The sequence below is a fragment of the Microcystis sp. CS-574 genome (assembly GCF_028329095.1).
In the GTDB taxonomy this organism is placed as follows: Bacteria; Cyanobacteriota; Cyanobacteriia; order Cyanobacteriales; family Microcystaceae; genus Microcystis; species Microcystis ichthyoblabe_A.
Genome location: NZ_JAQMSY010000222.1, coordinates 1 through 52238, shown reverse-complemented (window position 1 = coordinate 52238; position 52238 = coordinate 1). Strand labels below are relative to the sequence as shown.

Genomic DNA, 52238 nt, shown 5'->3' with positions numbered 1-52238 from the left:
GTGTAGGGTGTGGGGTGTAGGGTGTGGGGTGTAGGGTGTGGGGTGTAGGGTGTGGGAATTATGAATTATGAATTGGAAATTGAGGAGTTTTTTGCTGTGAACTGATAACTGATAACTGATAACTGATAACTGATAACTGATTAAAGTACCATTTCTCTGGTGGCCTCTGCATCTATGGGTTTAATTAGATACAATCGCAACAGATCTCCGACGATACCTAGCTGTAAGGGTAACTTACGGACTGTTTTTAGCCATTGAGGAGCGCTACTTTCATCGATCGCTTTTAATTGTAAATTACGTTCGGCACAACGGTTTAAACGGGGGAAAAATTGGGGGTGGTCCACATTTAAAATGGTGGGAAAAGCGCGAGCAGAGGTATTATTAGTCTGACGAATTACCTCTTGATCAAAAGCGATCGCATCCATTCCCAAAGCATCATAAAAGTCTGAGCGTTCGCGTACAGTTAAACTGTGGGTAGCAAAGACGGAAAGCAGAAAAAAACGACTCCATAATCTCGATCGCCAATTATTCCACAATTGTGGTTTAGCTCGCAGTAAGGTTTTAAAGATATCTCCGTGGCGATTTTCGTCCTGACACCAACTCTCGAAGTAATTAAAGAGAGGATTAAATTTATACTGGGGATGTTCTTCTAAATGACGATAAATGAGGATATAACGCCAATAACCGATTTTTTCGGAGAGATAGACCGTATATAAAACCCATTCAAGGGGGAAAAAGGTGTAGGTGCGTGTTTTGGTAATTTTGGCTAGATCGAGGGAAATATTAAAGTCAGCCATGGCTTTATTGAGAAATCCTGCATGACGCGCCTCATCTCTAGCCATAAGATGAAATATCTCTCCTAACAAGGGATTACGGCTTTTTAGTTGTCGTGACAGTTCCTTAAATAACAAAAAGCCGGAAAATTCGGAGATACAGGAGCGTTCTAGGTAATCTATAAAAGCATTTCTCGTTTTTTCATCGAGATTATCTTGATAGTTCTCAAATTCTTGCTGACGTTCAAAGTGATGCCGGTTGTAATCGGTCCGCATCTCCTCTAACATCGCTTTGATTTCGGTTTCTTGCAAAGAAAGGTCAAAATTAGCGGCAGCCTCAAAATCGGTGGTATAGAAACGCGGGGTGAGGATAGTTTCGCGCAGAACAGCTTTTTTCTGGGAGGGAGGTTCGACGGTAGTGACCATGATGGAAATTACTTGACTACATAGCTATATAGGATTTTAAACATAAATAGGTAAGCCAATGATAATTATTAAGTTTTATCAATATTTTGGGCAGTAGTGAGCAAGGGAATCAGACAAGTTGGCGAGCCGATTAGGGAAATAGGGAGTAGAATAGAAAGGTTGTGAGTCTATAACTATCGTTAAAATACTATGGCTTGTCCCAAGAAGAAAACCTCAAATGCCAAGCGCGACCAACGGAGAGCGCACTGGAGAAAGCAAGCAGCTCGGGAAGCGCAAAAAGCCTTATCTTTGGGTAAATCTGTTCTTTCTGGTCGTTCTAACAGCTTTGTCTATCCCACTAAAGAGGAAGAAGAAGGGGAAGACGAGGAATAACTTGATGATGGGGAGTGAGGTGGAGAAAACCTTTTCGCTCCCTAATATTTTAAGATCTGTTTAGGGTTTTCGTTGTGAGTCTCAACTAATGTTAGGCAAATTCTTTAAAAAACCAGAATCTCCCGATCAAGACCGAGTTCCTCCGGGCCAATATCTCGCTAGTGGTTTTCCTGTGCTTACCTACGGAGATACTCCCCAAATCAAGACCGAGGAATGGTTATTCAAGGTTTGGGGAAAGGTGGCCACGACTAAAATTTTTAACTGGTCGGATTTTATGGCCCTACCGCAGTGGGAATTTACTAAGGATTTTCACTGTGTCACCCGTTGGTCAAAATTAGATGTGACTTGGACGGGAATTAAGGTATCGGATTTTATGGCCTTAATTGACCTGTTGCCGGAGGCTACCCACGTCATGCAACACTGTTATGGTGGTTATACCACTAACCTGACCCTAGAGGAATTCCTGCACGAGGATAATTTTTTCGCTTTTCAACTGTTTGGTCAACCTTTAACCCCCGACCACGGTGGTCCGCTGCGCTTAGTTGTCCCCCATCTCTACGCTTGGAAAAGTTCTAAATGGATTAATGGCCTAGAATTTCTCGATCGAGAGCAATTGGGTTTCTGGGAACTTAATGGCTACCATCGACGAGGTGATCCCTGGTTGGAGGAACGTTATGGCGGTTTTTGACGAGTTTTGTCTTAAAATCGGGTAATATCAGCAAAAGGAAGTTACCCCCCACAAAAGATCATTTGGGTTTCCTTTTCTTGTACCCATGTAATTGAAGTTTTCTTAAGGTTTATGGGGATAGAAAGAGTACCTCTTGACTCTCCCCCGAAGACCAGTTGTAGTGATTGATCACTGATAACTGAAATAACCGACTAATGATATTCGGATTGACCATGAAAAAAATGATATTGACTTTATTAGCTTTCCTTTTAGTTGCTAACATGAATAGCCAAGGGGTTTTAGCGGTGACGATCGATTTTCAATGGTTGGGAAATCAGGGTTATATAGCTAAAGGTTCTTTTAGTTATGATGAAAAAACGGCCCCGACTATCTTTTCAGAAAAAGGTTCGGGAAAGATGCAAGTTTTAGAAGATTTTCGGGTATCTTTTTATGATAACAGTGGTCAAGAGATCGCTAAATACGATAATGTCAGCGAGGGAATTTCCTCAGCTAATTATTTTCAGTTTAATTTTAATACAAAAACCGGTCAAGTTTTTGGCTCGATCGATCTGGGGGGTGAAGGGATGGGGGAAATCTATCTTCAAGGGGTGGTTAAGGATAATTTGGCACTGTTGCGGGTGGAGTCGGTAGATCTGGTCATCGATGAGGATGATTCACCAGAAATTATCACTCAGTTTTGACTAAATTGATCGGGAAAATAGGGATTATCCTAGCCTAATTTTTCTGCTAATTCTAACCAGCGATCGGTTAAATTATCAATTTTTTGAGTTAATTGAGCTAATTCTTCGGTCAGGGTGGTTATTTTGGTAAAATCTTCTAGGGGTTCTCCATAAAGTACCTGTTCAATTTCAGCTTTTTTTGCCTCTAAAATTGGTATTTGTTTTTCGATATCTTCGTATTCTTTTTTCTCTTTAAAAGAGATTTTCTTATTGACGGGTGAGGGAGAAGCTTTAACAGTTTTTGGGGTGACTTTTTTTTCTTTTGGTTCCTCCTCCTCTTTTTTCTGATCGAGATAAAGGGAATAATTACCCGGATATTGACGGATATTACCCCCGGTTTCAAAGGCAAAAATAGTATCAACTACTCGATCGAGAAAATAGCGATCATGGGAAACGACAATCACACAACCGTTAAAGTCCTCTAAATATTCTTCCAAAATTGCTAAAGTCTGCACATCGAGATCATTGGTGGGTTCATCTAAGATTAAAACATTAGGTGCACTCATCAAAACTCGTAGTAAAAATAAGCGTCTTCTTTCTCCTCCAGAAAGTTTATAAATTGGTGCATACTGTTGATCGGGAGGAAAGAGAAATTTTTCTAACATCTGGGAAGCGGTGATGACGCTGCCGTCTAGGGTTTTGACTAATTCGGCCACACTTTTCAGATATTCGATTACTCTTTGATTTTCGTTGATATTGAGATCATCGGATTGTTGATCGAAGTAACCAATATGAATAGTGGAACCGATGTCAACCGTGCCTGAATCGGGGAGAGTTTTCCCGGTAATAATATCCATGAGAGTAGATTTTCCTACCCCATTACTGCCAATAACACCGATGCGATCTTCGGGAGTAAAAATATAGGTAAAATCTTTAATTAAAGTATGATCTCCGTAAGCTTTCGAGATATTTTCTACTTCAATAACTTTTTTGCCGATGCGTCTTCCTGCGGTGGCAATATCGACTTTTCCCTCCACCTGTTTAAATTCCTTATTACCCATTGCCTGAATGCGATCAATCCGCGCTTTTTGTTTGGTACTGCGCGCTTTTGGTCCCCGGGATAACCATTCTAATTCCCGTCGTAAAACTCCCGCGTGTTTGCGTTGACTACTGGCGATCGATTCTTCCGCTAAGGCTTTTTTTTCTAGATAATAGGCATAATTACCAGAATAAGTAGATAAATCTCCCCGATCGATTTCAATGATGCGATTAGTCACTCGATCGAGAAAATAGCGATCGTGAGTAATTAATAATAATCCTCCCCGAAAACGGGACAAATAACTCTGTAACCACTCCACGGAAAGTGCGTCTAAATGGTTTGTGGGTTCATCCATCAATAAACAGTCAGGATCGGCTAAAAGTGCGGTAGCGATGGCGATTCTTTTGCGATATCCCCCCGATAAATCTCCCACGCGAGCATTAAAATTATCGATACCCAGTTTACTTAAAATAACTTTAGCATTGGTTTCTAAATCCCAGGCGGCAAGTTTATCAATTTGTTGCGAAACCCTTGACAAACGCTCCATAATAGTATCCAGATTTTCTGGCTCATGGACAAGGCGATCGGACAATTCCTCGTATTCCTTAATTAAAGTCATGCTCTCGCCACTATCGGCGAAAACCTGCTCTAAAACCGTTTTATCATTGTCTAGATCGGGTTGCTGGGGTAAATAGACTATTTTCATCCCCGAATTGATTTGAATTTCGCCACCATCGATCGATTCTAATCCGGCGATCATTTTCAATAGGGTCGATTTTCCCGATCCATTCGTACCGATCAGGCCGACTTTATCGCGATCATCGAGGCTAAAACTGGCATCTTTGAGAATTTCCTTGATACCGAAGTCTTTTTTGAGCGATCGAACCGTCAGCAGTGTCATGATTTCTGGGAATAATCCTTCTTTTCTAGTGTAGTGTCTGGACTAATGCAAAGGATAGATTAAGCAGGTTCTGCTGAAAAAGTTTTTCCCGAGGAAAAAAAACCTGTCCCTAATGGCGATGATAACCAGAAAAGGGACAGATTGGCTCAATGGAATGAGATTATTTTCAAGGGCCAGACGGCATCAGGAATTACATCATACCCATGCCACCCATGCCGCCCATGCCACCCATGCCACCCATGCCGCCCATGCCACCCATGCCGCCCATATCGGGGGCTGCGGCTTCTTTAACGGGTTTTTCGACCACGAGGGCTTCGGTCGTTAGGACCATACCGGCGATAGAAGCGGCGTTTTGAACGGCTGACCGTACCACTTTAGCCGGATCGATAATTCCGGCGGCGATTAAGTCTTCGTACTTGCCAGTGAGGACATTGTAACCGACGCTAAAAGCGGTTTCGCGCACACCCTCCACGATCACATCCCCTTCCACACCGGCGTTATTAGCTAACTGACGCAGGGGTGCTTCTAGGGCTTTGGCGACGATATCGGCGGCGACTTTTTCCTCATCGTTAGTCAGAGAAGCTTTGAAAGCCTTCACCTTAGAAGCCAGATGAATCAAGGTTGTACCACCGCCCGGGACGATACCTTCTTCCACGGCGGCTTTGGTGGCATTGAGGGCATCTTCGATGCGGAGTTTGCGATCCTTGAGTTCGGTTTCTGTGGCTGCCCCGACCTTAATCACGGCCACACCGCCGGCTAATTTAGCGATGCGTTCCTGTAATTTTTCCTTATCGAATTCGGAATCGGTTTCTTCTAACTGTTTTTTCAGTTGGGCGAGACGTTTCTGCACATCGGCCTTATTGCGGCTGTCCCCGGAGGCGACAATAATTGTATTGTCTTTTTCTAGGGTGATTTTTGCCGCTTGCCCTAGCAGATCGAGGCTAACCGTGTCAAGACTTAAGCCCACTTCTTCGGAAATCAGACGACCACCGGTGAGGATGGCAATATCTTGTAAAACCGCCTTGCGACGTTCCCCGAAACTGGGGGCCTTGATGGCGACGACATTTAAGACACCCCGGGCCTTGTTGACCACTAGAGTGGCTAAGGCTTCGCCGTCCACATCTTCGGCGATAATTAATAGGGGACGACCTTGACGGGCAACGGCTTCGAGGACGGGGACTAATTCAGCGATCGCACTGATTTTTTTATCGGTAATCAGGATCAGAGGGTTGTCGTACTCGACGATCTGTCTTTCTTGATCGGTGATGAAATAGGGAGAGATATAACCGCGATCGATCTGCATCCCTTCCACTACTTCTAATTCCGTGGTTAGGGATTTCGATTCTTCCACGGTGATTACGCCATCGGTGGTGACTTTTTCCATGGCGGCGGCGATCATTTTTCCCACTTCTTCGTCGTTGCCGGAAGAAACGGTGGCCACTTGAGCGATCGCATCTCCGGCGATCGGTTTAGCGACGGCTGCGATTTCTTCCACCAGATAGGCGATGGTTTTGTCTAGTCCGCGTCTTAAGGCGACGGGATTGGCCCCGGCGGTAACGTTTTTCAGACCTTCTTTAATTAAAGCCTGGGCGATGATGGTGGCGGTAGTGGTGCCATCTCCCGCTAAATCTTTGGTTTTTGCCGCTACTTCCTGAATTAATCTCGCCCCGGTGTTTTCGAGGGGATCGGACAATTCGATTTCTTTGGCCACGGTGATGCCGTCATTAACGATCTGGGGGGCGCCGTATTTCTTTTCTAACAAGACATTGCGTCCTTTCGGACCGAGGGTGATTTTTACCGCATCGGCCAAGGCGTTGACACCTCTTTCTAGGGCGCGACGGGATTCATCTTTAAAGGCAATGATTTTGGACATGGTATCGCTGTTGTAATAGGACTCCTTATAGTTAATTTAGCACTCTTAGGGCTTGAGTGCTAATCCCAGTGTGCGGTTATTGAGGGGATCAGGGTGTTATGTCCCTACGGCAGACTGAATTGAGTTAAAAAAATAAAAATTTATCAAGATTTATGAATAATTGCAGAAAATCAATGATAACTATCGTAGCATCGGGGAGATAATCGAATTTTAGCCCATTTTCGCCTTTTTTTTAGGAGAAGACAATCATGATTAATCTAAATCCTGCTATCGAACAAAAAATTAATCAATTTATTCTGGAAACCCAAAATAAATTTGGTCAGGATAAATCAGCTACCCTTGCTAGTTACCAAACAGAAGCCAAAACAATCACTCAAGAGACTAATAATTTAAGAGATGAACTTATTCAAAAACTAGGTGAATTAACTTTTTCAGACCCTTTACCTAGCAGAGAAGAATTAGAAAAACAAATAATAGCTCATATAGATCAGCTTGTGGAGACAATCAACCTTTTATCTACGGGTAAAATTTCAGAAACTCCTCTTGATACTTTAAGCCAAGAAACTGATAGTTTAGTTGCAACAATTACGACTCTATTCGATGCTAATGCTAACGATGCAAACTTGCCAGAACTTGAGCAAAAACTAACTGCTTGGCAAACAAAAATTAAAGATACTTTGGTTAAATTTTCCACGACTGTGGAATTACAACAGAAAAATGAGTCTTTGATTGCTGAACTGAAGGATAACTTAGACAAATATAGTTCAATTCCTGAAGTAGATGAACCCTTTGAAAAGTTAGTCAAGGAATTTAAAGATAATTTTGCACAACTACAAGAAGCAAGTGTTTTATTTCAAACTTTAGACGATTTAATCAATGAAATTAAAGCTAGAGATGAGGTGATTAAACTAAATCAAAGAATTGATACTTTGCTGGGAAAAACTAAAGAACAAGTAGCGGGATTCCCTCCAGAATTAGACCGGGAAGTACAGGGAGAATTAGCCAAATTAATTATAATACTAGGGATAGCGCAGGTGGAACTCATCAACAGTTCCAAAGCTTGGGATATCATGCAAGTAAAGTCGGTGGTAGATGCTGGAGAAATTGCGATTAAATCTTTAACAGGTCAACCTAATATTATTTTGGCACAAAAATTACGCTATGCTGCCGAAACAGGATTAAGAAAAACCCAGATGGGTTTTTGGAATGGTCTAGCCGACTTCAGAGATAATCTTTTCCATTCTATCAAAATACCTACAAAAGTTTTAATTGGATTAGTGTTAGCTCTCCCTTTGAATTGGGGTATTATGAACTCCCCTCCAGTGAAGAATTTGCTTATGCCCTTACCTCCAATCTCAAATTCTAGTAACCAAAATACTGAGGACAAAGATGAAAATTTTAGACTCTTGATATTGATATTGATGACAGGGACTTTAGGGGGAGCAGTTAGTCTTCTAACTCGTTTGCAAGACTTTGATAATCCCAAAAATCAAAAATATGACGATGACTTCTTGCCATTGTCAATTGGTTTAACCAAACCCATTTTAGGGGGAAGTTTCGCTTTCTTTATTCTGCTAATTCTTAACTCTAGCATTTCTCCCTTACAAATTCGGACTGACAATGGAAATAAGGGGAATGACACCTATTTATATGGACTTTTGACAATGGCTTTTGTGGCTGGATTTAGCGAACGTCTTATTCCCGATTTAATTAATCAAGTAGAGAAAAAAGTAACTGTAGAGGCTAGTTCCACTGGACAGGGACTACCTCCAACGATTTTGATCGCTCCGTCTAGCCAAAATTTAGCATTAAATGGAATCCAGGAATTTAGCATTAATCCCGTTGGTAACTACACCATCACAATCTCACCGCCAGAAAGCGGTAAAATTGATAAAAATACCACTGATGCCAAATTTACCTACACTGCACCTGCACAAGGAAATCCTGGGGATAAAATTACTATTACTGCCACTTCTGATTCTGGACAAACTGCCAAGGCTACGGTCACTTTAACTGCATAAAAAAAGACCGAGAGAGCCTTCTAGTTTGACAAAAAAGGATAACTCCCATTTACCCCGATTTCGGGTTAATGGGAATAGCCAAGGCTTGAACTTGAATTTTTTTTAACTCGGAAACTAATCGAATCGCCTGCTGTTCGTAGAGGGGGGCGCCGAGAGTCGCTGGCAAATTTTCCATGAGATCGCTGGCGGTTTTCAGGGGACAATTAGAAAAACGACTGATCACGGTGGGTGCTTCCGCGGCAATATTGCGGTTAAAGGCTTTTTCCACCCGCACGCGCCAAGTTTTGGGAGTGCGACGACCCTGCTCCACCCGTCGCAGTCCGTTGATGGTGGCCAGCACCACAATGCGATCGCCGATGCGTAAATTGAGATAATCTTCGGGCATTAATTTCGGGGCTTGCCGTTCTCGTTGGTGTAGGATCGGCACGACTCGATAACCGTAGGCAATATCCCCGATCGAGCTACCATTGAGAGTATCTCCGGCTTCGATCTCGTATTCTGTCACCAGAATCGTTTTTTGCGCCCAACGGAACAGATAGATAATATTTTCTCCGAAAGCCGCTCCCGTAAAGGCTTCTGCCGCTACGGTGTTGGTTCCTAAAATGTGAGATCGGGGCAGAATTTGACTTAATTGTTGACTAAGGTTGTCGTCGGTGGTGCGGATGACTAAGTAGCTTTGGGGGTTGAGTTTGCGGGTGGTTAGGGCCACTTCTAAATTGAGGATTTCGTCATCGGTAACGATCGCTATACTTTTAGCCCTATCTAAATTGACATTTTTTAAAGATTCTTCGATATTTCCCGTCATCAGGGGCATTTTTGGCAGGATAGTTGCATCAAAATCCCTATTTAAGCTCACCCCAACGATTGCCTGTTGCATTTCTAGTAATAAATTAGCCACTTCTTTGCCGACTCGACCTAAGCCCACAATAACGATATGATTCTGTTGGGGAACTGGGGGATGGTTAGGGATAAATTGAAATCTTGATGATAATAAAGTTTCTGTCAAAATGGCATAGAGAACCCCGATAAAAGCGGTTCCAGCTAAGGTTAAAAAGAGACTAAATAGCTGCATCCACCAGGGAACCGCATTTAAATATTCGGGGTTAGAGCCACCGAAAACATCGCCGTAACCACCTAATAAAAGGATCGCTGTTCCTGAAAGAGAGGAAATAAAGGAAGCTCTCGGGGCGTAGAGATGGAAAAGAAAAGTCCCGATAATTACTAGGAGGATAATGATAAATACTGACAGGAAAGCCACCCGATGAATTTGCTGCTGAAAACTCAATTGCCAGAATTGTTGGATTTCTTTGAGGAATTTCTGCCAAAAATCCCGCAACTTCTGGGGAGAATTTAACGGTTTCTGGCGGACAGCATCGATGTTTTGATAGGTAGTTTCGATGGTGGTAATGGTATCACCAGCCCTGATAGTGGTGGTGGGAGACCATTGATAAAATCCGGCCCTTAAAGGTTCATCGGGGGCTGTGTGTGCTAACAGACGACGGGTGGGAGTATTTAAATCACCTAAAAAGCGATCGAGTAAACCATCTTCGGGGCTAATTTGTCTCTGGATAATCCGCAATTTCTGACCGTCGAGATGCAAAAAACCGAGGGTTTCTGTGCCTAATGTGGCTAAAGCAAAGGCATTGGCGGGTAGTTGGGTGGGTTCATAGGCGATAAAATTGCCTAAACGTTCCTTAAGTAGCTGATTGAGATTATCTTTAGAAGAACGCACCACTAAGCGGGTAAGAGGATTTAATTGCCGAATAATTAGGGCGGTGGTGGCATTAATTCGCTCATCACTGGTGACAATTAAAGCAGCCCGACAGCGATCGATTCCCGCTCTTGCTAAAATGTTTTTTTGACGACAATCACCGATAATTATTTCCTCTAATAAATCGGGAAAATCATTAATTTCCCAACTGGGAGGCTGTATTAGTTCGATACCGACGACGCTAACCCCAAACTCTTTTAAAGACTTGACGCAGTGTTGTCCGAGACTACCCAATCCACAAACTAAAAAGCGATCGGCTGACTTGACATTCCCAGGGACAAAGCTGAGAGATTCTTGGTTCATAGATTCTGCTTGTCTTAAAAAATAGAAGGATTTTTTAAACTTCTGATCCCCCCTGCCCCCCTTGATAAGGGGGGTGCTGATCTCCCCTTAATCTACCCTTAATTTTTTTTTAACTAAGGGGGGTATTAGACAATTTTAAACACCTACCTAATTATAACATACCAGCATTTTTATTGCGTACCCGTTGATACATTTCTTCCATTACCTCGATAAAGGAGGTATCCTTATCCCAAAATGCAGGATAATCACCGGCTTTTTTAATGACAATTGCGGGAATAGTTGCGGATTTAACTAACTGAGGATTTTCGGGTAAACGGTGATGGGAGTGCCAAAATTCTTTGAGATCAATTGTTTCTGCTGCTGCTATAGTTTCGGGTTTAGTGTGATAGGAAGTAACTGGGTTAAGAGGAATTTTTTCCTCTTGGATGGAGGAGGAAAGCAACTTACCGAGAGGAGTTTTTGCTAACTCTTGCAGTAATTTTTGACGAGAGATACCCCGTAATTCAAATAAGAGGAAAGGATCCTGATCTAATTGGGAAGCAACGAGGTAATAAACTCCAGCAATATGTTTACAGGGATTTTCCCAATCGGGACAGGAACAATTGGTGATAAAATCCTTTTGACTGTGGGGTAATAAGTGGATATTCAGATCGCTAAATGCTTCATCAATATTATCGGGAACTTCTTTGAGCAGCAGTTTAGAGATCATACTCGCTCTTGAACCAAGATTGTATAAAGCTTGTGACCACTCTGCTTTAGTAATTGGTTTAATCTCGATACTCACCTTATACAAAGGTTCTTTGTAAACCCCAAAGTAGGGATTAATGGAACCTCGCACCTGAGCAGTAATTAAATTACCGTCAATTTCGTAATTCTTGACTTTATCATTTTTAGCGTAGGAACGTCCTCGACTCAAACGCGCTGAGTCGGTAAATTCTTCTAATGCTTCTATAAAGCGTTGTCCCCACCAAGTTTTACTAAATTTATTCATAGGTTTACCTCGATTAAATAATTGTCTGTTTATTCAATGCGATTAACTGACGAAAACTTTCGTTATCTAATTCCGTTAACCAGGATTCATCATTACTAACAATAGCATTAGCTACCTTTTTCTTTTCCTCGATCATTTCATCAATTCTTTCCTCTAAGGTTCCCAATGTGACAAATTTATGCACGAAAACATTTTTTTGTTGACCAATTCTAAAAGCGCGATCGGTTGCTTGATTTTCCACCGCAGGATTCCACCAACGATCGAAATGAAAAACATGATTTGCTTTAGTTAAATTAATCCCCACTCCCCCAGCTTTTAGGGATAAAATAAATACGGAAGGTTCTGTTTCAGGATGTTGAAATTCTTCGATCATTTGTTCTCGTTTTGGTTGAGAAGTCCCCCCGTGAAGATAATAGGTATTATAGCGAAAAGTTTGTTTGAGGTACTTTTGTAAGGAGTCACCGATTTCAGTAAATTGAGTGAAAATTAGCAGACTATCTCCCTCTAAAATTACTTCTTCTAGCATTTCTCCCAAACGCTCTAACTTATGCGATCGCTCAGGAGTAAAAGCACTGTTATCCTGTAAAAATTGACGCGGGTGATTACAAATTTGTTTCAAGCGCATCAGGGTAGATAAAATTAATCCTTTGCGTTTTATTCCCTCCGCTTCTTCTAATTGTTTTTCCACTTCTTTGATGACAACTTCGTAGAGAGAAGCTTGTTCTTTAGTTAAATTACAATACTGTTTGTTTTCCACTTTGTCAGGTAAATCTTTAATTATCTGCTTATCGGTTTTTACCCGACGCAGAATAAAAGGTTCCACTAATTTTTTGAGAACCGTGGACTGGAGACGATCATTTTGTTTTTGGATTGGCACTTCAAAAGCTTTACGAAATTGAGTTTCTTTACCTAAATAACCAGGGTTAAGGAAGTTAAAAATTGACCATAAATCAAGCAGTCTATTTTCTACTGGAGTTCCCGTTAATGCGAGACGATGTTGTGCAGATAAACTCAAGATTGCTTTAGTTTGTGCCGCTTTAGGATTTTTGATATTTTGTGCTTCATCAATTACTAAACGTTGCCAGGATTGCGAGTTAAATAATTTCAAATCCTTGCGAACTAAGGTAAAAGAAGTAATGACGATATCCTTTTGACTAGCTACTGTCTGAAATTCGTTCTCATCTTGATAGCGCTTACTACCATGGTGAATTAAAACCTGAAGATGGGGGGCAAATTTTTCAATTTCTTTTGCCCAATTTCCGACCACGGAAGTGGGTGCAACTAGCAGAGTTGGTAAAACATTATTATCTCCCTCTCTTTCCCCAATCAATCTAGCAATTACTTGTAGGGTTTTTCCCAGTCCCATATCGTCAGCAAGACAACCATTTAACCCCAATTGTTCTAGGTATTGAATCCAGGCAACTCCGCGCTTTTGGTACTCCCGCAGCGTTCCTTGTAATTGGGGAGGATTTTCGATCGGTTCTAGTTGACTAGGATTTTGTAATTTCTCTAGCATAGAACTTAAAAAATCATCGGTTTCAACAATAATTTCCTCTGGGTATTCGGCAGCTTTTTTCATTAATTCAATCAGATTCATCTCAGGATTTTCCTGCTGATATTTCTGCCAAAAATCTAGCATTTGCTGCATTTTATTTTGTTCTAGTTCTACCCATTGACCTCGAAATTTAACTAAGGGTGTTTTGGTGTTAATTAATTTTTGCCATTCCTCTTGACTAATAGTTTCTTCACCGATGGCTAATTCATATTGATATTCAATGATGTTTTCGAGGCTAAAAATCCCTTTACTAACGGGGGTAGATTTGCCTGATTTAGAAGTGGTTTTTAGCCGAACTTTAGCGCGTTGACGGCCTTCGGGAGTCCACCAAGCGGGAATAATTACCTTATATCCTGCATCTTCTAAAATCCAAGCAGTTTCTTTTAAGAAAGTAAAAGCTTCTGTAAGGTTGAGATAAAATCCCGTCGGTTTATCCGTTTCTAATCCTTGCCAAATGGGGGGATAAATACGGGCAGCATAACCCAAACTTAGTAAAATATTTTTGTCTAAATCTTGACCAAAATGCGCTCGTATGCTTGTTCTAGTTTCGGGTACTGCATACCAATATTCGTCTAATTCTAATCGCAGGGAGGGGTCTTGTTTAGAGATGAGGATAAAAGTAATTTGCCACTGTTCAATATTATTTTCTGGGGCCTCGGTTAGTTTAAAACCGAGGGTAAAATTAGATATATTTTGGTCTCCTAGTAATTGCTGTCTCCAAGTTTGCCACTGTTGATATTTTTCTAAAGCGGCAGCGGTTTGCAGAAATCCAGCAGTCTTAGTCACAGAGAAGCAATCACCTATAATTGTCTCGCTAATTTTTTTATCAAAACTGGCAGGAATTGCCGTATTAGTGACAATTTCATTGAGGAGACATTCCGAGAAGTGCCGGAGTAGGGTGTTGGGGTCGTATAATTGTGGTGAAGCATGGGGATTTTCAGCGCCGGCAAGACAAATGCGGGGAAGATATTCGAGATAGTGATCGAGATTGGTTTCGTAGGTTGCTGATATAATTTCCCAAAGAGGGTAGATGGCAAAGTTAGCGGTTTTCTTGTTATTTGTGGTTAATTCTCGATATTTAAAGGCAGGAATATAGTTATCTTTGAGAATTATTTCTTTAAAAGCTTGACTGTAGTGATACCAAAAAAGTAAATCTGCACCTAACTGAATCTCTGAGGAGTTGTAAAGACAGATAAAGTGCAGATCATTGAGCAGTTTAAGTACAGGATTAAGGGGATAACAATCAATTTGCCAAGATTGCCATTGGCTATTTTCTGGGGGTTCTTTTTCTAGATAACGCAGTAATTCTAAGGAGGGTAAAGGTTGATTCTCGTGACTAGGTAAAAGAAAGTAGCGGGGGACAAATTGCCGACTAAGAGGATTATAATTCGATTGAACTATTCCTAACTCTCCAGTGAGAAAGCTAGTTAATTCTTCTTTGCTTAACTGAAAAGGATGATAATTATCGGCAGTGGTGCGACTCTTTTTCGGGGTGCTAGTTTCTCCCCAAAGATAAAAGCTACCCTTCTGAATAAATTCATCCGTTGATTGGGGAATCCAAGTACCGTGAAGAATTTTCATGGTTTTTAATGAGTACAAAAGAACTTAAATGAGGGCAATACTTAGCCTCTAGAAAAATTGTAGCGATTATGGGAGGATTCTCCACACTTTTTTGTCCCTTTGCGAACCCAGAAGTCCTCTGGATAAGAGAAAAAGGTTAATAGAGCTTCTAGGATAAAAAACCATTGAAAAGACGTGATCAACGGTTTTTTTGAGCTTAAAGCTTATCCCTATATGGGTTGAAAGCTATTTTTGTTCTAGGTTTTGTTGAGGTTCCACTAAGAGGGATGTCTAATTATATCAATTCTCCAAAATCCGGCTACAAGAGTTCGATCCCCCTACCTTCGGCATCTCCCTTAAAAATGGGAACTTAAATTCGATAATTCGATCTGTAGTTTTTATGGGTGAGAATTGGTATTAATTAACTTTTACCCAAATACTGCGGAAATATTTTTCGGAATTATTTTTATCGATAATATCTTTACAGGGAGTATTACCAACTCGCTGGATTGTACCATCATCGCTTAAAATCTGAAAGCGATCTTGGAAATGGGGATAAAACAACAAAGCTTCTGGACGAAAACCTTCAGGGAATTGCAGTGATTCTATCTTTTCTGGTGCATCTTCTTTTTTTCCTGACCAAGTATAGAAAACAAATTGATCGCCTCCATGAAATTCTCCGGCAATAATTAAATATACTTCTAAAGCTGGCCAAAATTCAATGCTACGAATTCCTAATCCTCCCAAATCTAGCAGGATAGGATCACCAAATTCAGCTTTAGCTGTGGTTGAATTAGTAACTAAACTCTTGGGATTTTTTAGGGGTAATAAAAGAGCTTTACTGTTGGGGACAGGATTACGAAAACCGATTAAGATATTTCCGTCTGGAGTTGCCGTTAAACCTTCAATATTTAATCCTCCTTCAGCTTTGGGAGCTTTGGTTTCTGCTGTTTTGAAATCAAATATTTTAGCCAATTGAGAGTCTTCGATAATATCGCGCAATACTAACTGAGTATAAGACTCACCCACTTGAACTATACTAGAGCCGTCATCGGTAATTTTACTAGCAAAAAATTGATGACGAGGGAGTTTTCGTTCAGCATTTTTATTGCGGCCATGAGAAGTAATCCAATAGATTATATCATTTAGCACAGTTACCCCTTCTAAGTCGATTTCTCTATTTTTAGGATTGTTTTTTAGCCAACCATTAATGTCAATGGTTTCCAGCGCTTTTCCCGACTCTTGAGAGGAATAAATCCAGAGAATATTACCTAATTCTAAATCTGCCTCATCATTACCAATAACAAATTTATTTTCTCCTAAAGCAGTGGCTGCAGAAGCATCACAAATTCCCTGATGTTTGATTTCTTGGATAATAGAAAAGTTGAGAGGTTGCATGATTGTATTCTCCTTGTTAACCAGAAAAGTGAGGATTAAGAAAATTATAGGCAATAAAAGATAAAAGGACAAAAAATGACTAGAAATAATTTGAGAAAGGATTGGTTTGAAGATTGATTAAAAATCGTTAAACTGACAGCCATAATTATTTATTTCTGAGTATTAGGTAATATGGGTTTGCCAGTATTACGCACATTGATAAACTTCCCTAAAATATCAAACCAAAAAGGTGCGCCCATCGCCACGGCTACTCCGGTCATTAGCCAGCCAAAGATAGCTTGTAACAAGCCATTTTGTTCTCTTATTTGTTCACCATTAAACCATCCTTTTTCATCCCAACCAATTGGCAAAGGTTGATTAATTTTTTCTAAATCCTTGACACTAACTTGTAATTTTTCTGTACATTTAGCTACCTTGGTGGGATCAGCTTGAGCATCTTTAAAACAAGATTTATTAGTTTGAAAAACTTCTGTCGCTACCTGATTAATTCCCTGTCTTAAATTGGAATTTTTGGATAGTTGCTCAATAACATAAAAACTATCAATATTGAGCAAGGCAGCCGCTAAAAAACCAAAAGCGAAAGATACCCCCTTGGCATTTCTTTTATATACCCCCGATGTTCGCTCCATAATTTGAGTAAAAGTGTTGGCTATTTCATCAATAAAATTCTCCAGAGTTGGATTGTCATGTTTGAGTTTGGTACTATCACCTATTTCTATCAATCTGTTGATCGCTAATTTGTCTATTTTTGAGAAATTGGAAAGACTAGCTAATTTCTTAAAAATTCCTGTTTTTTCTCCAACAAGATTTTTTCCTAAAAAATCCGCTTTCAATAATTTTTCATTATCTGAAAGTTGACTATTAACTAGACTAATTAGAGATTCTGCCAAAACTTTTGGTTCAACATAGGAAGGACCAGCCGAATTTCCAGTTATAGGATTAGTGTATTGATTGAAACTTGATAATAACGAGTCATTATTGTACAAAGATTCCACCGTATTTTTCCCCAAGAATATTTCCAGAGCTTTTTTTAAATTTCTAGCCCGAAATTCTAATAAGGCGGCCAATTGTTCCTGTAATTCGGAGATAATAAGGCTGGAAGCTAAGTAGATAAAAATTAGAGCAACAATAATTTCGAGAAGGGTTCCTAGGTTCATTTTTAAGACCTCACTATTGATTTTACAAGTTTTTGTTTTTAGTTATGACCAAAGCAAATTAAGCCAATTCTTCGGTTAAAATGCGGCGGACAATTTCGGTGACAGCGGCGGCTAAATTGGTATCTCTTTCCCTGTCGGAACCGTTGGGAGTACGAAGAGCTAAGGAGAAAGTTCTCAGTTTAGCTGGTTGCACACGATTATCAACAAATTTGACGAAAGCTACATAAGCAAAGGAACTAGGACCGAAGCCAACTTTAGAAATTACCACAGGTTGACTAATCAAATTTATCACACCTAAAGTTTCTAAAGCAACATCAATATATCGTGATGCATCGGTTCCCATAGCACGAACAACGGTTTCTAAACTATTCCATTGACTGCCGATAAAACGAGTATTAGTAGTTAAATGTAGATGCCATCCTAACATCGTAATTAAACGCACTAAATCATAAGTCGATACATCATTTGTTCCCGTGGTATTATCTACTGGTGATCTTAAGACGGTAGCACTGCTACTTAAATCTTTGATAATTGGATCTTTAATCAGAGAAGGATTAAAATATCCCCCAGTAAATTTACAACTGGTATTTCCCGTTTGAGCTTTTAGCCAAGCTTCCAAATCCGCTCGTTTAGTAAAGCGTTTAAACAAGGCTCCAATTTGATTCGAGCGTCCCAGAGAACCATCAGCATCTTTTCTATAGGAAACCATATCAACCACCAGATCAAAAAATTTAGGTTTGGGAGAATTAGCTGGTTCAATCACACAATTATCAACATCAACTGTAGGGAATTTCTTATTAATTTGTTCAATTGTGTTAAGAACTCCAATGAATTTAGTGGCACTGAGTAATTGTTCTGGATTAAAGGCATCTTTCCCTAACCAATGGGTTTTGATTGGACTGCTGCCATCGCCAAAACTTCCCACACATACACAGGCATGAGAGATGTTACTGGCCAGAAAATTTAAGCCATTTGTGTCAATATTGGGTAAGTTTCCCCGTTGGGGATAATCGCTAAAAGTAATAGTTTTCCCTGATCCTACGAGAGTAAAATTAGTTCCGTAGGAAACTAAATTAGTCCCGTCTGGTTTCTGTTTTAAGTGTTCAGGATAGTCGTCCACTTCCATGGCAAAAGGCGAATTCCGCAGTGTTCTAGCGACGAATGACTGAGTTACCCCAATATTAACCGGTGCGATTGAATTATCTTGGATGGTGGTTAATTTGTTAAGTATAAATTTAGTATCTTTGGCTTGATCTAAGATAAAAGGTAGCTGTTTTGTGTCAAGTAAATTAGTAGCAATATTGGGATTAATTGCCACTGTGTCAGAAGGAAGTCCAGATAAATCGAAGGCTTGACAAAATTCTTTGAGTCCTCGCCAAGTAAAAGTATCTCCAGTGCCTAAATCACCATCAATCCATTGTCCACCGGGGTATAACCCTAAGTTAGCTAGTTTAGTTTGAATTTCTCTTACTAACCCTTGATCCGCTTTTAGTTGGGAACGGGTCAGAGTTTTGTTATCGTTAACAATGTCTTGTAAAGTTGCCATAGTTTTGTCCTTGAAAGAGATTAGGAAAGGATAGGAAAAGTATTAAAGCAAATTCTTAATGACAACAAACCAAGGTCGAGTAGTGTCCTTTACTTTACCATTGGTATCAAGTTTTAGGGTCTTTTGGGTAACTGAATCGCTGACATTTCCTCCAATAATATCAATTTCATTCGTTCTTTTTTCTACTACCAAATCACAATGAGAAATATAATTGTCAGTGGTATCATAAGTAACTCCTGATTGACGAGGAGCGCAAACTAAATCACCAATTTCTGGAGTTACTTCATCAATTTTAAAAGCCACAAAAGGAGCATTAATGATTTGATCTTTGCGTTTTTTAACACTATCTCGAATATAAACTGAATGACTCGCATCTCGCTTAAATTTATCGGCCGCACCTGCTTTTGTCATGATCCAAGAAATAAATGCTGCTGACCAAGGTACGTTACCCACATCAAAACGAGTGTCAATATCGTTACGATTTAGAGCTTCTTTCCAATAGGTAACAATGCGTTGCCAAAACCCATCTTCTCGTTCTTTTCTTGTCCCTTTTTTAAAAAATTCCCATTCTTGAGTAGCAATATTAACTAAGTTTTGCTTAAAATTTTGATCGACAAAAATTTCGACATGAGAAATAAAAGCAAACCAAGTAGTCATACCATCACGAGGCGTTTCTAATTGAATTTCCCAGTGATTATTAGGAGCGGATCGATATTGTTTGATGGCTAGGGTATCCCCTTTTGCTAAGGGAAATTTTTGGGAATCTGTTAAGGTACTGCTATCTTGAGGTAAAGCCTTGATGACGGTATTCACTAAAGCTTTTAGGGTTTTGTCAGCCATGATATAAAGTCTCCTTGAGAAAATAAAGAACGATTGAACGATTAGGATTTGTGCAGTGTATTTAAAGCACTTTTAATCCGGGTATCAGTAATCACAAAGGCAGTGAAGGTTTTGCTAGGATCACTCTTAACATGGGAGAAGGGATTTTTATTAGTAATTCCCAAAAAAGTATCAATCTTATTTCCTTTAATTGCACTCCCCACATCCGCCGCAAAGAAATAACCATCATGCTTCACTTTTTTTCCCGAAGGCAAAATGACTTCTTTTCCTCTTGCATCAGGAATATAAATAACTGTTCCTAAAGGGATCACGGTTTTATCAACGGCAATGGTACGATAAGGAACTAAGATAAAGCCTCCTGAACCATCTCCAAAAAATCCTTTAGCTGGGGCAAATAAAGAGCGATTCATGGCTCGGATAATGGCCTCTTTTAAGCTCGGAAAAAAGGGTTTACAATTGGTTTGAGCGGTTGTTCCGGTTGTGGCAAAGTTAAAGGTTTTAAGGGTATTGCTATCCGTTTTAACTTGTACAGTGCCTTCTAAAGCGGCAGTACACCAGTCTTTTTTAGACAGTTTAACGCCTAAAGAAGTACCACTGGAATTTTTTAAGGCAATGGCATCGGTCGCACTACTCGATTGAGCTTGATGAACAAAGTAGAAAGTAGAAAATAGGGTCAATTTTTTATCTTTAACGCCTTCTGTCGGTTCAGGAAAATCAAAGATAATTTGAGGTTCAGTTAGGGCAATTAGAACAGGAACAAATTTATCCTTTTGAGAAGGGGAAGTATAGCTAACTTGTGCAAATGCAGGAGAGACAAAGCTGCTCATAATAACTAGATAAATCCCTGCGATAATTAATAGTAAGTGTTGCAAATATTTGTTCATAATTAGTTCCTAAGAACGAATTTCAGTTAAAATGTCATTAAGTTGTTTTGACCACTGGTCTAGGTTAAAATTCTGAGGGTCATCATGTCCACCCGGTACGATTTGATCAAGAACAACATGAAAAGCAGGAATTAACCATTTTCCGCGCCGTACACTGGCCGCAATATAAACAACTGCTAGGCGATCTAATTGAGCTTTGGTAAAGCCAGGATCGGGCGATTTAGCATCATTTTTTCTGGGTGGAGAACATTGAGATTGACCAGGGTTTGGTTGACATCTTCTAGGTTGAACTAATTCAACTGCTAAGAATAAACCCTTACATTTATTCACCCCACAAAATTGATCCGATTCTCGTTTTGTAGAACGCCAAGGGATATTAAAATCCTTACGAGTGATGGATTCTCCTACTCGATTAATAATAATATGCGCGGGAGAATTGTCGCCACTACCATATTGATTGAAGTTGTTAAACCTCCAACTAGCTTCATTAATATTATTGGGAAGGGGATCATTTCCCAAATTAGGAGTGCTGGTATCATGAATAATAAAATAACGAGCCAATTCTGCACTGGGATTATTATTATTAGTTCGTGAAACTGGTTTATCTAATGAACCACCAATGTCTGCTTCGTTAATTCCTTGAGCTTGTAGATATCGTCTTAATTGCTCTTTACTGATATCGATGGTGGGTCTAGTTAAGAGTTGATCAAACGGAGCAGGTAAACTGGTTAAAGTTAGTCCTACATTCCCAAAAATTTTGGGTTGACGCAATAAACATTTAGCCTGATCGATAGAAGAAATCTGAGAAGTCGGTACTATTTGACAAACGGTTTGAGCTTGGATTTTTGCTTGAAAAAATAAGATTATTACTAAAGTAAATCCAAAGATCATGAATCGCTGAAAAAGCTTGAATAACACAGCTTTACCACTCCTTGAAATCTTGAAATAAATAGAAAGACAAATTTCTTCTAACTAGATAACTGGACATGACTGACTAAAATTGATGCTTGAGGGCTGCAAACTGAATTGATGATCAGAACCCCAAGAAAGCCAAGGAAATCAAGCTAGATAAAATTGTTGATAGCCGACGCTAACAGGTGTAGTGGTTCCTTTCAAAACAAAGACTGCATCGTTAAAGAATTTAATAAAGCGATCGCAGTGTGCGGAAGTACCAATGGGAAATTGACGCATTCGCCAACGATTATTGGAATTTTTGTTTTCAAATAGAGAACCAGCATTATAAGCACAGGCAACTTTGGGGGGATCTAACAAAGTTTTCAAGCGTTGATCGGCAATAAATGACGTTCCTGCTTTAATAGAAATACTGGCATTTTTTAAGTCATCTCGATCGATGGTTGAATTATGTAATGTACCTCTGGCCGTAGAAATTAATGTTTGCATTAAGCCAACACTGATCAAATGAGGGGTGATAGAATCAGATACATAACCCGGTTCTTTGCGGATAGCGTCTGCTTTTCCGTTCGATTCTGTGGCAATGGTGGCAATAATAATTACTGCTGGCACATTAAAATGTTTTGACCATTGATTAATTTCATCAGAAAAATTATTCCAAATTTTAGTAGCAGTCGCCGGTTGACCACTGGTTCGCTCAATGCCGCTACCTTCAATTTCCACTCCATCTTCTGCCAATCGCCAGCGTACACTATTAGGAAAAGCCCGATGAAAATCTTTTAGGGGATTATTGTCATTGTCATCGGCAAGCTCGGGAATTTCTAAAACTTGTCCCACGGAAATTTGATTAGGATTGGCAATATCATTGGCTTCTTGAATTACCACAAATTTTGAAGCATCACCATAAAATTTTAAAGCAATTCCTCTGAGGGTATCTCCCGATTTAATCGTGTAGGTTTGCATAAAATCATCTCCTGATGTTATCGATCTTTACTCAATTGTTACTGTCCGAGTTGTGCCATCCCAAGTTACAGAAAGATTTAGTGCTTGTGCCAAATCTACTATTTTCACAAAGCCGAATTGTTCAATTTTCTTGATGATTTCTTGTTGGCTAGTTCCATCGGGAATATCCATCGGTTTATTGCTGTGTTCAATCAGCAAAAATCCTAAGGATTTTGCTTCTTCTCCATCAGCAAATTTTAATTCCATCACTTCTTGATCATTGGCAGTAATAATTTGCCAATTAAAAGTATCTAGCAAAGGACGAATCTTGACGATACTTTTTTCATTAAATATCTGCGCTTCTCGGAAGGGTTTTCCTTGAACAACTGCTGTGATACTAGCCGGAGTTTCCACTAAACCAGAAACGCCCGTTAATTTGGTTTTGACTAGGGTTCTAAATTGATCTCCCACCTGTCTTTTACTTAAAGATGTATCCCAGGGTAAAACCATTGGATCCCATTTTCCGCGTTGGGGTTTATTAGGAAACTCACGTTCTACTTCTCCATGACCTAAAACGGTTTTAGCTGTTACTTCAATATCGTAAAAATCACATAGTTCTGCTACTACCTGCGCCATGGTTTCCCATTGGGTTTGTTTCATCGGAAAACTTCCTGCTTTAAATGGTTTTTCCACCGCACCACTCATACAACAGACGCTAACTCCGATTGAACCCGTACCAAACAGTGCCGTATGAGCCGCATAAACATTATCTGCGGTAGAAACATTATCTTTAATTGAGTGAGTTCCTCGCACTAACTTACCATCATCTTCGATTAAAATATGATAATGAGATTTATCGTTGCTAGATGCTTTATGTCCCCCTGCTGTCCAGTGAATAATGATTCTTTTCATCGAACAGTTAGGCATCCATGCTGTCGGTACAATTCCCATAGTTTTTACCTCTCAATTATTGAATTATCTGGTTATTTAATCAATTAAACTAAGCTCTCACGGGAGGGCGAATAGCAAAGTGAATGTGGTTATCATGACCAGGAGCAAAATTGCATAGTTTTTGTCCCAAAAAAGTTTCATCTTTCAGGGTCGCATCATTAAAAAACACTTGACTAACCAGTTTTTGTCGTCGCATGGCTTTAATCAGAGCGCGTGCTGCGGTTCGGTCAAAATTGTCACTTTCCCAAGTGATTCCGCCATGTTGTCCATCCGTGCGCGGAAGCCTTACATCACACATTAAACCCGTTTCATGGCCTGCGTGTTGGGGGGTGTCTCCTCCTGTGGGTTTACTAACATCATTAATAGAAAAAGCGGCACTACTAGGATTAGAAACTCGGAATGTATTATGATAGTCAGCAGCAATTTCTAAGATGGCATCTGCTAACCAACTTGTTCCAAAATCATGATCATCATTGGTTTGATTTTTCTCATGATTAATTAAGCTAATAGAAGGATTACTATCGGGCATGGTTTGCCAACGAGGTGCATTGGCCGCTTCTAACCATTTCTGAGTGGTATTGTCCACATCTATTCGTCCATCTCCACCTAGAGTTTCTCTCCCTGCAATAATCGATTGAAATAATTTAATAGCAAGAATGAAACCTGTATTCAAGGCTGCACTATTAGGATCACCGACAAAAGTATAGCCGAGGGAATGTAATCGCTGTTTAACTGCAATCTTATCGGCTGTTCGGTTGATTCCTCCTAATCCGACACTTCCCGTTAAATTCAGGGTAACTGCACCTGTTGCCTTCGGTGGAGAAGCCTTGATTTTGATTTCTACACTTTGATTATCAATGGCTATTTTAACAATGCGATCGCCTGCTTGTAAGAAGACAAATTCGGCTTTCCATTCTCCTCCTTCTTCTATTTTAATATCATCTAGGGGGAATTGATTATCAATTAAAACGGTGAGTTTTTTGCCTTTGTCGGCAGCGGCGGCGGTTCCTTCAATCCGAAAACTTTGTCCCACTTCCACTTCCTTGGGAAAACTGGTTACTTGTAAGGTATCAGGGAGTGGTGGAATAACAATTCCGTTGGCTTTTGCTAGTAAAGTCCTCGCTTCGGGAACAAGTTTTAACACTTTGCTTACATAACTTATATCTGCAGCAAAGCCTTTACTTTGAATAAAACCGATAAAGTTTTCAGGAGTTTGAGTATTTTCTTCTAATCCTTTATAGGGTTCACGGGTTAAAAATTTCCAATAACCTCGCAGAAAATTGTCAATATCCGTGAATAAGCAAAAGTCCATCGCTTCCGATTCAGAAGGTACTTTAATCGATTTAGGAGTAGCAAAAGGAGTCATTTCCTTGCGCCATTTTAAACCAGCGAAGTTTTTCTGGTCTTCGGCTAGTTTACTGGTGGCTCTGGCGGACTCTAATAGCCATTGAGCCAGAGAAACTTCTTTTAAATGACTAAAATGATCGGGAGGAATTGCAGTTAAGTTAACTTGCCGATTATCGGTAGCGTCAACTTCTCGAAAAATTATGGACAAATCAGCTTGAGCATATTGTTGAACTAAGTCATCTAGTAAAGCCATTGCTGTCTCCTGTAAGCGGTAGAAAATCAATTATTTCCCTGATATATTTCCCTTTATTTTGAGAAATAAATCGATAAATTTCTGTCTATTGCACGATCTTGGCAAATTCCTCAAAAATGAAATGTTCATCTCGATTAGCCTGACTTTTATCAGGCCATTTCACCCAAAAATGTCTTTCTTCCAAGCGCACATCCAACACGGCATAATCTCCCGGTTCAATCCCAACTAAGGTACTTGCCTCTAATTCAGAGGATTGTTCTGTGGAGGGTTTAAGAACAGTTTTTTGAGTAATTCTTAGGGTAGCTGGCTCTGGTGTGGAGTTGTCATCAGCATCTCCAATTAAACCAACTTTAATCGCTTCTGCCATCTTTTCTGCATCAAAAAGATCCATGTCTGCTTGGGAATCCACAAAGCAACATTCAATTAAAATTGCTGGCATTGAAGTATTTACCAACACAGAAAAACGGGTATTTTTTACTCCTCTATTTTTAAATCCTAGCTTGACAATTTCCGTCAAAACTGATTTAGCGATCGCTTGAGAAGTTTGACTAATACCATAAACCTCCGATCCCATTGCCTTGCTGGTGGGTTGAAAGGCATTAAAGTGAATAGAAACAAAAATATCAACGTTATTACTATTGGCTTTATTGGCTCTTTTTCGCAAAGAATCATTAAGACTAACGGTACTGGTCGGGGTGCAGTTAATTACTGAATGACCCGCTGCGGCTAATTTAGCAATTAGCCGAGTACCCACCTCTTTAATGACAACATCTTCCTGTCTAACTCCCGATGCGCCAATGTCATGAGGTGGGCAATTATGACCCATATCAATCCCAAATTTCATCTGTATACCTCCAGTTTCTTTAATGTTTATTTATTGATCAATTTCTCTGAATATACTCTACCTCAATTGAACTAATAAAAATCATATTTTTACAAAAATTTACTATTGTTTTATAGCAATTTTTACTAGAAAGTTTGGCAGCAATAATGCTATTCTAAATTAAGCTTTAGAATAGCAATACAATCAATTATTTTTCTTAACCATTAACTTGACTCCTTGTAGCTTTTAGCGTATCAGAGACTAAAGCGGGCAAACCATGAAATAGCTTAGTTCCCGTGGCAATACCTAAGGCTGACAAAACTAAATCTAATTTGTAGAATGTAGCGATTTGCTCAGGTTTGGTTGTCGTCATATTTACCAAAGGTTCTAGAATACGAATCCCTGTAAAACTTGCCATAAAACCAAAGACAAGACTTAAGAGGAGAGCATATTTTTTGGTTAGAGTTATGTACTGGAGTAACTCTTTTTGTTTTGAGATTAATTGTGCTTCTTGTTCCTCCGTTCGAGAGGCAATATTTTTCAAAACACTAATCTCTTGTTCTAAAACCTCTTTCTGGGGATTACGCCAAGCAGCAATAAATAATTCTACGCTGCGTTCCACCACCGCAACAATAGCAATTGTGCCAATGAAAATCTTATCTAGGGCGATATCTCCCCGCATAGTTAACGAGGGAAAAATGGCAATATTAGCAAGCAGTAGAAAAGCCACCAATCCGACTAAAAACAGCAAAAACCAGAAGGGATTATTTAGCAAAAATTTTTCAGTTTTTGTAGCCATGCTATTCAAGGAAAGGGAAGATTGAGTCATGAATTTATCTCCTTTTATGGATAATTTTGAATCTTAAAGAATAAATTAAACAAATTGATCGGTAGCAAGAATTTGAGCCAATTTCTTCTCCCTGTCAGCCACGGTTTCTGTGGTGGGAATATGGTCTAATAAACTGCTATAGAAAAAATAGGCAAAACCGGCAAAATCTCGCTCACGAGTCTCCTGCGTTTGTGCTTGAATTAATTGGAAATTTACTCGTCTATCACTGGGTTTTAAACCTGTGAGAATACCGATGACGGTGGGAATATGTTCCCGCGCTGCTTTTACCTCTGATTTATCGATTTCTCTCTCAAAACTCTGGACATCTCCACGATAAGTTTGCAATGCCAGTTCTTCAATTAATCCTTCCTTTTCCCATGCTTCCCAATCAGCTAAAGCATGATCAACAGAAAATCCTAAAGGATTGGGAGAAATGGAGAGAATACAATCGTCTTTTTCCGCTTTAATGGTTTTAAAAATCAATCGCACTAATTGAGTTAACTTCTCCTTACGCCAATCTTTAAATTTCGCTAATTGGGGATTGCTTAAGGGACTAACTGAACCAGTTTCCTTTTGAAAAAGTTTGATAGTAAAGGATTCAAACCCCATGCTAAAATCAAAAATTTTAGTACCATTAGGCAAGAGTTTTGCGTGATGAATAGCGAAGTGATCATCTAATTGAATACCATCAATTTCATAGTTTTTAACTACTTCACGAATAAGACTAACCCAAAAATCTTTAACTTCAGGATGAGCGGGATTTAAGCGGCAATTTCCATCACCATCAACGGTATTTTTCTGTTGATGAGTAAGCATAAACCAATCTGGTTTTTGGGCAAATAAGGGAGCAGCTGGGGGAACCATTAAACCATATTCAAACCAAGCAATAATCCGAAAGTTATACTTTTCTGTCTGATTAATCTCAATGATTTCTGCTAGTAGATCTCTACCGACTAACTCTTTTTCAAGGTTGACTTTTTTGAGTTTTTCCTTATCGGCAGTGAAAACATTATCAGCAATTTGTGATTGAAAAAACACATAGCCTTTGTTCCAAACTACTAGATAAAGAGTATTAAATCCTAAATTTTTAAGTTTTTCCAACCCAGCTTTTAGGTTATCTTTAGACTTGAGAATATCACTGTCAACATTGGTGAGCCAAACGCCCCGTATTTCTTCTACTTGTACATGATCATCAAAGAAAAATCCCGCTTTCCCTACTGAACCTTGTTCTGCGGCTAACTTGACAGAATAATGATTATTTTGGCGAAAATAAGATTTAATTGGTAATTTAGTTCCCGCTTTGATTAAGGATTTTTGCCCACTATTGAGGGTTTCAGAAAAAGCTGTGGAAGACTTGAAAAACGTATCCTGAAGAATATGAATGTGCAGCATATTTTTTACTCTCTCTCAGACAAAGGATAAATGAACCTCAAATCCGCAGCAGCGACGGGTTCGGAAGACAGACAAGCGCACTTAGTTCTGATTAATTCTCAGAATTTGCTCACGGCAAAATATAGTCAATAACCGACCCCAACTATTGCTCGAAAGTTACCACTGCTCAACTGTTTACCTAGCTTGAAAGCAACACTTAAACAGGCAAACCAAGAGCCGATGGTTCCTCCTATTGACGTAATGTCAAGGACAAAGGGTTTGGGAGCAAAGATCGGTTAGTTAGGGAAATCATTTGGGAACAATTTAACTCGCTCTATGATAACCATAGATAAACAAAAAAAATACTTAAATGTAACAAAAAAACACATAAGTCGGGAGGTGTAATTAAATATTAGACTTATCGAGGTTGAATTGAGCCACGAACCCCACAACTGGCATAGGTAATCAACTGGACTAACCTATATTACAAATCATTAAGCCGATTGACAGCCTTTCCGATCAAGACGAAGTGTAACCTAATGGCTCTTCTCGACTTTGTGTGATAATTTTTGCTTATGGAATCGTGAAATACTTATCGGGTAACACTTTTAGGACTATTTTGTCGAAGAGACTATCAGTATAGACCTCGTTTCCACACAGAAACCAGAAGAGCCACCTAATTTGCTATCGACGACCGACTCCCCAAAAGCAAAACTTTGTACCTCACCATTAAGATAACTGTTATCAAAACGCGGATATCACTGCCAATAGAGTTCGGTTTTACCGTTATGGGATGGGCATTAACGGGGGTAATATTCTAGGTAAGGAATTTGTATCTAGTCAGTGATGAAGACGATGTTAAAGGGGTCTTTACCGAAATTAAGCGATATTTTCCCGCCGACTGACCATCAGGACCGGGAAACTTTCACCCCCAATGCTTTTTATCCTAATTTATCGGAATGGCTCAAGCGCTCGCAACTGAAAGCGGAAAGTGAATGGTTCGCAGCGATCGCATCTTTAGAAAATATCTTATTACAAAACCCAAATAATGCCGCCAGTCGGGGTTTAATTCTCTCCGGTCCGACGGCTTTAGTCAGAGAAAGCAAGGCTTTAACGGGTTTTGAATTTGGTGTTTTCACCGTTAAAGCTTTAAAACATTTACAATGGCTGGGTTTGCAATTGCCTTCTCAGGAAAAATCCGCCGCCGATATTTCCCCAACAGAGATCCATGAATTACCCCTCTTGCCAACGGATCCGATTGCTAATGAAAGATTTTGTCTGGTTTTTAGCGAAAGTTTCGCTCTTTTGCTGGTTTTAGGCGAGGATCAGTGGGGTTTGTCCTCTTTTCAATTTTCCTTTGATCCCGTCCTCACTCAGCAAGCTTGGCAGCAGTTGCGGCAACGATTAGTTAATCTGCGTTATCCGCAAATCGAGACTTTAGAGGCAATTATCGAGGCTAATGGCAGTCCCTCGCCGGATTATCGTCTAGTTAGCCAATTTAGTCGCCAATTACTGCAAAATTTACCCAACCAGCCTAATTTAGACCTGAAAAAAACGAAATCGCCTATCAATGCCGAAATCACTCCGCCAAAGGAAGATAATTCTAATTTAGAATCGGGTTGTGATTTGGAATTATTGCGCGCTTTAACCCACGAAATTCGCACCCCTTTAACCACCATTCGCACCATTACAAGATTATTGTTAAAACGGGCCAAAGTAACGGAAGATGTAGAAAAATATTTAGAAACAATCGATTTAGAATGTAGTGAACAAATTCAGCGCATGGAATTAATTTTCCGAGCCGCAGAATTGGGTATTAATCCTCTGGGAGATAAACCAATTCAATTAATTCCAATTGCTCTAGAAAAAGTCTTTCAAGATAGTATTCCTCGGTGGCAAAAACAGGCTAAACGGCGCAATGTCAATTTAGAAGTTAATGTACCGAAAAAATTGCCTTCGGTAATTAGCGACCCGAATTTATTGGATCAAATGTTAAATGGAGTCGTGGAAAAATGTACTCGCAGTATGGCTAGTGGTGGACTGTTGCAAGTACATATATCAACGGCAGGAAATCAATTAAAAATGCAGTTTCAAACTCAAATAAAATCACCTAATCTTACCCTCAAAGCTTTGGGAAAAGTCCTAATGTTTCAACCAGAAACCGGTAGTTTAAGTCTGAATATGAAGGTGACTAAAAACCTTTTTCAAGCTTTGGGAGGTAAATTGATTGTGCGTGAAAAACCCGAAGAAGGTGAGATTTTAACTATTTTCTTGCCCCTCGGACGCATTAAATAAGTTGGGATTATTCTCAATTTTTCATCTTGTAAAATAGGCAAAATTGCCAAGAGGATGCTATACTAGGGCAACAAATATTATTGATAGTTGCCATGGAAAAAACTGTTTTAATTTTAGGTGGCACTGGTCGCATTGGTCAAAGTGTCGCCCTAGATATTATTAATCATACTTCAGCTAAAGTTATTATCACAGGACGCAAGGAAAAAGCGATTAAATTACTGCCAAGAATGCAGTTTTTGGCTTTGGATTTAGAAGAAATAGACAAGCTTAGACAGGCAATTAAAAAGAGTGATTTAGTTATTCATTGTGCCGGTCCCTTTCATTATCGCGATGGCAGGGTAGTAAAAATTTGCATCGAAGAAAAAGTCAATTATATTGATGTTAGTGATCATCGTTCTTTTTATCAAAAGTTAATTCCCTATCGAGAATTAGCGATAAAAGCGGGAATAACTGCCGTGGTTAATACGGGAATTTTTCCTGGTATTTCTAATAGTATAGTGCGGGAGGGAGTGGAACACTTAGATAGGGTAGAAACGATCCGTTTAAATTATGCCGTAGCCGGTTCAGGAGGTGCGGGATTAACTGTGATGCGGACAACTTTTCTCGGTTTAAAAAAGCCTTTTTTAGCTTGTATTGAGGGAAAATGGCAAGAGATTAAACCCTATACTGCCAGGGAAGTAATTGACTTTCCCGCTCCTTTGGGTAAAACTGGTGTTTATTGGTTTGATATGCCAGAAACCTATACTTTTGCCGAATCTTTTCCAGTGCAAAATGTGATCACAAAATTTGGTTCTATTCCCGATTTTTATAATCATTTAACTTGGATTACTGCCCATATTTTTCCCGATGCTTGGGTAGAAAGTTATCGGGGAATTGAGTTTTTTTCCCAAGTTAGTTATCGCATGACAGAAGTAACCGATAAATTTTCGGGAATTGGGGTGGCAATGTTGGCAAAAGTCGTCGGATGGCAAGGGCAGCAAAAAGCAGTTTATCAAGCAACTATGGTTCACGAGAATACTGCTCAAGCAGCGGGTTGGGGAACTGGCAGCGTGGCAGAATTAATCTTAGCGGCAAAACTCCAAAAAGCTGGGATTTATCCCGTGGAACAGGTGTTATCCACAGAACTATTCCATGCTACGATGAAAAAAAGAGGTATTAAACTCGATCGCTCCTGTACAATTGTGGCTTAGAAGATGAAAAAAATCTGGCGTTACCTAGGACTGTTTTGTTTAGTTTTGTTACTGACTTTATCCCCTATCTTCATGATAGCAGCCCAGAATAATCCTGCTAAACAGGGACAGGAAACACCCCTGGAAACTTTGGGAGAAGTTTTTCCCGTCATGCTTGATAATCAAGAACTTTTTACGATTCGGCAGGGAATAGGTTCTTTTTCAGCGCAAGAAAGAGCGAAATCGATTACAGACAGAATTGAAAAAATTGCCGATGACGATGCTCTTTCTCCTGAAGATTTAACTATAAAAATTGATCCTGAAGACAAAAACCCTTCGATTATTTTGGGAGATACGGTTATTGCTACTATTACTTCTAAAGATGCCAAATTACAGGCGGTCAGTCAAGAAGTATTGGCCGAACGAGCTTTAGCAAAGATTAAAGCGGCCATTGTCCGTTATCGTCAAGAACGTCAACCGGATAACCTCTTAAAAGATGCAGTTTTGACGGTAAGTGCTACCTTGGCCACGGTCTTAATTTTCTGGGTAATAATTTTTATATCTTCGCGGGTTTTTCCCCAGATTCAGAGGTTAATCACCTCCCTAGTTCCTGGGGTCGTATTCCAAAATTTTGAGATTATTAGTTCCCAGACAATAGGAATTTTTTCCCTAAGAGTTTTGCAATTTATCCGCACTCTAATTATTTTAACTATTCTCTATTTTTATTTAACTTTTGTCCTTCGTCTTTTTCCCTGGACTAGAAAATTTGGTGATGGTTTTCTGCAATACTTTTTTAGTGCTTTAGAAGTTGTTTCCCAAGAGATAGCAAAATATTTACCCAGTATTTTTATCATACTGCTAATTATTTTTATAACTCACTATCTGTTGAGAGCAATTAAACCATTTTTCACTGGATTGGAAAGAGAAAATTTAGTAATTAATGGTTTCTATCCCGATTGGGCAAAACCAACCTATAATTTACTGTCACTGCTGATAATTGCCTTAGCTATAGTCATCGCTTTTCCCTATCTACCTGGATTTAATTCTCCTGCTTTTCAGGGGGTGTCGGTATTTTTAGGGGTACTATTTTCCTTGGGTTCCACCTCTGCTATTGCTAACGTGGTGGGGGGAATTATCCTCATCTATACCCGCTCTTTTCAACTAGGAGATAAAATTTCTATTGGTGATGTTATTGGAGATGTGATTGAAAAAGGATTATTAGTCACCCGTATTCGCACACCAGCTAATAGAATTATCACGATTCCTAATTCATCGCTGTTAAACACTAATGTGATTAACTTTAGTGTCTCTCAAAGGGAATTCAAACAGCCTTTAATTTTGCAAACCACAGTCACTCTCGGTTATGATTTACCTTGGCGTAAGGTTCACGCAACCCTGAAAGAAGCAGCCTTAGCCACCCAATTTATTGTCTCAGAACCTGCTCCTTTTGTCTTGCAAACCAGTCTCGATGATTTTTATGTCAGCTATCAGCTAAATGCCTACACCGATCATCCTAACAAAATGGTGTATATTTATTCTGAATTACACCAAAATATTCAGGATAAATGTAACGAAGTCGGTATCGAAATTATGTCTCCTCACTACAAGGCTCTCCGGGATGGCAATCACAGCACTATTCCTGAAAATTATCTGCCGGAAGATTATCAAAGTCCTGCTTTTGGTATTCAGTCAAATCCTCAGAAGTAATAATTTTCCTAATAGTTTTAATCGCATTTGTCAAGCCCTTTTGAGTTATTGTTGATAATTCTTCACCAAATTCACAATTAATAGCAGGAATAAATATTCCCCAGGCCCTAGGAGTTTGTTGATAAATTGCTTGAGTTAATGCTAATAAAAAAGTAGGACTTTCTGCATGACCGAAATTATTCCATTCGGTAACTGCCGCTAATTTTTCTATCTGGATATCAGTTTGATTAGATAATACCGCATCAACAAAAATAACTAGAGAAGCATCAGCTATATCGGCCGCTAACTCAGGAGTCAATTGATGGGTAGCGATGACCTCTAGATTAGACCAATTCTCCTCGGCAATAATTTCGGCTATTCTCACTCCCACTCCGTCATCATTTCTTAAAGTATTACCATAGCCGATAAGCAGTATTTTAAAATTATTCATGGTCATAGCAGTTATCTTAATGATGATGTACAAAGTTTTCCTTTTTGGGGAGTCGATGGTCGATACCAAATTAGGTTATACTTCGTCTTGACCAGAAACGCTGTAAAATAAGTATAGGATATCTGGGATGATCTCGATACACAGCTTGACCTAATCGATAAATTAACTGAGTCTGGTAAGAAAACTTAAGCCTTGATAGTAGTTTCTTGATGAGGAAAAAATTATGCTAAGGAAGAGTCATAAATACTATCTCTTTTCTCTCACCTAGAAATCATCTCTAGGCGAACCAGAAAATACTGATATTCAATTAAGTCTAGAATTTAGTCTAGCTATGGAGAAATTGCCTATTTAAGCGACTTTTTTCCCTAAAATGACCACATCAGCCAGAAAATCGTCTAGAGCGGCAATTTGGGGTAAATAACCCCATCGTTGAAAGCCGAATTTTTCAAAGAGACGAATACTGGCCTGATTGTGGGCAAAAATAATACAGATAAGATTAGATATACCCAATTTCGGACAGCAATTCAGGGCATATTCTACTAATAATTTACCGATTCCACGACCTTGATAATCGGGGGAAATATATAAACTAACCTCTGCCGTTTTTTGGTAAGCGACACGACCATAAAACATCTGTAAACTTAGCCAACCCACCACCCGACCTTCGATCGCTATTACCCAAATGGGATACTGTTCAGGATCGTGCTTTTTAAACCATTCTCGCCGACTTTCGAGGGAAATAGGCTTTAAATCTGCGGTTGCCTTGCGAGTGGGAACAGCAGCATTATAAATCTCGATAATTGTTGGTAAATCTGTTTCTTTAGCCTCGCGAATAATCATAGAATATCAAGTAAGATGAAGTATAACCTAATTTTGCCTTGTCTCCTAACTTCTGAACTCTCCTATATCTCTCAATATTACCTTAAAATTGAGTTTGATAGCGGACGGTAAACTCATTCAAATTGTAATCGTAGGAGAAGCGGATAAAAGACTGGGAATTAACTCGATAGACGGTTTCCAAATTGGGAAGAATATTAAAATCGGTTGCTCCAATCGCATTACTAACCGCATTCTCCACATCATACACGACTCCTTGAGCTAAGAGGGGAATCGCCAACTGAACCACTCCAAACTGAATTAATTGTTCTGTGTTTTTCCCCTGTAAACCATTAAAAACCGACAGCAATTGTTCCCCCAACAGTCGAACGATTTCCCCTTGGCTGCGGGGGGGAGTGCTAGTTAATTTAACTAGGGGAGTATTAAGCAATCCCTCATCTTCACCTCTAGCAAAAGCCACTCCTTGTAAACAATTAGCAGCTTTTTGTAATTCTGCATTTGTGTAGTTTTCCTCTAGGGGAAAAGGGGGACTATTGGGACGAATTTGGCACACTTCATTAATATTACGGCCTAAATTTGGTAGCAAGCGGTTTAATTCCCCTTCAACGCTGAGGGTGACATCGATCCTTTGAATGCGATTCAGACTATCATCGGGAATTTCATTACTAGGAAAATCCCCCCCCGGACGGGAGATAGCAAAATCGCGAGATTGAGAAAATTCGCTGAGAATTGTTCGCAGTTGAATATCAACAAAGGGATTAAAAAGTCCCAACCCGCGACTAGAATCAAAAACAATAACATTTTGATTGCGTCGGTTAAGAAGAAAACGAGTATCGATGTAGCTAACCCGTCCCCGATCGAGATTAATCACTCCATTGGTTTGTAATTTCTCCAGTGAAGTGAGCGAACCGTTCAAGGTTAAAGCACCACTAAAATCAAATTGATACAAAGGTTCTTGTTCGATGGATAATCCCGCTAAAGACACTTGGAAATTATTTAAAACTGGAGTAATATTGGTCGTCTGAGGAATGTTGAGAGGCTGCAGCCAGCGACTCACTGGTTTATCCGTTTCTTGATTAATTTCTGGGGTGCGAGGAAGAAAAACTTTACCCCGAGAAAGACGTACATTACCCCCGATAATTGGTTGTTGAATTGTTCCCGTTACCATGGCATTCCCAGCAATTAATCCCCGATAAAGACCATTAATTGCTATATCTCCCTCTTGAATATTAACTGTTAAGGGATTAGGATTATTTTTGATGGCTTGAAAGAAAGGTAAAACTCCCACCACAGAAATTTGTCTGTCAGCGATCGAGCCTTGTAATTCCTCTACTGTTAAGCTTTCAGGGGTTAACCCAATGCGGCCATTTACGGTTAAAATCTCTGGAAAAGCAACACTGCGGATAGCGGCATTATTGAGAGTAACTATACCATTTGCTTCTAAATCTTTGATTTTTAAGCCTTCTTTTATATCTAATCTTCCCGTCGCTGAAAGAACTACCTCTCCCTCACCTTTAACCCATTCGATGGCGTTTTGACTGATAGCTTCAATTAATTTGAGTGCATCGGTTCCTAATTTTGCTTGGATTTTTAATTGATCATTACTCGGTAAGGGAGGATAGGGAATGCTGGCATAGAGTTGGATTGATTCGGAGGAGGTTGTCCGCAAATCAAAACGATACTGATTATAGGTAAATAAACCAATTATATCTTGATTAATATTTTGGGCATTAATTGCACCATCAATAAAGCCAAAGTTACCCTGAATACGAGGATTTAATAAAGTTCCTGTAATTTGACCTTGAGTTTTTAGACTACCAGATACATCCAAGGGAAACTGCACAAAATTTCTCAAGAGATCGAGAGAAAGATTTTCCACGGCAAAAGTCCCCTCTACTTTTTTTAAGGAAAAATCACCCGCTAAAAATACGGAAGAATCTCGTGATTTTAATCTAATCGGTTCTATCCTGAGCAACTGACGATTTAAGTTAAGATTAATTGTTACTTCATCAATGGGAATTAATTGGGTATCGGTGGTGACAATTCCGAGAGGTTTAACAATATTTACTGTCGGTCTTTGGGGTCGCCATTCCCATCGATTGCCCTGAAATTGTACGCTAAGATCGGGATTTTTTAAAGTCCCAGTTAAGGCTATATTTGCTTGATAACGACCACGAAAATCTAGTTCAGACGGTATCCCAACTACCCCCCTTTCTCCTGCTAATTGCTGGATTATTTCTTCAATTTTTGCCCGCAAATTTACCTGTTCTGCTAGGGAAGCTTCGGGATTACCTACTCCTAGGGGACTAAGTTGAATAGCTGGGTTATTCTCAGAGGAGAAAAAGTTGATTAAACTGGTTAAATCATAGATACTAGCAACTGATAATAAATCTTGAATATAACCTTGATCTACCCTGAGTTTAGCTTCTATTTCTTGGGTTCGCCAATTAAATAAACCTTGCAGATTATATTGACTTGCACCTGCTTGTAAACTACCTTCTTGCAGTTGAACTATAGAATCCCGATAAACCAAATTTGCCGTTAATTTTTCCCCGATTAAGTTACCTAAACTAGGTCGATTAATCTCTAGTTGTCCCTCACCCTGTAGGTTAAATAAATTGATGTCTAAATTAGCACTCAATTGGCCAGTAATAATCCCCGGAATATTGTAGGCTGCCGTCGGAGATATTTTCAGGATTTCTAGGGGAAAATCGGCAATCTGAACATTTAAATTTTCTCCGCTTCGTTTAGCTGTTGCTAAAAAAGGAGTTTTATTTCCAAAAGCTTGGCGAATATTTATCCCTAAAGGAAGATAGGGCAGCAGACAATTATTTTGTTGACAAGGATCGAAAGTTAGGTCAATAATGTCCTGATTTCCCCGCAGATTTAAACTAATATTTTGACCGATTCCTGCTTGAATTGTTCCTTTTAGTAGGGGTTCAAAGAGTCGCTCATTAATGCTAAAGTTAGCTAAATTTATATCTCCTTTGATTCGTATATTTCCCACTTTTTGCCAAGCACTTAAGAGATTTTTTCCCGTGATTTGTCCTTGAAATTCTCCGATCCCTGTTAGTGTCGATTCTTTGGGTTTTAGGTTAGAATCAATCGGTAAAAGCGATATAATCTGAGTTAGCCGTACAGCAGCAAGGTCGGTTTTTGCCTGTAGATTTAAGTTAACCTCAGCGATATCGGGTTGACTGGTAAGATTAGCTAAAAGAATATTTCCTCGCACATTAAAGCTATTTTCTCCCCACTGTGCCGAAAGATTATTAATCTGAATTGGTGTTACTCCCTGCCAAATTTCTTTAATATTTCCCGCTAAATTGGCACTAAAATCTAGGTTAGGAATCGAGATTGATTTTACTCCCCCCAATTGCCTTAGTAGGACAGCGGGATCAAGATTAGCGGCAATAATATCACTTTGCCAAAAATTATTATTCAGTTGTGCCTTAGCTTTAATCTCTCCTTTAGCTACATTAATACGAGAGTTAAAAACTGCTTTAATACTGCTTAAGTTCAGTCGTTTTTCTAGCAGAGAGTCGAAAATAGTTTGGGCATTTCCTGTTGCTTGAAACTTCGTTTGGTAAATATTCAACGCTAGGGGAATATTAGTCTGAAAACGCTCTAAACTACCGAGAATATTAAAAATACCTTTGTTTAACTGAATATCAGTATTAATCGGATTATTATCCACTAACAAGCGAGTATTTACTCTAGCATTGATGGTGGACAGATTTGGTATTTTCCCCGCTAGTAAATTATTGATTGCACCAGTGAAATTGACTTGGGTTTTTCCTAGACTAACAGGAATATTTATCTTGGGTAAAAACGGATTTAAGTTAATCCCAGTCGTATTAATTATACCGCTTAAAATACCTTGTTCCAGTTGGGCTGTCGTTCTTAAAAATCGATTATTGACAAATAACTGTATATCTCCTTCTCCGCGCCAAGTTTTTAAATCCGTTAAAGTACCACTAATTAGAGAATTTATTCCACCAGCAAAGCTGATTTTTGTCCTGCCTAAACTAACGGGAACTGTTAAATTTTCCACTAGAGGATTGAGACTAATTCCCCCGGTGTTAACTGTTCCTGTCAGGAAACCTCGATTCAGTTTGGCTGTGGCAATTAAAGGATTATTATCTACTAATAACTCCATATTCCCTTGACCTTGCCAACTGCTGAAAATATTATTTTTATTATTCAGCAATTCCCCTAAATAACCCTGTAAATTAATTTGCGATTGCGTTAATTTAACCTGAGTTGGTAAGTTAGGCAATAGGGAATTAATCGGCAATCCCGCTAAGACAGCTTTAGCCTGAAGATTTCCTTGCGATACTTGACTATTGACTAAAATTGTGCCTTGTTTACTGCTAATTTTTAAGTTAGCAATTCCGTTTAAAGTATTAACATTGAGTTGATCAATTTTGCCACTGACTTGAATATTAGCTGTCTCTAAACTTAAGGGTTCTAAGGTTTCTAAGTAGGGGCAAATAATATCTACATATTGACAAACGATAGGCACAAAAGGAGTCAATAAAAAGTTATTACCCGTGATTTTTGCTTGGACTAATTTGCTAGTAAAATCACTATTAGCATTAACCTGTAGTTTGCCAGTATTTGTTTTAATGACCGTATCGGTTAAATTGATTTTGTTGCCTCCTAAAAATACTTTGCCCTCCCCAGCAACATTGATTAATCCTGACTGATTAACCGCGGGTATTTGCCAATTAATTAATAATTGGGGCAGTCCTAAACTCCCTCTAGCTTTAATATTAGCTTGCAGATCGCTTATATTAATTTGAGCGGGAATTGTGGCCAATTGAGATAAAATTTTTCTTGTGGGAAAATTGGCTTGTAAATTCAAATTAATCGGCATTTTTGTCCCGTCAAGAGGTTGATTTTTTTGCAGGGATTGCAGAATATTTAATTGCAATTTTCCTTCCCCTTTAATTTCTCCACCTGCAACGGGTTTAATTTGAATTTTATCTAGATTAAGACTATTGAGATTTGTTTGAAAATTACTGGTTATTGATTGAATGGGAATTTGCTCAAAAATAATCGGTTTGCTGCTGCTAACGGTTCCTTTAATTAGAGGTTGATCTAATTTTCCCGTCACTTGAAAAGTAGAGCGTGCCTCTCCCCGTAAATCTAGAGGTGATTGCAGATAAATAATTCTTAAAAGCTGTTGTAAATCCACCGATTCTAGCGCGACCTTGAGATGATAACCAGTTTGCCAATTTACTTCTCCCTTCACCTCAGTTTTAATCTTGCCAATACTTGCGGTCGCCTGTTCGACTAATACTTTATCTCCCTGTAAATTTAACTTAGTTGTTAGCTTAATTGGATACTGGAAAGGTTGGAATTTACCCGCCAAATCTGTCACCTGAAAATTGCCATTTCCTTCGGTTTGATTTAGCTTTGCCCAACTGGGAATATTGAGAGCAATATTAGCATTTACTTGTCCTTGATTTAATTGGAAATTGCTCCGAGGAATTAAAGTTAATAGTTCATTTAAGTTCAAACGATCAATCTGAAGATTAGTTTGACTTTCGCCCGTTTTTAACGCCGTTTCTCCTTGAATTTTTACTTGACTTTTGAGAATTTCTGCGCTAAAATCGTAGGTGAGAGGCTGCCTTTGATTATCGATGAATCTTCCCTGACCATCGGCCTTAATTTCTATCGGTTTTTTCAGGGCATAGGGTTGGATAGTAATGTCTCCCTTCTCCACCTGAAAACCCAGGTTTAACCTGATGAGTGCCTCCCGATCTAAGTTACTAGCTATTTTTTCTAAATTATCGAGCCATTGACCATTTTTATCCTGATCGAGATAAATACTGGGATTAATTAACTTGACATCAACTGGCAGCGGCAGACCTAAAAGTAAGGGCAGCGGATTTAATCCCAATTCGATCGCATCAATAGATAAACTATCAGCAGAATTGGCCGTAGCTGGAATTTCCGATTTACCGATACGAATGCGATTAAAATAAAAGCCCTCTATCTTACCTACCCTGACAGGTCTGTGCAGCATTTCACTGAAGATATTGTCTAAAATTGGGGTGAGACGTTCATAAACTAAATAACGAGTCGTAAAATAGCCAAGGGAGGTAATTCCTAGGAGAGTAATTCCCCCGACAATTAAAGTAGAAGGCCGGCGGACAAATCGACCGATACTCAGAAAAAGATTAGGACGAGGAGAAGGATCACCAGGGGAGTTACTCATAATTGTCTACCTCACACACACCAAAGAAAGGGCAATGGCTCACCAGAGCTAATGAACTATAATAATTCACCGCGGCACTGATAGCCCTCAATCGATTAATTGCCATTTTTTAGGCAATTATTGGGCTTAAATCCTGTGGGGAAGTCAAGGGCTGCGGCCAATTAAAAGCCTCTCTCCCCATCTTAGCCTAAGACTCGAATGGCTGGCTAAAATTTTCAACAATTCGCCAACATCTCGCCAGTTTCAACAGCTAACCGAATTAATATTGATCAACCCACCAGTTCAAGCAGAATATTGCTAGGATCAATAGGTTTGGAAATTGAAGATTGAGAGAAAAGTTGTGCAGACAGACAACAATCCGGCGCAGTCTGGAACAACAACCGGAAGTATTCAGTCTTAGAATAGTGGGATTAGCACGTCTATTATTTTTACTGCAAAAATCGTCTTATAGATAAAGATCATGAAAGCCAGATTATCGATCGCCCTAACCGCCCTAATGACCTTGGGCATAACTGCCACACCAGCGGCCAACTTTGACGAACAGGACATCGAGCAGACCCAGGTAGTAGCGATCGCTCGTCCCTACGGAGGTAATAAATTTGACCTCCTAGTATTGGAACAAATCCGGGGAAAACAGAAGTGTTGGAGCGAAAGCGGCTCAAATCCGGTCATGATCGACCCGCTGCTTCTCAACTTTGACTTTACCGGCATTTGTCGCCGCGCCACCGATAGTAATGGTTATTCTATCCGTCTCGATGGCCGGGATTTTGGGCTAGATTACATCCTGCGTATTGTGGAACGCAATGGCGAATTATACTTAGTGGGAACTCCCCGGGATGCTCGCAGACCGGAATTAGTGGTGGGAAGAACCCGAGGAATGCAAACAGGATTTATGAAAATTATCCTCGAACCGGGTTGGAGATTCAGCCGTCGTACTTTCCAAGGCAAAAGTTTAGGCCACTTCTACTTTAGCGGCAAAGAAACAGAAGTTCTCGCAGCCGCCGGCAGACCTCCTATCAACGAAACCACTCCTCCCCCCACTGCCCCCCCCACTTCCGGGGCCAGTTTCCGGGATATTAGCGGCGATATCTATAAAACTGAGATCGAAAAAGCGATCGCGCTTGGGGTAGTGGCTGGTTTTAAAGAAGATAACAGCTTCCGCCCCGAAAATCCCGTTACCAGGGAACAATTCATCTCGATGATTATTGAGGGGATGGGAACTGTCACTAAAATTAACCTAGAAGATATTCCCCCCGGCAGCGGCAGTTTTAACGACGTAGAAGCGACGCGCTGGAGTGCCAAAAAAATCCAATGGGCCCGGGCCAATGGTATTGTTGCCGGCAAAGCTAACGGCGAATTCCGTCCGGGCGACCCCATCACTAGGGCCGAATTGATGGCGATTCTCAAACAGGCCGCCACCTACCTGAAAACTCAGCAAAAACAAGCCCCCGATTTGGCCCAAACTAAAACCCCCGCCAATTTTTCCGATACTTCTGGTCATTGGGCCGCTGGTTTAATTACCCAGATGTCGGGATTTTGCGCTGTGGCCTCTCCCTTGAACGAACAGGGTAGTGCTTTTGTACCAAATGATCCCACCCGTCGTAACTACGCAGCAGCCGCCATCGTCCGTACCCTCGATTGTGTTAAAACCGCCAAAAAATAAGTAGGGTTTGCGGCAAAAAGTTTTTCCTAGGGGTAGGGTGTGGGGTTTCACCCATTTTTGGGTGGTCAATTACCTAAAATTCAGGGACTTTTTCCCTGAATTTTCCCCCCGCTCACTCCCATGCCCAGAACTTTTTGATCTCAAAAAAGCCTAAAGATATTATCCAATTACTGATGACCGATGACCGATGACCGATGACTGATTACTGATTACTGGTCACTGATTACTGATTACTGATTGTGGTTATTAATTTTTACTTTAGGTATGCCGTCGAGTATTCCCGCTAGACTGGAAAATAATGCACCTCGGCTAGACAAAATCCTATGGTAAAGCTGCTCGAAAATCCTCTCCGAGTGGGATTGCGACAAGAAAGAACCCCAGAACCCTTAATCTTAGTCATTTTTGGGGCATCGGGAGACTTAACCCAAAGAAAACTGGTTCCTGCTCTCTATCAACTGAAACGGGAAAGACGACTACCGGCCGAATTAACCATCGTCGGTACAGCGCGCCGAGAGTGGAGTCATGATTATTTTCGCCAACAGATGCGCCAAGGCATCGAAGAATTTTCCGACGGGATTGGTAGTGAGGAATATTGGCAAGACTTCGCCCAAGGGTTGTACTATTTCCCCGGCAACATGGACGACCCAGAAAGTTACGCCAAAATGAAAGTCTTTCTGGAAGAATTAGACGGAATCCGGGGAACCCGCGGCAATCGAGTCTTTTATCTAGCGGTTTCTCCTAATTTCTTTCCCCCCGGTCTTAAAAACCTCGGCGCGGCGGGAATGCTGAAAGACCCAATTAAACACCGCTTAGTGATCGAAAAACCCTTTGGCAAAGATCTCAGTTCTGCCCAAGTTCTCAATCGAGTCGTACAAGAGGTTTGTCAGGAGAACCAAGTTTATCGCATTGACCACTATTTAGGCAAGGAAACCGTCCAAAACTTACTGGTGTTCCGATTTGCTAACGCCATCTTTGAACCCCTCTGGAATCGTCAATTTATCGATCACGTCCAGATTACCGTGGCCGAAACCGTGGGAGTGGAGGAGCGGGCCGGATATTACGAAAAATCGGGAGCTTTGCGCGATATGGTGCAAAATCACCTGATGCAGTTATTCTGCTTGACGGCGATGGAAGCACCCAACGCTATTAACGCCGATAGTGTCCGTGGCGAAAAAGTCAAAGTCCTGCAAGCGACTCACCTGGCCGATATTAATAACCTGGAAAAATCCGCCATCCGCGGCCAGTATAAAGCCGGTTGGATGAAAGGAAAACCCATTCTGGGCTATCGGCAAGAACCGGGGGTTAATCCCGAATCGACCACCCCCACCTACGTGGCCATGAAATTAATGGTAGATAACTGGCGTTGGCAGGGTGTCCCTTTCTATCTGCGTACCGGTAAACGTCTGCCGAAAAAAGTTTCCGAGATTGCCATCCAATTCCGCCATGTGCCGTTATTAATCTTCCAATCGGCGGCTCAACAAACTAATGCAAATGTACTGAGTATGCGGATTCAGCCTAACGAAGGTATTGCCCTCCGTTTTGAGGCGAAAATGCCGGGCTCGGAATTACGCACTCGCACGGTAGAAATGGACTTTAGTTATGGTTCCTCCTTCGGTGTCACCAGCGCCGATGCCTATAATCGCCTACTTTTAGACGCTATGCTGGGAGATCAAACCCTATTTACCCGTTCTGATGAGGTAGAAGAAGCATGGCGCATCGTTACTCCCGCTCTCGCCGCTTGGGACGCTCCCGCCGATCCCGCCTCCGTACCCCAATACGAAGCGGGTACCTGGGAACCCACAGAAGCAGAATTTCTCCTTAACCGCGATGGCCGTCGTTGGCGACGACTCTAAAACAGTGAACAGTGACCAGTAATCAGTGAGCAGTAAACTAAAAACTCACATCTGATAACTGATAACTGATAACTGATAACTGATAACTGATAACTGATAACTGATAACTGATAACTGACATGACTACCCAAAGCCCCCCCATTGTCTCCCTGCAAGCACCGAAAGATGTTTCCATCGATGTGATCGAGCAGGAACTGCGCGATATCTGGCAATCCTATAATAATAATGAGGATGGGATGGCCGCCACCCGGGCCACCACCTTTAGCTTTATTGTCTATGAACCCGATGCGGTACAGGAATTGTTAACCCTTCTCGGCTATTACACTGGCCCGATTGATGGTATTGCCGGTCCGCGGACCCACGCCGCCATCAAAGTGGCCCAGAAGGACCTAGAACTAGAAGTAACTGGGCTTTCTAGCGATGAATTTGTCGCTCGGTTAAGGGCGGCCTGGGAAGCGGAAAAAAACGCCGAGGATGGGGCTAATCATCGTCAATACGCCGCCGATTTGGATGCGATTGGAGTGGCAGATGCGATCGCTGCTTCCAATCCCTGTCGCATTATTACCCTCTGTCCCACTGCCGAGGCCGATGAAGGGGTAAAAGCCTCCGTTTCTGCCTATTGTCCCGTTAACAAACGTAGTCAGAACACTTTAGTTTGCTGTGAATACGTCACTTTAAGCGGCACAGCGGAAGCCTTGGAACGAATTGGTGGCATTATTTCCGAGTTAACTATTCCCAGTTTGCCCAAATTTCTCTGGTGGAAAGCCAGTCCCGATGGGGAATATGGACTATTTAAGCGTCTGGCCAGTCAATGTGATACGATTATCGTCGATTCCAGCACTTTTCGGGAACCGGAAACGGAACTGCTGCAAGTGGGGGATTTATTAGCCACAGATGTACCATTGGCTGACCTAAACTGGAGTCGTCTCGCCCCTTGGCAAGAACTAACCGCCGAAGCTTTTGATCCGCCGGAGCGCCGGGATGCTATTCTGGAAGTCGATCGCATCACTATTGATTACGAAAAGGGCAATCCTTGCCAAGCTTTTATGTTCCTCGGTTGGATGGCCAGCCGGTTACAATGGCGACCGGTGGGATATAGTCACCGGTCGGGAGATTACGCTATTCATCGGATTAGCTTCCTCGGTCAGGACCAGCGTTTAATTGAGGCGGAATTAGCCGGTATTCCCGTGGCCGATTGGGGTGAGATACAAGGGGATCTGATTAGTATTAAACTCACTTCTACTAATCTTCAGGCCGATTGTTGCACGGTAATTTGTTCGGGAACTACCGGCTGTATGCGGATGGAAGCTTCGGGAGGGGCCCAATCTTGCCGCGTTGAACAAGTGTCCCATCTGGAAGACCAAAAAACAGAAACTCTCCTAGGTAAACAGTTACAGCGTTGGGGCCAGGACGTGCTTTATCAAGAAAGCATGAAAGTCACTAGCTCTATCCTCAAATTATCCCAACCAGACTAGCAAATTAGCAACAATAATCCTACCCACTTTGGAGAGACCTTGTTAACAAGGTCTCTCGATATTTATACAGCAGTCAGCACCTGATTAAAACCGATAATTATAAGTAGGTAGGCGTTAAAAATTATCAGACACCCCCCTTATCAAGGGGGGCAGGGGGTATCTAACCTAAAATCCATTTTTAATTTAATTATAACCAGCTACTTACCTTTTCAGAAAACAGGTTATCATAAAGACAGAGCTTTGCTTTCAAGGGGGCAATATGGTCGCAACCACTGAGAAACGCTACACAGTCGCAGAATACTTTCAACTAGAGGAAACTGCCACCGACAGACACGAGTATCGAGATGGAGAAATTATTATTATGACTGGGGGAACTCCTAACCATAATCGCATTGCGGGAAATTTTTATAGAAGATTTCCCTTAACTATCCAGAATCAAGCCTATGATATATTTATCACCGATCTACGCTTGGCAATACCCGCCTATAATGTGTACACCTATCCCGATCTTATGATCGTTAAGGGAGAACCAATTCTTGAAAGAGGACGCACCGATACGATTACCAATCCACAGGTGATTATCGAGGTTTTATCAAAATCTACTCAAGACTATAATCGGGGTGATAAGTTTAAATTTTACCGCTCTCTTGATAGTTTTGAAGAATATATTTTAATCGATCAATATGGTTATTATATAGAACAATTTCATAAAAGGGGCGATCATTGGGCATTCCGGGATTATCACGATCAAGAAGCGATTTTAACTTTGTTTTCTCTAGATTTTCAAATATCCCTGACAGATTTATATCAGCGGGTGGATTTTACCGCGATTGAAGTATCCTAGTGGCTCAACTATTTTTGCCGCAAAAGTATTTGTATGATTAACTCCCAATCCAACTTTAAAAACCCACTCCCTAATTCATAAAAAAAGGTGGGGCAACACCCACCTTGTTTAAACCTGAGATATTAGCGATAATTAGGCTTCATCGAGAGCGGCAATACCGGGTAAAACCTTCCCTTCGAGTAATTCCAAACTAGCGCCACCACCGGTGGAAATATGGCTCATTTTTTCCGCCACTCCCACTTTTTCCACCGCCGCTACCGAGTCACCACCACCGATAATGGTAGTTGTACCCGTAGCGGTTAAATCGGCTAAAGTGTGAGCGATCGCATCTGTACCCGCCGCAAATTTATCGAACTCGAACACCCCCATGGGGCCATTCCAGAGGACAGATTTACAGTTAGATAAAGCTTTTTGGAAAACTTTAACTGATTCAGGTCCAATATCCAATCCCATCCAACCATCGGGAATATTTTCGACCTTGACGATTTGGGACTCGGCATCTTTATCGAATTTATCCGCTAACACCACATCAGTAGGAAGGAGAAATTCCACCCCTTTTTCTTTAGCTTTCGCTTCCAGGGATTTGGCTAATTCCAGTTTGTCCTCTTCCACCAAAGACTTACCAACACTTAAACCGCGGGCCTTGTAGAAAGTAAAGATCATACCGCCACCGATGAGCAGTTTATCGCACTTTTCTAATAGAGTTTCGATCACGCCAATTTTACTAGAAACCTTAGAACCGCCGATAATCGCCGCTAGGGGACGTTGGGGAGTTTCAATAGCTGCTTGTAGGTAGTTTAACTCTTTTTCAATCAAATAACCCGCCACCGAGGGGCTGAGATAGTGGGTAACGCCTTCCGTAGAAGCGTGGGCGCGGTGGGCGGTACCAAAAGCATCATTAACGTATAAATCGGCATTAGCGGCTAATTTTTTGGCAAAATCGGGATCATTTGCCTCCTCTTCACCGTGGAAACGCAGATTTTCTAACAGGGCCACTTGACCGTTAGACATTTGACTAATCGCTGCCGTAACTCCCTCACCAATAGAATCGGGACACATGATTACTTCTTGTCCCAATAATTCCGAGAGACGTTTAGCCACAGGAGTCAGACGCAAATTTTCTTTAACTTGACCGTCGGGACGACCCATGTGGCTGCATAAAATAACCTTAGCCCCTTTTTTGATTAAATCCTCAATAGTTGGCAGTGCTGCCCGAATACGGGTATCATCGCTGATTGCCCCGGTGGCTTTGTCCATGGGAACGTTAAAATCGACCCGGACTAAGACCCGTTTGCCCGCTAAATCAGCCTCTGTTAAATTCGCTACTGTTTTTTTTGGCACAGCCCATAACCTCCTAGATTGCTTACCGTACAATAAAGATTAAATCAGGGTATCGCTACTTGCGGCAATTACTTTGACAAAGATTATTTCAGATTTGGGGATCAGTGTTGCAGTTCCAAGACTGATTTGCCCAGAAAAATTTGATTGGAGAGACTTGCTAATTATGTTTGAGACGATTTTATTTCCCATCGACCACAGCCGCGAAAGTCGTGACGCTACCAGTAGTGTGATCGAATTAGTCAAAATCTTTGACAGTCGTTTGGTGCTGTTGTCGGTGGTGGAAACGACACCCACCGGAGAAATTGCCGCCGACGATAAGATGAGTTCGATCGAAGCGGTGGATAGATTGTTACAATCGGCACAGGCCATTTTCGCCCAAGCTGGCATCAAGGCGGAAATGATTGAAAGGGAGGGAATGCCTTCTTTTGTCATCTGTGATGTGGCCGATGAAATTAATGCTCACCTGATTGTTATGGGTTGTCGCGGTTTAGGATTAACTAGCGAAGGTGTGTCCGAAAGCGTCACCACCAAAGTTATTAACCTTGCCCCCTGTCCAGTGTTGATTATCCCTTAATCAGTGAGCAGTTATCGGTGAGCAGTTATCAGTGAGCAGTTATAGCGTTTCCTAAGCTAGTGAGGTACACCTATTTTTCTTCCCTTTTGCCTCTTGCATGAGTGCATGAGTGCCTAAAACCCATAACTTTTGTAGCTCAGCAGACTGAAAAAGGCTATATCATACTAAATCCAGTTATTAAAGACTGATTATCTATTCCTCCTTTTGCCCCTTGCCCCTTGCCTCTTGCCTATCCTGATATGTAGCCTATACTCAACGGATTTAGTATCAGATGTGAGTTTTCAGTTCACTGATTACTGTTTACTGGACGGCTACGCCGTGCCTTTGGCAACACTGAAACAAAGCTCCCCACTCCCCCGTCTCCTCAGAGAAATGTAACGAATTGTGAGAGTTTCAGCCGTCAACCCTTGAAAACTCGATCGATGGGGTTGCTTGAAGTAATTCTTAGGCCTAAAGTGTAATCTTAAAGTTTTATGATCAATTTTCCTGTTGATCGGAAAAAGGAGAACTCAAACACAATGGCTGAAACTGGATACAAACAGGTGGTGACACCCTACAATGATGATCCGTTCATTGGTCATCTAGCTACCCCCATTTCCGCTTCTGGTTTTACCAAAGCTTTTATTGGTAACTTACCTGCCTATCGTCCCGGTCTAGCTCCGATTCTGCGCGGTCTAGAAGTGGGTATGGCCCACGGTTATTTCCTCGGTGGTCCCTGGGTTGTCCTGGGTCCCTTGAGAGACTCGGAATATGCTAATCTCGGCGGCTTAATCCCCGCTTTGGCCATGGTTCTCTTGGCTACGGGTTGTTTAGCTAGTTATGGTCTTGTCTCTTTCCAAGGTAAGGCCGCTAGTGGTGATCCTCTGCAATCCTCCGAGGGTTGGAGTCAATTCGCAGCCGGTTTCTTTATTGGTGGTATGGGTGGCGCTTTTGTGGCCTATTTCCTCCTAGAAAATCTTGGTGTCGTTGATGGCATCATGCGCGGGGTTTTTAATCAATAATTAACCCTTGTTCTACCTGATTATCATTTCCTTATTTTTTTACTAGGAGCATTTGACATGACTGGTGCCTACGCAGCTTCTTATCTGCCTTGGATTTTAATCCCAATCGTCTGTTGGTTAATGCCAGCCGTGGTTATGGGGTTGTTATTTATCTATATCGAAAGTGAATCCTAATTTAGCCTAGGATTCCTACAATTAAGGACTTGAAAATTAGCTATTTTATAGTTAGTTTCCAAGTCCTATTTTCTGAAGAAAAAAGAAAAAATTGACCAGATGAAAATGAGATGCACCCCTACCCCCACCGAAAAACTTTTTGCCGCAAACCCCACTTATAAAGCGGTTAGATAGCGGATTTTTTCCAACAATAGGGAGGGTTGAATCGGTTTGAGGAGATAGTCATCAATGCCATGACGACCGAGGAAATTAACGCTGATTTCAGGGGTATCATTCAAGATTAGCACTTTACTGGCTTGAGTTTGCCTGGATTTTTTTAAGAGATGACAGAGATGATATATATCGGGCATTTTCCGATCAACAATTATAATACTTGGCTGCACGATCTCAATTTTTTTGATAGCGGAGACACTATCGATTAACCAAATAACTTGATAATGTGCCACCATCAATAACTCACAAATAAGATTGGCGATTTCTTCGTCACTTTCAATCAAAACTATAGTGGGATGGTGCTGATTAAAATGGGGATTATGATCCGAGGGTTGGGGTTGAGATTTGGGTGGCTTTTGTTGAGGTAAACGGACGGTAAAGATGGAACCTTTATCTAAGCAAGATTCTACCTCGATCGTGCCGCGATGCAGTTCCACTAATTGTTTAGTTAAAGCCAGTCCTAATCCCATACCACCATAACGACGTTTACGAGAGCCATCCAACTGGGTAAATTTTTCAAACAGAAGCGGTATTTTTTGAGCAGGAATGCCGATGCCCGTGTCCTCTACCTGAAAAATGACCTGACTGCCTTCTTTCCACAGTCTCAGCGTGACAGCACCCTGTTCGGGGGTAAATTTCAGGGCATTTTTTAACAAGTACAAAAGTATCTGCTGAACTCGATCATAATCGGCATAAAAATAATGCTCTTTTTCGGTGATTTTCATCTCTAAAATCAGATTAATTTCTTTAATTTCTGCCTCTGTTTTGATAATTTCTAAAACATGATTACAGAGATATTTTAGCGAAAATTGTTTAATATCTAAAACGGCTTTGCCTGCCGAAATTTGCGAGAAATTAAGCAAATCATTAATTAATTCTAATAATTTATTGCCGTTATCCTGAATCACTTGTAGATAGTGTTTTTGTTTATCGGGAGGTAAAAAATTACTGGCTGCCGAGCATTTTTGCAGGGTACTGGACAAACCGATAATACAAGTTAGGGGAGTTAATAACTCATGACTCATATTATTTAAAAATTCACTTTTGCAGAGGTTAGCGGCTTCGGCGGCCATTAAAGTATCTTGTAATTCTTGGGTTCTTTCGATTACCCGGCGCTCAAAAATATCTTTTTGTTCCTGTACTTGGGAATATAATTGCGCTTGATAGATAGCGATGGCGAGATGTTCACCAATCTGACCTAAAAATTTCTTTTCCTGCGGCAACCATTGGCGTTTTTCTCCACATTGATGGGCAATTAATAAACCCCACAATTCTTCTTGTACCACAATGGGAGCGATTAATTTTGATCGCACTTGGTGTTGTCGCAAAAATTCCGACAAACAGAAGGAAGAAGAATAGTTAACATCCACATCATCCACGGCCAGAATTAATCCTTGACGATACTTTTCCTTGTATTGGGGAATATAGGAAAAACAATCGTCTTCGGGGGTTAAATTTAACACGGAATTTATCTGGTCAGAAACGCGCGACTCGGAAGTTATTTTTCCCTTTCCCTCACCGATACCGGGGAAAAATTGATAAATTAACAATCGGTCCACTTGCAGAAATTCCCGCGCTTCCCTGACCACGGTTTCCAGAATCACCGGTAACTCCAAACTCTGACGCATTTGGGTGATGACTTGGTTTAATAATCTTTCCTGTTCGATTTGTTGGGATAGGGCCGCTTCTACCGGTTGACAAACAGAGAAGACGCGGGGACAACCCCCCTCAGCAGCCGGAGAAGAAATTATCGAGAGAATTTTGACTAAAATTTTATTTTGAAAACTGCTGACATTAATGGACAGAGGCAGATTTAAAATTTGATAACCCTGCTGAATTTTTGGGTGGTGGAGAGACTTGACGGCCAATCCTTGCAGAAAATTTTTAATCGTGTTCGCTTCAAAACTAATGCGGACTTCGTAATCAAAGTTATGTGCTTGGGGACTGGCTAACAATAAAGCTTGTAGGTCAGTGGAAAGCAAGAGTTGATAGATTTCCCCTGTCTGTGGGGGAATATCTCTTTCACTGAGACTAATCCTGGGCCCTGTTACCTGTATTGCCAACTGTCCCCACCAAGAACGAAGTTGTTCGAGGTGAGTAGATGACAACACTTGACAGCAAACATAAGCGGGAGAAGCGTTCATTTATCAGTTATCAGTTATCAGTTATCAGTTATCAGTTATCAGTTATCAGTTACCAGTTATCAGTTATCAGTTATCAGTTATCAGAAGGCAGGAGGCAGGAGGCAGGAGGC

General features: G+C 40.6%; 37 protein-coding genes. 14 read left to right on the top strand and 23 right to left on the bottom strand.

Features of this window, described 5'->3' with window-relative positions:
- Positions 1-140 precede the first annotated feature (140 nt).
- Entirely contained in the window at positions 141-1199 is a 1059-nt protein-coding gene (gene acsF, locus PN470_RS18200; protein WP_016516005.1) for a magnesium-protoporphyrin IX monomethyl ester (oxidative) cyclase, read from the bottom strand.
- A 189-nt stretch (positions 1200-1388) separates the two neighbouring features.
- Here acsF and rpmF point away from each other — a divergent pair, with 189 nt between their 5' ends.
- From rpmF to PN470_RS18185, 3 genes are all read left to right on the top strand, one after another.
- Entirely contained in the window at positions 1389-1571 is a 183-nt protein-coding gene (rpmF, locus tag PN470_RS18195; RefSeq protein WP_002742494.1) for a 50S ribosomal protein L32, read from the top strand.
- A gap of 88 nt (positions 1572-1659) precedes the next feature.
- Positions 1660-2259, top strand: coding sequence for a sulfite oxidase-like oxidoreductase (locus tag PN470_RS18190; protein ID WP_016516006.1), 600 nt, complete (start codon positions 1660-1662; stop codon positions 2257-2259).
- A 212-nt stretch (positions 2260-2471) separates the two neighbouring features.
- Positions 2472-2939 (top strand): hypothetical protein, encoded by a 468-nt coding sequence (locus PN470_RS18185; RefSeq protein WP_272104905.1) that lies wholly within the window; start codon positions 2472-2474, stop codon positions 2937-2939.
- Positions 2940-2968: 29 nt separating this feature from the next.
- Here the strand turns inward: PN470_RS18185 and PN470_RS18180 are convergent, their stop codons facing one another.
- Together PN470_RS18180 and groL are read right to left on the bottom strand one after the other, a co-directional pair.
- A complete protein-coding gene (locus tag PN470_RS18180) occupies positions 2969-4858 on the bottom strand; it encodes an ABC-F family ATP-binding cassette domain-containing protein (protein ID WP_272104904.1) in 1890 nt (629 codons plus the stop codon).
- 190 nt (positions 4859-5048) lie between these two features.
- Entirely contained in the window at positions 5049-6731 is a 1683-nt protein-coding gene (gene groL, locus PN470_RS18175) for a chaperonin GroEL (RefSeq protein ID WP_193976914.1), read from the bottom strand.
- Between the two features lie 248 nt (positions 6732-6979).
- Between groL and PN470_RS18170 the strand changes: the two genes are divergently transcribed.
- Positions 6980-8752, top strand: a complete 1773-nt coding sequence (locus PN470_RS18170) for a hypothetical protein (protein ID WP_272104903.1) — start codon at positions 6980-6982, stop codon at positions 8750-8752.
- Positions 8753-8801: 49 nt separating this feature from the next.
- On the opposite strand, the gene PN470_RS18165 is transcribed toward PN470_RS18170, so the two are convergent.
- The 15 genes from PN470_RS18165 to PN470_RS18095 form a co-directional block, all read right to left on the bottom strand.
- A complete protein-coding gene (locus PN470_RS18165; RefSeq protein WP_272104902.1) occupies positions 8802-10826 on the bottom strand; it encodes a potassium channel family protein in 2025 nt (674 codons plus the stop codon).
- A 151-nt stretch (positions 10827-10977) separates the two neighbouring features.
- A complete protein-coding gene (locus PN470_RS18160; protein WP_272104901.1) occupies positions 10978-11817 on the bottom strand; it encodes an SWIM zinc finger family protein in 840 nt (279 codons plus the stop codon).
- Between the two features lie 13 nt (positions 11818-11830).
- Positions 11831-14953, bottom strand: coding sequence for a DEAD/DEAH box helicase (locus PN470_RS18155; RefSeq protein ID WP_272104900.1), 3123 nt, complete (start codon positions 14951-14953; stop codon positions 11831-11833).
- 396 nt (positions 14954-15349) lie between these two features.
- Entirely contained in the window at positions 15350-16330 is a 981-nt protein-coding gene (locus PN470_RS18150) for a DUF3616 domain-containing protein (protein ID WP_271935881.1), read from the bottom strand.
- A 149-nt stretch (positions 16331-16479) separates the two neighbouring features.
- Positions 16480-17397 (bottom strand): hypothetical protein, encoded by a 918-nt coding sequence (locus PN470_RS18145; protein ID WP_271935880.1) that lies wholly within the window; start codon positions 17395-17397, stop codon positions 16480-16482.
- 148 nt (positions 17398-17545) lie between these two features.
- The gene (locus PN470_RS18140; protein WP_271935879.1) at positions 17546-19033 is read right to left on the bottom strand and encodes a hypothetical protein; all 1488 of its coding nucleotides are present in this window, start codon (positions 19031-19033) and stop codon (positions 17546-17548) included.
- Positions 19034-19075: 42 nt separating this feature from the next.
- A complete protein-coding gene (locus PN470_RS18135) occupies positions 19076-19873 on the bottom strand; it encodes a DUF2272 domain-containing protein (protein ID WP_002776151.1) in 798 nt (265 codons plus the stop codon).
- 41 nt (positions 19874-19914) lie between these two features.
- Positions 19915-20757: a 3D domain-containing protein gene (locus PN470_RS18130; protein ID WP_271935878.1), complete on the bottom strand. Its 843-nt coding sequence runs from the start codon at positions 20755-20757 to the stop codon at positions 19915-19917.
- Positions 20758-20766: 9 nt separating this feature from the next.
- Positions 20767-21648 (bottom strand): hypothetical protein, encoded by an 882-nt coding sequence (locus PN470_RS18125; protein ID WP_238142359.1) that lies wholly within the window; start codon positions 21646-21648, stop codon positions 20767-20769.
- Between the two features lie 168 nt (positions 21649-21816).
- Positions 21817-22632, bottom strand: coding sequence for a LysM peptidoglycan-binding domain-containing protein (locus PN470_RS18120; protein WP_002750571.1), 816 nt, complete (start codon positions 22630-22632; stop codon positions 21817-21819).
- A gap of 27 nt (positions 22633-22659) precedes the next feature.
- Complete coding sequence (locus tag PN470_RS18115) at positions 22660-23562, bottom strand: N-acetylmuramoyl-L-alanine amidase (RefSeq protein ID WP_130756674.1); 903 nt, start codon at positions 23560-23562, stop codon at positions 22660-22662.
- Between the two features lie 49 nt (positions 23563-23611).
- Complete coding sequence (locus PN470_RS18110; RefSeq protein WP_272104899.1) at positions 23612-25162, bottom strand: glucosaminidase domain-containing protein; 1551 nt, start codon at positions 25160-25162, stop codon at positions 23612-23614.
- A gap of 85 nt (positions 25163-25247) precedes the next feature.
- Positions 25248-26006, bottom strand: coding sequence for an N-acetylmuramoyl-L-alanine amidase (locus tag PN470_RS18105; RefSeq protein ID WP_272104898.1), 759 nt, complete (start codon positions 26004-26006; stop codon positions 25248-25250).
- A gap of 196 nt (positions 26007-26202) precedes the next feature.
- Complete coding sequence (locus PN470_RS18100) at positions 26203-26814, bottom strand: hypothetical protein (RefSeq protein WP_130756676.1); 612 nt, start codon at positions 26812-26814, stop codon at positions 26203-26205.
- A 45-nt stretch (positions 26815-26859) separates the two neighbouring features.
- Positions 26860-28206 (bottom strand): glycoside hydrolase family 10 protein, encoded by a 1347-nt coding sequence (locus PN470_RS18095; protein WP_272104897.1) that lies wholly within the window; start codon positions 28204-28206, stop codon positions 26860-26862.
- Positions 28207-29040: 834 nt separating this feature from the next.
- Between PN470_RS18095 and PN470_RS18090 the strand changes: the two genes are divergently transcribed.
- From PN470_RS18090 to PN470_RS18080, 3 genes are all read left to right on the top strand, one after another.
- Positions 29041-30480 (top strand): sensor histidine kinase, encoded by a 1440-nt coding sequence (locus tag PN470_RS18090; RefSeq protein WP_271935874.1) that lies wholly within the window; start codon positions 29041-29043, stop codon positions 30478-30480.
- Between the two features lie 92 nt (positions 30481-30572).
- Positions 30573-31670 (top strand): saccharopine dehydrogenase family protein, encoded by a 1098-nt coding sequence (locus PN470_RS18085; protein ID WP_272104896.1) that lies wholly within the window; start codon positions 30573-30575, stop codon positions 31668-31670.
- A 3-nt stretch (positions 31671-31673) separates the two neighbouring features.
- Positions 31674-33356, top strand: coding sequence for a mechanosensitive ion channel family protein (locus PN470_RS18080; protein WP_016516022.1), 1683 nt, complete (start codon positions 31674-31676; stop codon positions 33354-33356).
- Here PN470_RS18080 and PN470_RS18075 read toward each other — a convergent pair.
- The 3 genes from PN470_RS18075 to PN470_RS18065 form a co-directional block, all read right to left on the bottom strand.
- A complete protein-coding gene (locus tag PN470_RS18075; protein ID WP_271935873.1) occupies positions 33283-33786 on the bottom strand; it encodes a hydrogenase maturation protease in 504 nt (167 codons plus the stop codon). The two genes, PN470_RS18080 and PN470_RS18075, sit on opposite strands and share 74 nt — an antisense overlap.
- Before the next feature lie 348 nt (positions 33787-34134).
- Complete coding sequence (locus PN470_RS18070) at positions 34135-34626, bottom strand: GNAT family N-acetyltransferase (protein WP_002735254.1); 492 nt, start codon at positions 34624-34626, stop codon at positions 34135-34137.
- An 82-nt stretch (positions 34627-34708) separates the two neighbouring features.
- The gene (locus PN470_RS18065) at positions 34709-40846 is read right to left on the bottom strand and encodes a translocation/assembly module TamB domain-containing protein (RefSeq protein WP_272104895.1); all 6138 of its coding nucleotides are present in this window, start codon (positions 40844-40846) and stop codon (positions 34709-34711) included.
- Between the two features lie 460 nt (positions 40847-41306).
- On the opposite strand from PN470_RS18065, the gene PN470_RS18060 reads away from it, so the two are divergent.
- The 4 genes from PN470_RS18060 to PN470_RS18045 all read left to right on the top strand — a co-directional run bounded on the left by PN470_RS18060 (position 41307) and on the right by PN470_RS18045 (position 46681).
- Positions 41307-42509 carry a DUF3747 domain-containing protein gene (locus PN470_RS18060; protein ID WP_272104894.1) on the top strand — a complete coding sequence of 401 codons (1203 nt, stop codon included), beginning with the start codon at positions 41307-41309 and terminating at the stop codon, positions 42507-42509.
- 323 nt (positions 42510-42832) lie between these two features.
- Positions 42833-44362: a glucose-6-phosphate dehydrogenase gene (gene zwf / locus PN470_RS18055; RefSeq protein ID WP_002736082.1), complete on the top strand. Its 1530-nt coding sequence runs from the start codon at positions 42833-42835 to the stop codon at positions 44360-44362.
- A 119-nt stretch (positions 44363-44481) separates the two neighbouring features.
- Positions 44482-45837 (top strand): glucose-6-phosphate dehydrogenase assembly protein OpcA, encoded by a 1356-nt coding sequence (opcA, locus tag PN470_RS18050; protein ID WP_271935870.1) that lies wholly within the window; start codon positions 44482-44484, stop codon positions 45835-45837.
- A gap of 259 nt (positions 45838-46096) precedes the next feature.
- Positions 46097-46681 carry a Uma2 family endonuclease gene (locus tag PN470_RS18045; RefSeq protein ID WP_130756682.1) on the top strand — a complete coding sequence of 195 codons (585 nt, stop codon included), beginning with the start codon at positions 46097-46099 and terminating at the stop codon, positions 46679-46681.
- Positions 46682-46813: 132 nt separating this feature from the next.
- Here the strand turns inward: PN470_RS18045 and PN470_RS18040 are convergent, their stop codons facing one another.
- Entirely contained in the window at positions 46814-48022 is a 1209-nt protein-coding gene (locus PN470_RS18040; RefSeq protein ID WP_002750594.1) for a phosphoglycerate kinase, read from the bottom strand.
- Positions 48023-48185: 163 nt separating this feature from the next.
- Here PN470_RS18040 and PN470_RS18035 point away from each other — a divergent pair, with 163 nt between their 5' ends.
- The 3 genes from PN470_RS18035 (at position 48186) to PN470_RS18025 (ending at position 49771) form a co-directional block, all read left to right on the top strand.
- Positions 48186-48596: a universal stress protein gene (locus PN470_RS18035; protein WP_016516027.1), complete on the top strand. Its 411-nt coding sequence runs from the start codon at positions 48186-48188 to the stop codon at positions 48594-48596.
- A gap of 518 nt (positions 48597-49114) precedes the next feature.
- Positions 49115-49597, top strand: coding sequence for a photosystem I reaction center protein subunit XI (locus tag PN470_RS18030; protein WP_002737469.1), 483 nt, complete (start codon positions 49115-49117; stop codon positions 49595-49597).
- A gap of 57 nt (positions 49598-49654) precedes the next feature.
- A complete protein-coding gene (locus PN470_RS18025) occupies positions 49655-49771 on the top strand; it encodes a photosystem I reaction center subunit VIII (RefSeq protein WP_002737043.1) in 117 nt (38 codons plus the stop codon).
- 155 nt (positions 49772-49926) lie between these two features.
- On the opposite strand, the gene PN470_RS18020 is transcribed toward PN470_RS18025, so the two are convergent.
- Positions 49927-52128 carry an ATP-binding protein gene (locus tag PN470_RS18020; RefSeq protein ID WP_272104893.1) on the bottom strand — a complete coding sequence of 734 codons (2202 nt, stop codon included), beginning with the start codon at positions 52126-52128 and terminating at the stop codon, positions 49927-49929.
- Between the last annotated feature and the right edge of the window lie 110 nt (positions 52129-52238).

Bases quoted from the DNA above. Each gene is read 5' to 3' on its own strand.
- acsF (WP_016516005.1), bottom strand. From the start codon at position 1,199: ATGGTCACTACCGTCGAACCTCCCTCCCAGAAAAAAGCTGTTCTGCGC.
- rpmF (WP_002742494.1), top strand. From the start codon at position 1,389: ATGGCTTGTCCCAAGAAGAAAACCTCAAATGCCAAGCGCGACCAACGG.
- PN470_RS18190 (WP_016516006.1), top strand. From the start codon at position 1,660: ATGTTAGGCAAATTCTTTAAAAAACCAGAATCTCCCGATCAAGACCGA.
- PN470_RS18185 (WP_272104905.1), top strand. From the start codon at position 2,472: ATGAAAAAAATGATATTGACTTTATTAGCTTTCCTTTTAGTTGCTAAC.
- PN470_RS18180 (WP_272104904.1), bottom strand. From the start codon at position 4,858: ATGACACTGCTGACGGTTCGATCGCTCAAAAAAGACTTCGGTATCAAG.
- groL (WP_193976914.1), bottom strand. From the start codon at position 6,731: ATGTCCAAAATCATTGCCTTTAAAGATGAATCCCGTCGCGCCCTAGAA.
- PN470_RS18170 (WP_272104903.1), top strand. From the start codon at position 6,980: ATGATTAATCTAAATCCTGCTATCGAACAAAAAATTAATCAATTTATT.
- PN470_RS18165 (WP_272104902.1), bottom strand. From the start codon at position 10,826: ATGAACCAAGAATCTCTCAGCTTTGTCCCTGGGAATGTCAAGTCAGCC.
- PN470_RS18160 (WP_272104901.1), bottom strand. From the start codon at position 11,817: ATGAATAAATTTAGTAAAACTTGGTGGGGACAACGCTTTATAGAAGCA.
- PN470_RS18155 (WP_272104900.1), bottom strand. From the start codon at position 14,953: ATGAAAATTCTTCACGGTACTTGGATTCCCCAATCAACGGATGAATTT.
- PN470_RS18150 (WP_271935881.1), bottom strand. From the start codon at position 16,330: ATGCAACCTCTCAACTTTTCTATTATCCAAGAAATCAAACATCAGGGA.
- PN470_RS18140 (WP_271935879.1), bottom strand. From the start codon at position 19,033: ATGGCAACTTTACAAGACATTGTTAACGATAACAAAACTCTGACCCGT.
- PN470_RS18135 (WP_002776151.1), bottom strand. From the start codon at position 19,873: ATGGCTGACAAAACCCTAAAAGCTTTAGTGAATACCGTCATCAAGGCT.
- PN470_RS18130 (WP_271935878.1), bottom strand. From the start codon at position 20,757: ATGAACAAATATTTGCAACACTTACTATTAATTATCGCAGGGATTTAT.
- PN470_RS18125 (WP_238142359.1), bottom strand. From the start codon at position 21,648: ATGATCTTTGGATTTACTTTAGTAATAATCTTATTTTTTCAAGCAAAA.
- PN470_RS18120 (WP_002750571.1), bottom strand. From the start codon at position 22,632: ATGCAAACCTACACGATTAAATCGGGAGATACCCTCAGAGGAATTGCT.
- PN470_RS18115 (WP_130756674.1), bottom strand. From the start codon at position 23,562: ATGGGAATTGTACCGACAGCATGGATGCCTAACTGTTCGATGAAAAGA.
- PN470_RS18110 (WP_272104899.1), bottom strand. From the start codon at position 25,162: ATGGCTTTACTAGATGACTTAGTTCAACAATATGCTCAAGCTGATTTG.
- PN470_RS18105 (WP_272104898.1), bottom strand. From the start codon at position 26,006: ATGAAATTTGGGATTGATATGGGTCATAATTGCCCACCTCATGACATT.
- PN470_RS18100 (WP_130756676.1), bottom strand. From the start codon at position 26,814: ATGACTCAATCTTCCCTTTCCTTGAATAGCATGGCTACAAAAACTGAA.
- PN470_RS18095 (WP_272104897.1), bottom strand. From the start codon at position 28,206: ATGCTGCACATTCATATTCTTCAGGATACGTTTTTCAAGTCTTCCACA.
- PN470_RS18090 (WP_271935874.1), top strand. From the start codon at position 29,041: ATGTTAAAGGGGTCTTTACCGAAATTAAGCGATATTTTCCCGCCGACT.
- PN470_RS18085 (WP_272104896.1), top strand. From the start codon at position 30,573: ATGGAAAAAACTGTTTTAATTTTAGGTGGCACTGGTCGCATTGGTCAA.
- PN470_RS18080 (WP_016516022.1), top strand. From the start codon at position 31,674: ATGAAAAAAATCTGGCGTTACCTAGGACTGTTTTGTTTAGTTTTGTTA.
- PN470_RS18075 (WP_271935873.1), bottom strand. From the start codon at position 33,786: ATGAATAATTTTAAAATACTGCTTATCGGCTATGGTAATACTTTAAGA.
- PN470_RS18070 (WP_002735254.1), bottom strand. From the start codon at position 34,626: ATGATTATTCGCGAGGCTAAAGAAACAGATTTACCAACAATTATCGAG.
- PN470_RS18065 (WP_272104895.1), bottom strand. From the start codon at position 40,846: ATGAGTAACTCCCCTGGTGATCCTTCTCCTCGTCCTAATCTTTTTCTG.
- PN470_RS18060 (WP_272104894.1), top strand. From the start codon at position 41,307: ATGAAAGCCAGATTATCGATCGCCCTAACCGCCCTAATGACCTTGGGC.
- zwf (WP_002736082.1), top strand. From the start codon at position 42,833: ATGGTAAAGCTGCTCGAAAATCCTCTCCGAGTGGGATTGCGACAAGAA.
- opcA (WP_271935870.1), top strand. From the start codon at position 44,482: ATGACTACCCAAAGCCCCCCCATTGTCTCCCTGCAAGCACCGAAAGAT.
- PN470_RS18045 (WP_130756682.1), top strand. From the start codon at position 46,097: ATGGTCGCAACCACTGAGAAACGCTACACAGTCGCAGAATACTTTCAA.
- PN470_RS18035 (WP_016516027.1), top strand. From the start codon at position 48,186: ATGTTTGAGACGATTTTATTTCCCATCGACCACAGCCGCGAAAGTCGT.
- PN470_RS18030 (WP_002737469.1), top strand. From the start codon at position 49,115: ATGGCTGAAACTGGATACAAACAGGTGGTGACACCCTACAATGATGAT.
- PN470_RS18025 (WP_002737043.1), top strand. From the start codon at position 49,655: ATGACTGGTGCCTACGCAGCTTCTTATCTGCCTTGGATTTTAATCCCA.
- PN470_RS18020 (WP_272104893.1), bottom strand. From the start codon at position 52,128: ATGAACGCTTCTCCCGCTTATGTTTGCTGTCAAGTGTTGTCATCTACT.